The sequence below is a fragment of the Mesorhizobium sp. LNHC252B00 genome, assembly GCF_000502955.1.
In the GTDB taxonomy this organism is placed as follows: domain Bacteria; phylum Pseudomonadota; class Alphaproteobacteria; order Rhizobiales; family Rhizobiaceae; genus Mesorhizobium.
Window position 1 is genome coordinate 1 of sequence record NZ_AYWO01000013.1, and the last position, 57,089, is coordinate 57,089.

Annotated in this window: 55 protein-coding genes and 2 pseudogenes (1 of these 57 running past the window's edge); 12 read left to right on the forward strand and 45 right to left on the reverse strand. The window is 63.2% G+C overall.

The features are described 5' to 3' along the window. The 27 genes and pseudogenes from trbL to X744_RS0137295 form a co-directional block, all read right to left on the reverse strand. Positions 1–966 (reverse strand): P-type conjugative transfer protein TrbL (gene trbL / locus X744_RS152915; protein ID WP_023760153.1); only part of this gene is annotated, 966 nt, incomplete at its 3' end. Between the two features lie 4 nt (positions 967–970). Further along, on the reverse strand, positions 971–1,255 hold the full coding sequence (trbK-alt, locus tag X744_RS152910; protein WP_023760154.1) for a putative entry exclusion protein TrbK-alt: 285 nt from the start codon (positions 1,253–1,255) through the stop codon (positions 971–973). 10 nt (positions 1,256–1,265) lie between these two features. Then, complete coding sequence (gene trbJ, locus X744_RS152905) at positions 1,266–2,027, reverse strand: P-type conjugative transfer protein TrbJ (protein WP_023760155.1); 762 nt, start codon at positions 2,025–2,027, stop codon at positions 1,266–1,268. After that, positions 2,024–4,480 carry a conjugal transfer protein TrbE gene (gene trbE, locus X744_RS152900; RefSeq protein WP_023760156.1) on the reverse strand — a complete coding sequence of 819 codons (2,457 nt, stop codon included), beginning with the start codon at positions 4,478–4,480 and terminating at the stop codon, positions 2,024–2,026. The genes trbJ and trbE overlap by 4 nt, the downstream gene beginning before the upstream one ends. A gap of 23 nt (positions 4,481–4,503) precedes the next feature. Then, a complete protein-coding gene (locus tag X744_RS152895; protein ID WP_023760157.1) occupies positions 4,504–4,785 on the reverse strand; it encodes a VirB3 family type IV secretion system protein in 282 nt (93 codons plus the stop codon). After that, entirely contained in the window at positions 4,785–5,117 is a 333-nt protein-coding gene (locus X744_RS152890; protein WP_023760158.1) for a TrbC/VirB2 family protein, read from the reverse strand. The genes X744_RS152895 and X744_RS152890 overlap by 1 nt, the downstream gene beginning before the upstream one ends. Next, the gene (gene trbB, locus X744_RS152885) at positions 5,114–6,097 is read right to left on the reverse strand and encodes a P-type conjugative transfer ATPase TrbB (protein WP_023760159.1); all 984 of its coding nucleotides are present in this window, start codon (positions 6,095–6,097) and stop codon (positions 5,114–5,116) included. The genes X744_RS152890 and trbB overlap by 4 nt, the downstream gene beginning before the upstream one ends. Before the next feature lie 170 nt (positions 6,098–6,267). Further along, entirely contained in the window at positions 6,268–6,714 is a 447-nt protein-coding gene (locus tag X744_RS152880) for a CopG family transcriptional regulator (protein ID WP_023760160.1), read from the reverse strand. Positions 6,715–6,723: 9 nt separating this feature from the next. Next, positions 6,724–8,715, reverse strand: coding sequence for a conjugal transfer protein TraG (locus X744_RS152875; RefSeq protein ID WP_023760161.1), 1,992 nt, complete (start codon positions 8,713–8,715; stop codon positions 6,724–6,726). A gap of 240 nt (positions 8,716–8,955) precedes the next feature. Continuing rightward, positions 8,956–9,780 (reverse strand): hypothetical protein, encoded by an 825-nt coding sequence (locus X744_RS152870; RefSeq protein ID WP_156938570.1) that lies wholly within the window; start codon positions 9,778–9,780, stop codon positions 8,956–8,958. Between the two features lie 6 nt (positions 9,781–9,786). Beyond that, positions 9,787–11,019, reverse strand: a complete 1,233-nt coding sequence (locus X744_RS152865; RefSeq protein ID WP_031260495.1) for a hypothetical protein — start codon at positions 11,017–11,019, stop codon at positions 9,787–9,789. Beyond that, positions 10,994–12,325 (reverse strand): hypothetical protein, encoded by a 1,332-nt coding sequence (locus X744_RS152860; protein ID WP_031260496.1) that lies wholly within the window; start codon positions 12,323–12,325, stop codon positions 10,994–10,996. The genes X744_RS152865 and X744_RS152860 overlap by 26 nt, the downstream gene beginning before the upstream one ends. 274 nt (positions 12,326–12,599) lie before the next feature. After that, positions 12,600–14,372 carry a DUF3363 domain-containing protein gene (locus X744_RS152855; RefSeq protein WP_023760165.1) on the reverse strand — a complete coding sequence of 591 codons (1,773 nt, stop codon included), beginning with the start codon at positions 14,370–14,372 and terminating at the stop codon, positions 12,600–12,602. A 250-nt stretch (positions 14,373–14,622) separates the two neighbouring features. Next, entirely contained in the window at positions 14,623–15,387 is a 765-nt protein-coding gene (locus X744_RS152850; RefSeq protein WP_023760166.1) for a lytic transglycosylase domain-containing protein, read from the reverse strand. A gap of 4 nt (positions 15,388–15,391) precedes the next feature. Continuing rightward, complete coding sequence (locus X744_RS152845; protein WP_023760167.1) at positions 15,392–15,730, reverse strand: DUF736 domain-containing protein; 339 nt, start codon at positions 15,728–15,730, stop codon at positions 15,392–15,394. A gap of 45 nt (positions 15,731–15,775) precedes the next feature. Then, the gene (locus X744_RS152840; protein WP_023760168.1) at positions 15,776–16,321 is read right to left on the reverse strand and encodes a S26 family signal peptidase; all 546 of its coding nucleotides are present in this window, start codon (positions 16,319–16,321) and stop codon (positions 15,776–15,778) included. Next, a complete protein-coding gene (locus X744_RS152835) occupies positions 16,318–16,836 on the reverse strand; it encodes a DUF2840 domain-containing protein (RefSeq protein WP_023760169.1) in 519 nt (172 codons plus the stop codon). Before X744_RS152835 ends, X744_RS152840 begins: the two co-directional genes overlap by 4 nt. Further along, complete coding sequence (locus X744_RS152830) at positions 16,833–17,087, reverse strand: hypothetical protein (RefSeq protein WP_023760170.1); 255 nt, start codon at positions 17,085–17,087, stop codon at positions 16,833–16,835. Before X744_RS152830 ends, X744_RS152835 begins: the two co-directional genes overlap by 4 nt. Beyond that, positions 17,084–17,722: a ParA family partition ATPase gene (gene parA, locus X744_RS152825; protein WP_023760171.1), complete on the reverse strand. Its 639-nt coding sequence runs from the start codon at positions 17,720–17,722 to the stop codon at positions 17,084–17,086. The genes X744_RS152830 and parA overlap by 4 nt, the downstream gene beginning before the upstream one ends. After that, positions 17,719–18,860: pseudogene (locus tag X744_RS01000000169860) on the reverse strand (replication initiator protein A). The gene parA and the pseudogene X744_RS01000000169860 overlap by 4 nt, the downstream one beginning before the upstream one ends. Before the next feature lie 20 nt (positions 18,861–18,880). Further along, positions 18,881–19,162, reverse strand: a complete 282-nt coding sequence (locus tag X744_RS152820) for a helix-turn-helix domain-containing protein (protein ID WP_023760172.1) — start codon at positions 19,160–19,162, stop codon at positions 18,881–18,883. A gap of 135 nt (positions 19,163–19,297) precedes the next feature. After that, entirely contained in the window at positions 19,298–19,702 is a 405-nt protein-coding gene (locus X744_RS0137285) for a DUF2285 domain-containing protein (RefSeq protein ID WP_245266700.1), read from the reverse strand. A gap of 46 nt (positions 19,703–19,748) precedes the next feature. Continuing rightward, entirely contained in the window at positions 19,749–20,039 is a 291-nt protein-coding gene (locus X744_RS1000000174510; RefSeq protein WP_198032237.1) for a DUF6499 domain-containing protein, read from the reverse strand. 156 nt (positions 20,040–20,195) lie between these two features. Continuing rightward, positions 20,196–20,459 (reverse strand): DUF2285 domain-containing protein, encoded by a 264-nt coding sequence (locus X744_RS152815; protein WP_023760175.1) that lies wholly within the window; start codon positions 20,457–20,459, stop codon positions 20,196–20,198. Between the two features lie 126 nt (positions 20,460–20,585). After that, complete coding sequence (locus X744_RS152810; RefSeq protein ID WP_023760176.1) at positions 20,586–20,798, reverse strand: helix-turn-helix transcriptional regulator; 213 nt, start codon at positions 20,796–20,798, stop codon at positions 20,586–20,588. A gap of 431 nt (positions 20,799–21,229) precedes the next feature. Continuing rightward, positions 21,230–22,243: a substrate-binding domain-containing protein gene (locus X744_RS152805; RefSeq protein ID WP_023760177.1), complete on the reverse strand. Its 1,014-nt coding sequence runs from the start codon at positions 22,241–22,243 to the stop codon at positions 21,230–21,232. A gap of 49 nt (positions 22,244–22,292) precedes the next feature. Further along, positions 22,293–23,771, reverse strand: coding sequence for an ROK family protein (locus X744_RS0137295; RefSeq protein WP_023760178.1), 1,479 nt, complete (start codon positions 23,769–23,771; stop codon positions 22,293–22,295). A gap of 245 nt (positions 23,772–24,016) precedes the next feature. Here X744_RS0137295 and X744_RS152800 point away from each other — a divergent pair, with 245 nt between their 5' ends. From X744_RS152800 to X744_RS01000000169865, 7 genes and pseudogenes are all read left to right on the forward strand, one after another. Then, entirely contained in the window at positions 24,017–24,844 is an 828-nt protein-coding gene (locus X744_RS152800; RefSeq protein ID WP_031260506.1) for a sugar phosphate isomerase/epimerase, read from the forward strand. Between the two features lie 40 nt (positions 24,845–24,884). Next, positions 24,885–26,006, forward strand: a complete 1,122-nt coding sequence (locus X744_RS0137300; protein WP_031260508.1) for a substrate-binding domain-containing protein — start codon at positions 24,885–24,887, stop codon at positions 26,004–26,006. A 65-nt stretch (positions 26,007–26,071) separates the two neighbouring features. After that, positions 26,072–27,241, forward strand: a complete 1,170-nt coding sequence (locus tag X744_RS152795) for a Gfo/Idh/MocA family oxidoreductase (RefSeq protein WP_023760180.1) — start codon at positions 26,072–26,074, stop codon at positions 27,239–27,241. 29 nt (positions 27,242–27,270) lie between these two features. Next, the gene (locus X744_RS152790) at positions 27,271–28,824 is read left to right on the forward strand and encodes a sugar ABC transporter ATP-binding protein (RefSeq protein WP_031260510.1); all 1,554 of its coding nucleotides are present in this window, start codon (positions 27,271–27,273) and stop codon (positions 28,822–28,824) included. After that, the gene (locus tag X744_RS152785) at positions 28,814–29,788 is read left to right on the forward strand and encodes an ABC transporter permease (protein ID WP_023760182.1); all 975 of its coding nucleotides are present in this window, start codon (positions 28,814–28,816) and stop codon (positions 29,786–29,788) included. The genes X744_RS152790 and X744_RS152785 overlap by 11 nt, the downstream gene beginning before the upstream one ends. A gap of 1 nt (position 29,789) precedes the next feature. Beyond that, positions 29,790–30,098 carry a putative quinol monooxygenase gene (locus X744_RS152780; RefSeq protein WP_023760183.1) on the forward strand — a complete coding sequence of 103 codons (309 nt, stop codon included), beginning with the start codon at positions 29,790–29,792 and terminating at the stop codon, positions 30,096–30,098. Between the two features lie 21 nt (positions 30,099–30,119). Then, positions 30,120–31,374, forward strand: a pseudogene (locus X744_RS01000000169865) (Gfo/Idh/MocA family oxidoreductase). Positions 31,375–31,716: 342 nt separating this feature from the next. Here X744_RS01000000169865 and X744_RS152775 read toward each other — a convergent pair. The 3 genes from X744_RS152775 to X744_RS1000000174515 all read right to left on the reverse strand — a co-directional run bounded on the left by X744_RS152775 (position 31,717) and on the right by X744_RS1000000174515 (position 33,304). Beyond that, positions 31,717–32,040: a DUF736 domain-containing protein gene (locus X744_RS152775; RefSeq protein ID WP_023760184.1), complete on the reverse strand. Its 324-nt coding sequence runs from the start codon at positions 32,038–32,040 to the stop codon at positions 31,717–31,719. Between the two features lie 585 nt (positions 32,041–32,625). Next, a complete protein-coding gene (locus X744_RS152770) occupies positions 32,626–32,955 on the reverse strand; it encodes a hypothetical protein (RefSeq protein ID WP_023760186.1) in 330 nt (109 codons plus the stop codon). A 181-nt stretch (positions 32,956–33,136) separates the two neighbouring features. After that, complete coding sequence (locus X744_RS1000000174515; protein ID WP_023760187.1) at positions 33,137–33,304, reverse strand: hypothetical protein; 168 nt, start codon at positions 33,302–33,304, stop codon at positions 33,137–33,139. A gap of 300 nt (positions 33,305–33,604) precedes the next feature. Between X744_RS1000000174515 and X744_RS152765 the strand changes: the two genes are divergently transcribed. Further along, positions 33,605–33,814, forward strand: a complete 210-nt coding sequence (locus X744_RS152765) for a hypothetical protein (RefSeq protein WP_023760188.1) — start codon at positions 33,605–33,607, stop codon at positions 33,812–33,814. Between the two features lie 53 nt (positions 33,815–33,867). Here X744_RS152765 and X744_RS152760 read toward each other — a convergent pair whose 3' ends face one another. The 8 genes from X744_RS152760 to X744_RS152725 form a co-directional block, all read right to left on the reverse strand. Continuing rightward, entirely contained in the window at positions 33,868–34,809 is a 942-nt protein-coding gene (locus tag X744_RS152760; RefSeq protein WP_023760189.1) for a DUF2493 domain-containing protein, read from the reverse strand. 313 nt (positions 34,810–35,122) lie between these two features. Beyond that, positions 35,123–36,184: a toprim domain-containing protein gene (locus X744_RS152755; protein ID WP_031260514.1), complete on the reverse strand. Its 1,062-nt coding sequence runs from the start codon at positions 36,182–36,184 to the stop codon at positions 35,123–35,125. Beyond that, entirely contained in the window at positions 36,181–40,521 is a 4,341-nt protein-coding gene (locus tag X744_RS152750; protein WP_023760191.1) for a bifunctional class I SAM-dependent methyltransferase/DEAD/DEAH box helicase, read from the reverse strand. The genes X744_RS152755 and X744_RS152750 overlap by 4 nt, the downstream gene beginning before the upstream one ends. A gap of 91 nt (positions 40,522–40,612) precedes the next feature. After that, positions 40,613–40,888 (reverse strand): DUF4326 domain-containing protein, encoded by a 276-nt coding sequence (locus tag X744_RS152745; RefSeq protein WP_245266702.1) that lies wholly within the window; start codon positions 40,886–40,888, stop codon positions 40,613–40,615. Positions 40,889–41,068: 180 nt separating this feature from the next. Continuing rightward, on the reverse strand, positions 41,069–41,311 hold the full coding sequence (locus X744_RS152740) for a DUF6117 family protein (protein WP_023760193.1): 243 nt from the start codon (positions 41,309–41,311) through the stop codon (positions 41,069–41,071). Between the two features lie 40 nt (positions 41,312–41,351). Continuing rightward, entirely contained in the window at positions 41,352–41,765 is a 414-nt protein-coding gene (locus X744_RS152735) for a hypothetical protein (protein WP_023760194.1), read from the reverse strand. 120 nt (positions 41,766–41,885) lie between these two features. After that, the gene (locus X744_RS152730; protein ID WP_023760195.1) at positions 41,886–44,018 is read right to left on the reverse strand and encodes a ParB/RepB/Spo0J family partition protein; all 2,133 of its coding nucleotides are present in this window, start codon (positions 44,016–44,018) and stop codon (positions 41,886–41,888) included. Between the two features lie 147 nt (positions 44,019–44,165). Further along, positions 44,166–45,128 carry a zincin-like metallopeptidase domain-containing protein gene (locus X744_RS152725; RefSeq protein WP_023760196.1) on the reverse strand — a complete coding sequence of 321 codons (963 nt, stop codon included), beginning with the start codon at positions 45,126–45,128 and terminating at the stop codon, positions 44,166–44,168. A gap of 274 nt (positions 45,129–45,402) precedes the next feature. On the opposite strand from X744_RS152725, the gene X744_RS152720 reads away from it, so the two are divergent. Next, on the forward strand, positions 45,403–45,993 hold the full coding sequence (locus X744_RS152720) for an SOS response-associated peptidase (RefSeq protein ID WP_023760197.1): 591 nt from the start codon (positions 45,403–45,405) through the stop codon (positions 45,991–45,993). Between the two features lie 80 nt (positions 45,994–46,073). On the opposite strand, the gene dcd is transcribed toward X744_RS152720, so the two are convergent. From dcd to X744_RS152690, 5 genes are all read right to left on the reverse strand, one after another. Then, complete coding sequence (dcd, locus tag X744_RS152715; protein WP_023760198.1) at positions 46,074–46,673, reverse strand: dCTP deaminase; 600 nt, start codon at positions 46,671–46,673, stop codon at positions 46,074–46,076. Then, positions 46,651–47,709 (reverse strand): hypothetical protein, encoded by a 1,059-nt coding sequence (locus X744_RS152710; RefSeq protein WP_023760199.1) that lies wholly within the window; start codon positions 47,707–47,709, stop codon positions 46,651–46,653. Before X744_RS152710 ends, dcd begins: the two co-directional genes overlap by 23 nt. Positions 47,710–48,255: 546 nt before the next feature. Next, positions 48,256–48,627 carry a DUF6527 family protein gene (locus tag X744_RS1000000176270; protein WP_348626166.1) on the reverse strand — a complete coding sequence of 124 codons (372 nt, stop codon included), beginning with the start codon at positions 48,625–48,627 and terminating at the stop codon, positions 48,256–48,258. Next, positions 48,624–50,000, reverse strand: a complete 1,377-nt coding sequence (locus X744_RS152695) for a ThiF family adenylyltransferase (protein ID WP_023760202.1) — start codon at positions 49,998–50,000, stop codon at positions 48,624–48,626. Before X744_RS152695 ends, X744_RS1000000176270 begins: the two co-directional genes overlap by 4 nt. Continuing rightward, positions 49,997–51,106 carry a multiubiquitin domain-containing protein gene (locus X744_RS152690; protein WP_023760203.1) on the reverse strand — a complete coding sequence of 370 codons (1,110 nt, stop codon included), beginning with the start codon at positions 51,104–51,106 and terminating at the stop codon, positions 49,997–49,999. Before X744_RS152690 ends, X744_RS152695 begins: the two co-directional genes overlap by 4 nt. A 140-nt stretch (positions 51,107–51,246) precedes the next feature. Between X744_RS152690 and X744_RS152685 the strand changes: the two genes are divergently transcribed. The 3 genes from X744_RS152685 to X744_RS152675 are packed head-to-tail and all read left to right on the forward strand — an operon-like array spanning position 51,247 to position 53,011. Further along, positions 51,247–51,831: a hypothetical protein gene (locus X744_RS152685; RefSeq protein WP_023760204.1), complete on the forward strand. Its 585-nt coding sequence runs from the start codon at positions 51,247–51,249 to the stop codon at positions 51,829–51,831. Continuing rightward, the gene (locus X744_RS152680) at positions 51,828–52,244 is read left to right on the forward strand and encodes a hypothetical protein (protein ID WP_031260516.1); all 417 of its coding nucleotides are present in this window, start codon (positions 51,828–51,830) and stop codon (positions 52,242–52,244) included. Before X744_RS152685 ends, X744_RS152680 begins: the two co-directional genes overlap by 4 nt. Further along, the gene (locus tag X744_RS152675; RefSeq protein WP_023760206.1) at positions 52,244–53,011 is read left to right on the forward strand and encodes an ImmA/IrrE family metallo-endopeptidase; all 768 of its coding nucleotides are present in this window, start codon (positions 52,244–52,246) and stop codon (positions 53,009–53,011) included. Before X744_RS152680 ends, X744_RS152675 begins: the two co-directional genes overlap by 1 nt. Before the next feature lie 18 nt (positions 53,012–53,029). Here the strand turns inward: X744_RS152675 and X744_RS152670 are convergent, their stop codons facing one another. Beyond that, positions 53,030–56,299: an error-prone DNA polymerase gene (locus X744_RS152670; protein ID WP_023760207.1), complete on the reverse strand. Its 3,270-nt coding sequence runs from the start codon at positions 56,297–56,299 to the stop codon at positions 53,030–53,032. Beyond that, positions 56,296–57,089: the 3' portion of a DUF6504 family protein gene (locus X744_RS152665; protein ID WP_031260518.1), read on the reverse strand. Its footprint extends 730 nt past the window's final position; only the last 794 of its 1,524 coding nucleotides appear in the window; its start codon lies beyond the right edge, outside the window; the stop codon is at positions 56,296–56,298. Before X744_RS152665 ends, X744_RS152670 begins: the two co-directional genes overlap by 4 nt.

Genomic DNA, 57,089 nt, shown 5'->3' on the forward strand with positions numbered 1-57,089 from the left:
GGTCGCGGCGCCGCCAGCGAGTGCGGCGCTACCGCGCGCCGCAGCTGAGGCACCGCCTGAAACAGCGTTGATGCCGCCTGTGGCGGCGCCAAGGGCGGCACCGCCGGCCATCACAATGCCGCCAGCAGCAAGACCCGCGCCGACTGCGGCGCCGGCGCCGAGCTGCGGTCCACCGGAGACGAGGCCGTTGGCAATGCCGGGACCAAAGATGCCAAGGCCCAGCAGCGCGAGCGCGGCAAGCACGATCGCCATGGCGTCGTCGATGGTGGGCGCAGCACCTCCGAAACCGGCGGTAAATTCAGAAAAGAGCGTCGAGCCGATGCCGATGATGACGGCGAGCACCAGCACCTTGATACCGGAGGAAATGACATTGCCGAGAACGCGCTCGGCCATGAAGGCGGACTTGCCGAAGAGGCCGAAGGGGATCAGCACGAAGCCGGCAAGCGTGGTCAGCTTGAACTCGATGAGGGTGACGAAGAGCTGGACCGCCAGAATGAAGAAGGCGAACAGCACCAAGGCCCAGGCCAGAAACATGCAAGCGATCTGGATGAAATTCTCGAAGAACGACCAATAGCCCATCAAGCCGGAGATGGAGTCGAGCAACGGCCGGCCGGCGTCCAGTCCTGTCTGGGCAACCTTGCCGGGACGCAGAAGGTCGGCCGTCGTAAATCCCGTTCCGGAAGCCTTGAGGCCGAGGCCGGCGAAGCTCTCGAAGACGATGCGGGCGAGATTGTTCCAGTTGCCGATGATGTAAGCGAACACCCCGATGAAGAGGGTCTTCTTGACCAGGCGCGCGATGATGTCGTCGTCGGCGCCCCAGGACCAGAATAGCGCGGCCAGCGTCACGTCGATCACGATCAGCGTCGTGGCAATGAAGGCGACCTCGCCACCGAGCAGGCCGAAGCCTGAATCGATGTAGCGGGTGAAGACCTCGAGAAAATGATCGATGACGCCGGTGCCACCCATGATGCTATCGGCCTTCCACTCGATCGATCGCGGGCGTCGCGGGCGTGAGGAAGCGGCGGCGGTTCTCGGCCCAAGTGCGTAGGCATGTCGGATCGCGCGCGCCTGCCTCGCCAAGCTCCCGGCAGCGGATCAGCTCGCCACGCAGCGGATCGGCGTTGGCAGTCCCCGTTCGGCCGACCGACGAGGCCGAGGGGCGATCCTCCTTACGGGTCAATTCGATTGCGGTCGCCGTGACAGCGACCGCGACGAACACGACCGCGCCAAGCCGGGCAAGCATTTTTCCGTCCATGACGTTGCCCTCAGTTGCCGTTCTGGAACATGCGGGCGTTGCCCGGCTGGTAGCCGGCGCCCGGCGTCAGGAAGCGGCGGCGCTGCTCGCGGCCTTGTTCGGCGGCCGCCGCCTGCTCGGCGGATTCAAGCGCTTGCGCCCGGCCGTTCGCGGCGACCACGGCAGTCAGGTCGGCGAGTTGCTGTGCCTGGAGACCGAGGAGTTGGTTGCCGGCCTGCGCCGCTTGCAGCGCGCCGGTGGCACCCTGGCTCTGCCCGATGAGGGCAGACATCTGGGTTCGATTGGTGTCGATGTTGCCGACGACGCCGGCTTGGACACGCATGGCGTCCTGAAGGCCGCCTGCGGTGTTCTGCCAACGTTCGCGGGCGCCAGCGATCAACTGCTGGTCCGAGGCGGAGAGGGAGGCATTGCCGTAGGTCGTCTGGAACGCCTGGTCGATCTGCTGGACGTCGAAGGCGATGTTCTGCGCCTCGGAGAGGAGTTGCTGCGTCTTTTGGACAGACTGCTGCAGCTGCTGGAGCGAGGAGTAAGGCAGGCTCGCGAGGTTGCGGGCCTGGTTGATCAGCATCTGTGCCTCGTTCTGGAGCGAGGTGACCTGGTTGGTGATCTGCTCCAGTGCGCGGGCGGCCTGAAGGACGTTCTGCCCATAGTTCGTCGGATCGAAAACGATGAAGGCGTGGGCCGATGTCGTGATCATCGGCGACAGCGAAATAGGCGCGGTGAGAAGAGCCACCGCAAGGCGGGCGACGAGCGAACGGGAACGGGTAGTCATGATTGGGCCTCCTTCTGGGTTTGGGAAATGAGGTTGACAAGATCGGGGATGAGGTCGGCCGCCCACGCAACACCGTGCGCCCGGAGCCATGCGGGCACGAAGCCGTCGCGGCCGTGCTCGGCGAGGACGCGCTCGATCGCCGCCTGGTCCGTCTTGGACGAGGTGGCGGTGAGGGCGAGGGCCACTTCGCCGAGACCCAACTCGAACAGGCGGTTGCCGCGGCGGCTCTGGCAGTAGTAGTCGCGCTTCGGGGTTGCCCGCGCGAGAATCTCGATCTGGCGGTCGTTCAACCCGAAGCGCCGATAGATCGCCGTGATCTGCGGCTCGATCGCGCGCTCGTTCGGCAACAGCAGGCGCGTCTGGCAGCTCTCGATGATGGCGGGCGCAATCGCGCTGCGGTCGATGTCGGAGAGCGACTGCGTGGCGAAGACGACGCTGGCGTTCTTCTTGCGCAGCGTCTTCAGCCATTCGCGGAGCTGGCCAGCAAATCCCTCGTCGTCGAGAGCGAGCCAGCCCTCATCGACGATCAGCAGCGTCGGCCGGCCGTCGAGTCGGTCCTCGATGCGGTGAAACAGATAGGAGAGCACGGCCGCCGCAGCACCCGTGCCGATCAGCCCTTCGGTCTCGAAGGCCTGCACGGACGCCCCGCCGAGCCGCTCCGTCTCGGCGTCGAGCAGCCGACCGTATGGTCCGCCGACGCAATAAGATCGAAGGGCCTGCTTCAGGGCCGATGATTGCAACAGCACCGAGAGGCCTGTCAGCGTTCGCTCTGCCACCGGGGCCGACGCCAGTGAGGTCAGCGCCGACCAGAGATGCTCTTTCACCTCGGGCGTAATAGCCACGCGCTCACGCAGAAGGATCGCCACGATCCAGTCAGCAGCCCACGCGCGCTCGGGCGTGTGATGGATGCGCGCCAGCGGCTGGAGCGAGACTGAGGCCGCAGCACCATCGGTCAGGTCGCCGCCAAGGTCATGCCAGTCGCCGCCCATTGCCAGCGCGGCGGCCCGGATCGAACCGCCGAGGTCGAAAGCAAAGACCTGAGCGCCTTCGTAGCGCCGGAACTGTAGGGCCATCAGCGCCAGAAGCACCGACTTGCCGGCGCCGGTCGGGCCGACGACAAGGGTGTGACCGACGTCACCGACATGAAGAGAAAACCGGAACGGGGTCGAGCCTTCGGTCCTGCCGAAGAGCAGGGGAGGCGCTGCAAAATGCTCGTCCCGTTCCGGCCCCGCCCACACCGCCGATAGCGGGATCATGTGGGCGAGATTGAGTGTTGAGATCGGCGGCTGCCGGACATTGGCGTAGACCTGGCCGGGCAAGCTGCCGAGCCAGGCGTCGACCGCGTTGATGGTCTCGGCCATCGCGGTGAAGTCGCGACCCTGGACGACCTTCTCGACAAGGCGCAGCTTCTCTTCGGCGATGCGGGGATCGTCGTCCCAGACGGTGACGGTTGCCGTGACATAGGCTTGTCCGATCAGGTCAGAGCCAAGTTCCTGCAGCGCGAGGTCGGCGTCAGCTGCCTTGTTGGCCGCATCGCTGTCGACCAATGTCGACGCCTCGTTGGTCATGACTTCCTTGAGAATTGCTGCAATCGACTTGCGCTTGGCGAACCATTGCCGGCGAATTTTCGTCAGCAGCTTCGTGGCATCGGTCTTGTCGAGCAGGATTGCGCGGGTCGACCAGCGATACGGAAAAGCGAGCCGGTTCAACTCGTCGAGGATGCCAGGTGTCGTCGAGGTCGGAAAACCGACGATGGTGAGTACGCGCAGGTGTGCCTTGCCGAGCCGTGGCTCGAGACCGCCGGTCAGCGGTTCATCCGCAAGCAGCGCGTCGAGATACATCGGGGTCTCCGGAACGCGCACCTGATGGCGCTTCGTCGAAACCGTCGAGTGCAGGTAGGTCAGCGTGTCGGCGTCATCGAGCCATGCGCATTCGGGCATGAAGCCTTCGACGAGTTGCAGCACCCGGTCTGTGCGGTCGACGAAGCCGCGCACGATCGCGCGAGCATCGACGCCACTCTGTGCCTTGCCCTCATAAAGCCAGCCCTCGGCGCGTGCGGCGTCCTCGGGAGGCGGCAGATAGAGGAAGGTCAAATAATAGCTGGACTCGTAGTGGGCTCCCTCTTCCTCGAATTCGGCCTTGCGTTCGGCGTCGACGAGGGCGGATGCGGTGTCAGGAAATTGGCTCTCGGGATAACGCTGTGCCGTCAGCCTGGCGGCCTCGACGAAGATTGCCCAACCGGAGCCGAGCCGGCGAAATGCATTGTTGAGGCGTCCGGCGACGGCGACCAACTCGGCCGGCACCGACGATTCAAGATCGGGCCCGCGGAAGCGCGCGGTCCTTTGGAACGAGCCGTCCTTGTTCAGGACAACGCCTTCGCCGACGATGGCTGCCCAAGGCAGGAAGTCGGACAGGTGAGAAGACGCGCGGCGATATTCGGCAAGGTTCATCATGACCTATCTCCTGACCCTTGGCCTCAGAAGTTCAGGTGGCCGGGGATGCGCAGATGCCGTCGCACCACATCGACGAACAGCGGGTCGCGCTTCGCCGCCCACACGGCCGCGGAATGGCCAATCGCCCAGAGCACCAGGCCGACCAGCCAGAGCCGCAGGCCAAGGCCGAGGGCTGCGGCCAGCGTCCCGTTGAGGATAGCGACCGAGCGCGGCGCGCCGCCGAGCAGGATATGGTCGGTCAGCGCGCGATGGACGGGGGCGGAGAAGCCCGGAACGTCGCCGCCGGTGTCAAGAATGCCCGCCATCAGATGAGCGCCCCACCGCCGAACGAGAAGAACGACAGGAAGAAGGAGCTGGCCGCGAAGGCGATGCTCAAGCCGAACACGATCTGGATCAGGCGGCGAAAACCGCCCGAAGTGTCGCCGAAGGCCAGCGTCAGGCCGGTGACGATGATGATGATCACCGCCATGATCTTGGCGACAGGCCCTTCGACGGATTCGAGGATCGACTGGAGCGGTGCTTCCCAGGGCATCGAGGAGCCAGCCGCTTGGGCGGAATGGGGTAGCATCAGCGTGGTGTAGCTTACGAAGGCTGCGGTCACGATGTGACGGCGGATATTGAGTGCAGGGCGGATCATGGGCGGTCTCCTTGGATATCGAGCGATGCGGGGGTGATGGCGTAGTCGCCGGTCCGGTCCAGCCCTTCGACGCAGGCGAGTTCGGCAAGACGTCGGTGCGAGCCGCGGCCGGAAAGCACGGCCACCAGATCGATGGTCTCGGCGATCAGCGCGCGCGGCACGGTCACGACAGCTTCTTGGATGAGCTGATCCATGCGGCGAAGTGCACCGAGGGCGCTGCCGGCGTGAATGGTGCCGATGCCGCCAGGATGTCCCGTGCCCCACGCCTTGAGGAGATCCAGCGCCTCGGCGCCGCGGACCTCGCCGATCGGAATGCGGTCGGGGCGAAGGCGAAGCGAAGAGCGCACAAGGTCTGAAAGCGAGGCGACGCCGTCCTTGGTCCGAAGCGCCACAAGGTTCGGCGCAGCGCATTGCAACTCGCGGGTGTCATCGATGAGCACGACGCGGTCCCCGGTCCTGGCGACCTCGGCGAGTAGCGCGTTGGTGAGCGTGGTCTTGCCGGTCGAGGTGCCGCCGGCGACGAGGATATTCTTGCGAGCCATGACGGCTGCGCGCAGCACTTCTGCTTGCTCGACCGTCATGATGCCGGCCGCCACATAATCGCCAAGGGTGAAGACGGCGACCGCCGGTTTGCGGATCGCGAAGGTCGGGGCTGCGACGACAGGCGGCAGAAGCCCCTCGAACCGCTCCCCCGTTTCGGGCAGCTCCGCCGAGACGCGTGGGCGATCGGAATGGACCTCGGCACCGACATGATGTGCGACGAGACGCACGATGCGCTCGGCGTCGGCAAACGACAGCTGCTCGCCTGTGAAGGCGAGCCCCTGCGAGAGACGGTCGACCCAGAGCCGCCCATCGGGGTTGAGCATCACCTCGACGATTTCGGGGTCTTCCAGAAATCCCGCAATTGCCGGGCCAAGCGCAGTGCGCAGCATGCGCGCGCCACGGCTGAACGCCTCCGACTGCTGGTAGGAAATCGCCATATCGTCCCCTTCTCGCCAAGGACCGTCAAGGCGGCTCCGGCTCGGGGATGATTAGAAGAGGCAGGAACGAGGACCTGGCAACAACAACAATGTGGCGTCGAAGCCTAGCGTACAGAGACAGGGAGACGGCGGGACGTCCGATTGCTTGGTATCGCCTCCGCGACGAGCATTCAGCCGTCTTTGTTCGATTCGATGGCATCTTCGGCCGACGTAACACCGCCGATGTCGTCGGGAATTTCCCTGAGAAAACTCTGTCCCTTCTGCAGGCGCCGGCCCAGCGCTTCGATGAACCCCTCGAACCGCTCGCGCCCCTTGGTTTGGGCGGCCGCCTGTGCATCGGGAGGCAGCGGCGGTGTAATCGTCAGCCAGAAGCGGACGAACAGCGCCAGGGTTTCCGCGGTGATACCAAGATCGCGTTCCATGCGCTGAGCCTGTCGCGAGAGCCGGTCAAGCCGACGGGTGAAAGCTGCCTCTCGCCGGTCGGCACCGTCCGCCGACAGAAATGAGGCGACGGCTGCTTCCACGATCGCCGAGCGAGAGAGTTTCTTGCGATCGGCAAGCTCGGCGATCTGTCTCAACATTTGAGGCGGGAAATAGACGTTCATCCGGTCGCGCATAATACAACCTCACATTTCGATGCCATCGTCCCGATCGAGCGCGACCTGACGGGCGATCCCGCGCATCTGCTGGCGCAGGATGCGGCCCTGTCGCGTGGTGTCTTCCGGATCGTCGTCTTCGATGATGGCGAACTCTTCCTGTGGCCTCAGACCGTCGGTCTCCTTCGCGATGGCGACGTGATCCGGCAGCTCGGGTTCGCGGCGCAGGCCGCCATTGGCCGCGTCCTGTTCAGCCTTGTCCACTTCGGCGAGAGGCATGAGCGAAGGCTTCTGCGGGGCAAGCGCCGACCAGTTGTCCTTGCGTTCTGACCGGACATTCTTTGCCGGGTCGGGGGGCGGCAGGACGCGCTCCTTGAACCGCCCGTCCTCGTAGTAGCGAGCCTTTTTCGCGCGGATAGGCGGCGTGCCTGCCAGCATGACGATTTCGTCGCTGGGCGGGAGTTGCATTACCTCACCAGGAGTGAGCAGGGGCCGCGCCGTCTCTGAGCGCGAGACCATCAGATGGCCGAGCCAAGGAGACAGACGGTGCCCGGCATAGTTCTTCATCGCTTTCATCTCGGTGGCGGTGCCTAGCGCGTCCGAAACGCGTTTGGCCGTCCTCTCGTCATTGGTCGCGAAGCTCACCCGGACATGGCAATTGTCGAGGATCGAGTTGTTGGCGCCGTAGGCCTTCTCGATCTGGTTGAGCGATTGCGCGATGAGGAAGGCTTTCAGGCCGTAACCCGCCATGAACGCCAAGGCGCTCTCGAAGAAATCGAGTCGGCCGAGCGCCGGAAACTCGTCGAGCATCATCAGGACACGATGCCGGTGATCCTTCGCGTGAAGTTCTTCGGTCAGGCGCCGGCCGATCTGGTTGAGCACCAGGCGGATGAGCGGCTTGGTGCGCGAGATGTCGGAGGGTGGCACGACAAGGTAGAGGGTCGCGGGCCTTGGGTTGGCGACAATGTCGGCGATCCGCCAGTCGCAGCGGCTCGTCACCTCGGCAACGACGGGATCGCGATAGAGGCCGAGAAACGACATGGCTGTCGAGAGAACGCCGGACCGCTCGTTGTCGGATTTGTTCAGCAGCTCGCGCGCCGTCGAGGCGACGACTGGATGCGGGCCGACCTCTCCGAGATGCGGCGTCGTCATCATCACCGCCAGCGTGGTCTCGATCGGCCGCTTCGGGTCCGACAGAAACCCGGCGACGCCGGCCAGCGTCTTGTCGGGCTCGGCGTAGAGAACATGCAGGATCGCCCCGACGAGCAGGGAATGGCTGGTCTTCTCCCAATGGTTGCGCTTTTCGAGCGAGCCCTCGGGATCGACCAGCACGTCGGCGACATTCTGGACATCACGCACTTCCCACTCGCCGCGGCGCACTTCGAGAAGTGGGTTGTAAGCGGCAGACCTCTTGTTCGTGGGATCGAACAGCAGCACCCGCCCATGCCTGGCGCGAAAGCCTGCAGTGAGCTGCCAGTTTTCGCCCTTGATATCATGGACGATGGCCGAGCCGGGCCAGGTGAGAAGCGATGGCACGACCAGGCCAACGCCTTTGCCGCTCCTCGTCGGCGCGAAGCACAGCACATGCTCCGGCCCGTCGTGACGGAGATAGTCGCGATCAAGCTTGCCGAGCACGACGCCGTCAGGGCCAAGGAGCCCGGCGGACTTGATCTCGTTCGGTTTCGCCCAGCGCGCCGAGCCGTAGGTCTCGACATTCTTCGCCTCGCGCGCCCGCCAGACTGACATGCCGATCGCCACGGCGATCGAGATGAAGCCGCCGGAGGCCGCGATGAACGCACCCTCGACGAAGATCGGCGGCGCATAGGCGTCGTAGAAATACCACCACCAGAAGAAAGCCGGCGGATAATAGAATGGAACGCCCGCCAGTTCGAACCACGGTGCGCCGAGGTGCGGCTGGAAGCCGAGCTTCCACGCCGTCCACTGCGTCGCCGCCCAGGTCGTGGCGAGCACGATCAGGAAGACGATGGTAATTTGGCCCCAGAGGATTTTCGTGGCGGACATATTTTGGTTCTCGGACGGCGGATGCCATCAAGGTTGGGGGCCAGCGCTGAGGACCACAAGCCGTGGCCCATGCCGGCCGTAGACTTGGCGACGTAAGAGGACAAAAACAGGGGAAAGCGTAGAATCGGGAGCAGCGCTTGCCGACCGTCTCGGCCTTCCGCCTCACAAATCCAGTGAGTCTCGACCAACGGAAGCGCGTGGGATTCTGACCGACAGGGTGTCGTACGCACTGCGGGCCAGCTACTCGACCAGGGCGGACGACCAATTCATCTTGGTCAGCCTTGGCAAATGACGGCTGAATTCGCTGTAGATGTTTTCGAGCCAGAACGGGTCGATGTAATCAAGTTCTCTCCAGCACCGGTCACCGCAGGCCATCTGGACGTCTTCTAGGTACCGCTCGATGCGTGAACGGGAGAGCGTTTCAAGGTGACCTTCGAGGCAGGATGGCAGCCGCCGGATTCGCTCCTGAAGCGAGGCCACAAGCACCGGCACGTCACGCCAGATGCGTTCGGCGCTGTGGCGAAAGCCCGGATGTTCGGCGAAGCTGGAGCCTGCTAGCCAATGGAGGACCGGCAGCGGCAGCACGTCTGGTTCCACGGCAACGATGCCCCAGAGAAGCGCAAAACGTCGTGCTTCTGGTGAAAGAGGGCCACCGCTCAGGAAAACACGATAGAGCGGGCGTGCGGTGAGCGGGGTTGCTCCGCTCATCATGAAGTCTAGTCCCTTTTGGTTGAAGATCATCAGGTCGTTCTTTGAGACTTCATGACCGAGATGTTTGGTCTCGACGTGAATGATGATGTCCGGCAACACGATGACGGCGTCGCTCTCATGGCGCAGACCCGAAGCACTCACCGAACCACAAAGTGTGCGTGACCCGGCGCGCTCCGTCAGGCGCAATCCGCGACCCTCGCAAAAGCCGTAAAATGCCCCCTCGAATGCTCGCCCCCGTTCAGGCCCACTCAACGTTTCGCAATCCCATAGGCGGGTGAGCGCAAAACTGCCTGAGATGACATCATAGAGCGCCGGGTGAAGTCGACCGCTGCTACGGGTAACAAAGAAATCCAACACGGCTCACCTCTTCGAAATTCGGATAAGGCCGATCTCACGGCCGCCGATGACTAGGGGCTCCTCGTGCGTGGGCTTGTTCCGAGGGGGGAAGTCCTTGTCGATTCGGTACGTTTCGGACCCGCCGTAGTTCTCACTGAAGAGATGGTCGAATACGCCCGGAGCACAGCGATTCTGAAAACAGAACGTGGCCCGCATTTCCCACGCCGTGATCACGGTTCCGAGACCCCACTCCTGCGTTAACGAATATGTCTCGTACAGCCGGTCGAGGAAGCCATGAGCCATGCGACGAACTCCGTTGTCGAACCGCACCTCCGCCAGGCGTTGCTCATCGTCAGAGAAGGCCAGAGACGCGGTCGCGAAGATCAGCCAGCCGTCGTGGCGAGGGTGCGCTGATGTTCCCCAACTGACCTGAAACTCCCTTCCCATTTGCGATAGACGGCGGAGGGTGTTGTAATCGAAGCCTAGCCCAGCGCGGCGCAGCACGGCTGGGACGACCACCTCGTTTATGGCCATCAGCATCTTGCGCGCAAAGTCTGACTGCGGCTCCGCAGCCGCAGCGGTCATAAGGCGCGAGACCAGTTCCTGCATTCCGGCCTCGATCTCGGCCACCTCCTCGGCGCTCAGCGTCCGCTCAAGGCGGTCGGTCGTCGTCCGCAGCAGCCCATCTAAGTCAAACCTGCCCTGCGCGACATCCTCGGCCAGCGTCTTCGCGGAAATGTACTTCGGCGAGATGTGCTGCTTGGCCGAAGTCACGACTGGCGCCAAGAGCGCGCCCTTTGACGCGGCAAGCAGAAAACGCCTGACATAAGGATGAACCTCGAACATGCTCTTGAGCACGTGCGAGTAGGCTTGCGCGCGATCATGCTTAATGACGCGGGCCAACTCCTCACCGGCCTCCGTGATACGGATCTTCATGTCGCGCTTCTTCTCGAAGCCCTTAGCATCCTTCGGCAGCGGCCCAACGTCGGCAAGCCCGAGCTTCGCAAGCTCCGAAGCGACATCCCGAGCAATCGAGTAGCCTCTCGTACCAGCACTCGACTCCCTTCTGTCGGTGTTGACCTTGACGCGTAGAGCTTCGAGGCTTGTCGCCTGGGCTCGGTTGGTGAACTGCACCGCCGACATGATGTCGCGGATCTTGATCCGCGGAATGCTGTCCGTTTCGACAACCACAGCGCCTGCGGTAGCGAGTGGTTGCCCTCCGACGGGCACGTCACTGGATAGGGTTGCTGAGGTCATCTTCGTCCTCCTCTGCGGGAGCTGAGTATTGGCTAGCGCTGTCATCAACGAGCGAACGCACGAACGTCAGTTCAAGCACTCCAGTCTTATCAATTGCGCCGTTTGCTGATGACCGGGCCGCGCTCAGGAGGGTGTCCAGCATCTCCAGGAAGCGGCGCGGATTTCCGTCGCTCGCCTGCAGGACGAGTTCGATACCGTCCTTGTCGAACGGATGTAGCGGGCTGGGGACCTTGGTGCCCTTCGGTCGCTTGCCAGCGAGAAGTTTCTCGGTGACTTTGGCCGCCTCACTGACAGACCGAAGCCCCTGCAGGTCGACGATGCGGCCCTTGTTGCGGGCGAGCGAGTAGTCGATGGACGGCAGATGTTCCGCGTTCCAGATCGGTTCCAGCACGCGCAGCGCGTTGATGTGCATCTGGAAAACGAACGATGCCATGTCAGCGGTTGGCGACGTCTGGCACATCGATTCTCGCAAGATGCGGACGTCGCGGTCCTGGTGCCGGGCGTGCTTTGCGAAATTTTCGATCTGGTCGACGAAATAGACGACGTGTGCGATCCCCGCGAGGCTCGCAAACGCGTTAAATATGTGCACGAAATGGAAGCCTTGGGCCGCCCTGATGCGCGGCCCGATCTTCTCCCGAATGAATATCGCGAGCGTTTCCGTGTCGTCGGAGCACAAAGCGTCTATGAAGCCTGCCACCTGTCTGTGGGATAGTTGGATGGAGAGGTTCTTGTAAGTGCCGAGTTTCTGCATGAGGGCGCGCCTGATCGCCTCTGCCTCGTAGGACGGGTTTGCGTCGAGGCTTTCGGCGATTCGTCTCCGAAGCTCCTGGTGCACGTTGCTCTCCGCACCGAAATCGCACCGGAGCGCGAATGCGACCCCTTCGAGGAGTGCGGCCGGGAATGTCTGGATGCCCTTGCTCTGCTCGAACGTGCAGTAGGCGGCAAGGAAAGGGTTATCGACGATTGCTTCGTCCGTGACATCGAATTGAGAAAGGATGGAAGCGCCGAAATCGCGGTTCGCGATCTTGCTCTCCTCGCTCATCATCATGGACTTGCCAAACCCGCGGCCTTCGCTTTCCCCCGCGTGGCTGGACCAGACGGCGCCGATGGTCTGGCGGACATCGCGCTCAAGCGGGTCGAGAAAGAACTTGCGGTGGAACTCGTCGAGCTGTTTGCCATACATCTCCCGAACGTAAACGCCGGGGTTGTCCGGGTTATAGATTTCAGCGACCCGGAAGGGGCTGCCAGTCAGGCGGAACTTGTCGCGGAACACGTCGGCGGCGGTGCTTTTTCTAGCGAGAGCCATGGTTTGTCTCCTTTGCGTTGGCAGCATCAAAGGAGCACGGATTTGCCCTCCTTACAAATTCGGGAAGTTATGGCGAGAAACTTTCGGTTCAGGCGAGACAGGCCCACAATCCCAGAGTTTTTAACGACCTCAGGCAAGAATGGAGTTGTCAGATTTCTCGCCAGCATGCTCTGAGGCTGCTCTAGCCCAAGAGGGTCCGGTGATCGCGCTATCTTGCGTCCGCAGAGATTGACCCCGCCGAGCAACCCCAAATCGTGTCTACGATATTGGAGGCTTACAGCCCAAGCCCCCGTTTCCGGCCGAAGCCCCATTCGATGCTGCCGCCAACCCTGGCTACACCGGTGATGTGTTGGCTGAGTCTCTTCTCGATCAGAGGAGACCACGGGACGAGATGGAAGCCGCGACCGTTGTCGATCATGGCGAAGCGGCCCGACGTGAGCGTGAGGCGCTGACGGTAGACACCGGCGACATGCTCGCCAGCGGCCGCCTTCATGTGCGGCCGGCCGGTTTCGGCCAAGAGCCGCGCGGCGGCGGCGTCCAACTCACGGCGGGTCAGGGTGTTGAGGAGGTCGCGCTGCAGGATGACGCGCTGGCCTTGTCGGCGGGCGAACCCTTCCTCGGCGAGATGGTCTGCGCGGGCCGCCGTGGCATCGCGAACCTCGCGGCCGAAGCCGCCCATCGCGAGCGGCATCGGTTCGCGTTCGACCAGCCGATGATCGAGCCAGGTCGCGCCCGGCGCGGTGATCTGGCGGTTCAAATCGAAGTCCGAGCGATTGGCAAGCACGAGCGTCGGCTGCTCGTCTCCCGATCCGCCGAAGCGACGGACCTCGACGATGCCGCCGATTGGCGGCGCATGCTCGAACGCCTCGATGCCGCGGAAGCGGACGTGGTGCGCGCGGCCGTCGGTGCCGTCGACTACGGCGTAGGCCTCGCCGGTCAACTCGTTCTGAAAACCCTTGTCCACCAGCCGACCGATGATGAGCGCGCCTGTCGCGCCAGCGTCGATCACATAGTCGGCGATGCCGCGATCCTGCCCGCGCTCGGTGAAGGCGCGGTGCATCGTCTCGATGATATCGCCGCGCATGCCGATATCCCGGAGCGAGCGTTCGGCCTCAAGGCCAACCATCCATTCGCCGGGACCGGCCGGGGTGGCGAGGCCCATCTTCTCCAGATGCTGGACCCGGCCGATCATCAGGCGACGGCTTTCGGGATCGGCGGCGCCGGTCGCTTGCGGGCGCAGGTCGATGTACCCGGTCTCGTCGGCTGCGATGCGGATTTCCACATCGAGCCGCGTCCAGCGCTCGGCGGTGATCTCCTTCTCCAGCGCGTTGCGGATTTCGTGCTTAGGTCGGGGACCCAATTCGATAGATACCAGCTCCGCGGCGCGCGAGCGCAGGCCACGGCTGATATAGTCGCGCGAGATCACGAGGTCCGCGCCGGTGTCGTCGACCCCACGCACCAGCAGATGGACGTGGGGGTTGTCGGTGTTCCAGTGATCTACGGCGACCCAGTCGAGCCGGGATCCGAGATCGGCTTCCATCTGCTTCGCAAGGTCGCGCGTGAAGGCGCGCAGGTCCGTCATCTCGCCGGCGTCCTCGGGCGAGACGATGAAACGGAAATGGTGGCGGTCGTCCTTCGAGCGTTCAGCAAAGGCCACGTCATCGGCGCGGTCGCTGCCGGCGTCGAACATTACCGCCTTCTCGCCGCCACGTGTGACGCCGTCGCGCTTGAGATAGGACAGGTGTGCGGCGAGCGGAGCGGAGCGAAACGCCTTGCCCGAATGCCGGGCAATCCGCGCAGCGACGACGACACGTCGGCTAGAGGAGAAGAGCCGGTTCCGGCTGAAGCTGATCCGGCCGCGCCCGAAGCTGGAGCGGCCCAGAACGGGCGAACGGCCGCTCCTCGGCATTGAACTGAACGCGCCATCGGTATGGCCGGCGCGCTTGGCGGCGCGGAGCACCCGGTTGATGAAGTTTTTTGGCTTCGGTGCGCGGGTGCTGCGGATGCGTCCTGGCCTGACGCGAAAGTCGCTGTCGCCCTCGGTCATGGCAGCTCTGCCAACAGCGGCGTCACCCGCGCAGTGCTGGAAACCACGTTGAAATCCTTGGAAAAACCCTCGAACGCGGCACGCGTCCCGACCGATAGGCACGCCGGAAAACAAGCCATATCAATGGCTTGGAGGACGACCGGTGAGCCTCTTTTATCTTGCCGTCCTAAGCTCGTGTTTCCTCGCCACTCCTGCAATTCCCTCCACCCTCCGCCATTCCACGCCGGGCAGCGCGATCCCGCGAAACTCGTCATCGTGGGCCGCCAGAGCCGGGACGGGCGATGAACAGGCCATCGGAAATGGGCGAGATGGCGGAGAGATCGTGCACGGGAGTTGCCGCCGGGGCGTCATCGGGCCGGCTATCGCGCTGCGCAGGATCGACAGCCGGCGCATGCTCGGATCGCGCGGAGAACAGCGGCGCGAGCGTCCAGTTACCGCGCTCGACGCCCCCGGCTACGAAAGGGCGATCAAACTTTCCGCCTCCGACAATTGGAGCGAGGGCAGCGACGTAGGCGCGCGTTTCTGCTGGTAGCGCACGTCTGCCCGCGAGGTATTCCTCGTAGCGGCCAGGGCCTGCATTGTAGGCGGCGAGGAAGCCCGGAGAACCATACCGGTCATGCATCTCGCGCAGGTAGGCTGCGCCTGCCAGGATGTTGTCACGTGGGCTGAAGGGATCGCCGCCGAGATGGTGGCGAAGACGAAGATCGGCCCACGTCTCGGGCATGATCTGCATCAGCCCCATGGCGCCCACAGATGAGATCGCCCGAGCGTCGCCCCAGCTTTCGGCGCGCATGACGGCGCGTATCCAGCTCTTCGGAATGCCGAAGCGCTGCGAGGCCTCGGCAACAATTGCGGCGTAGGGATCGCCGGGAGCCTTTCGCTCGATCGGTGCATTCTGCGCGACCGTGGCCGGCGACAAAGCGACGATCGAGATAAGGCCGGAAAGGACAATGAATGCGCCGCGGACGAGGATCTTCGGACGTCCGGTGGAAAAGCGGTGGCGGGAGATCGGCATGGCCTCACTCCCGTTCGCTGCGTTTAGGCGAACGGTTCCAGTGCAGCGACCATGACCCATTGTCGGCATCGGACCGGAAGAGGTTTGCCCGAATCGGCTGCGCGAAGACGGGATCGTCGATCAGCAGCGAGACGTATTCGCCGGCCTTGTCTCCGGTTCGCTTCCAGCCTGCACCGACCTCTGGTCCGTCACCATCCCCGCCCATCTGGATGCGATAATCCGGCGCCTTTTCGGAGTCCGAGGGCTCGGCTGGAATGAGAGCCAGTTGCACGTCGAGGGTGAGCGTGCGGACGCGGCCGGAATATCCGGACTTCGTGCGGGTGAATTCTCCGATCTGTGACATTTCTTTGCTCCTTTCTGCGATGGGCGTTTGAAGGTTCGGGCGCGATCAGTGGTTTGGTGCGCGCCAGTCGTAGCCGCCGGTCCCGCCCTGCTCGGTCCACAGCGGGGTGGCGCGGCCGATGATCAAGCTGGTCGCAATCGGCCCGAAGTAGCGACCATCGAGACTGTCGTGGACCTGCGCATTCATGAGGAAGACTTCGCCGCTGACGATGCTCCGGCAGCCCTGCCAGACCGGCAGTGGGCGGCCGAGGTGATCCCGTTCGAGCGCCTTGCCAATCTCGATTCCATCGACGGTGATGGCGAGGCCACTGCGACAGACTTCCTGTCCGGGAAGGCCGACGATGCGCTTCATCAGCGGCACACCGCGCGGCAGGTAGCCGTTGTCGGCAAGGAGGCTCGCCAGTGGTTCCGGAGCATCGACAGCGACAAGATCGCCTACAGCAAGCCGCTCGGCCGGGCGGATGCGGTAGAGACCGATCGGGGTGCTCGCCGATGCGTTCCAGATCAGCCTCGGCGCGACATGGATGAAGGACAGTCCGCCGATCGCCAGCACGGCGAAGTATGTCGTCATGACGTAGCCGAAGCGGGTCATGGCTCGGTCCTCCGGCGAAGAAGCCAGGCGCGGTGCTGCTCGCGGGCGTAGGGGCGTGGCTCTTGGTCGGCCTTCAGACGGTTGTGGACATGGCGCCAATGGTCGGGCGCGACATCGACGGGATCGATGCCGAGCGCCTCGATGGCGTCGATGGCCTGCAGCACGCGCTCGACCTTCGGCCAGCGGTCGACTTTCAGCAGGATGTCGCCGCCTGGTCTGACGAAGGGCAGCGTCTGGAACGGTTCGCTGTCACGAACCGCGCGCAGGATGTCGATGCGCGAGATGATCGTGCCGAAGTCATTCGCGGCCCAGCGGACGAAGGCGAAGGTCGTGTTGGGTGCGAACCCGACGACGCGGTGGCGCTGGTCGAGAACCTGCTCGTGAACCTTTTGACCGAACCTGATCCAGTGCTCGATCCGCTTCTCGATCCAGGTCAGCTCAACGAGGGTTGTGGATGGTGTGGCAACGCCGGACTGTCGGCCGCCGCGCACACGTGGCGTCTGGTTTCGGGTCACGGAGTGTCTCCTTGGCTCTCGGGAAATTCGCGGGCGAGCAGGTCGCGCAGCATGTCGGCGACGGTCTGGCCGCGTTTGAAGGCGACGATCTTGATGCGACCGCGCAGCTCGGGTGTGACGTCGATCGTCAGCCGGGCGCTGAAAGCGGAGCCGTCATTGCTTCGACCCGGCGCTATCCCGGATTCCTTGATCCAGTCCTCGGCGGTGCCGGGACGGGCGATGAAGCCGCGCTTCGGGGATCGCCCATTCATGGCGCGATCCTTCCAACTTCGGCAGCGAAGGCCGCAATCTCGCGTGAAGCCCGGCTATCCTCGTCTGTCTCAAAGACGAGGCGACCCGATTGTGCGGATTCGGCATAGGCGACGCGCTGGCCGATGGTCGCGGCGAGCACCGGCGGATCGTGATCGGCCAGGGTCTCGGCCGTTTCGCGGGCGATGACGGTACGCGAGGCGCAACGATTGAGCACGAAGCGAGCGACAAGCTGGGGGCGGTAGATCCGCGCCTCTCGGATTAGTGCCAGCATCTCGGCCGCCGCCCAGCCATCGAAGGGAGACGGCTGAACCGGGACAAGCGCAAGATCGGCCGCGAGCAGCGCCGAGCGCATCAGCGCGGCGACACGGGGCGGCCCATCGATGACGATATGATCGGCACCACGGGCCAGTTCGGGCGCCTCGCGATGCAGTGTATCGCGCGCCAGGCCGACAACCCCGAACAGCCGTGGCAGACCTTCCCGGGCGCGCTGCTGCGACCAATCGAGAGCCGAGCCCTGCGGGTCGGCATCGATCAGAGTGATGCGCTTTCCCGTCCTGGCCCATTGCCCGGCGAGATGCAGCGCCAGCGTCGTCTTGCCGACGCCGCCTTTCTGATTGAGGAGCGCTACGATCATTTTGCCCCTCGCGGCTTAGGTTCGAGGGGAAGTTCAGGTGTCGGAACGCCGGATTTACTGAAAGACGTATACGGGAAGATCGGGAGCTGAAGCGTCTGTGTTTCGTTGCGATTGCCGCCGTCGGCAGAGCTTTCAACGATGCCAGGCGCGCTAAGAGAGTTAGATTCTGTGTTAGATTCTAAGTTAAGGGCGCGATTTTCGCTTGCCGTGCAGTCGGTTAACCCCGGTTTGGGTTCCCGATAGCACGAGCCTCGGGTTCCCGATGGCACGATAGTGCGGGTTCCCGATAGCACGAGGCCGTCCACAGGTCTCCTTTTAGGAGATGGCTCAAAGGAGAGCAGCACCCGGCCGCTGATTTCGACCTCGATGAACAGGGTGTACCCGGGCAGCGGCTGGCGTCTGACGATGTCGCGCAGCTCGAAGGCAACCGCTTGAAGGGTGAGAGGCTACCGGACTTCAGGTAGAGATGGCGGAAGTCGAAGCGCCAGCCGGCGCGCTGTCGGCCGCCATGCTTGCGCACGAGCCGATAGAGCCAGCGGTCAAGCCCGCCCGTCAGCGAAAAGTAGTCGCGGTCGATGGTGAGCACGAGCGCATCGTCGAGGACCGCCTGGTAGAACCAGTCGGGGACGATCAGCTCGATGCCGGCGGGACGCCCGCGCCGATCCGTGCGCTCGACCCACTCGTTGATCCAGGAGAAGCGGCGCCGACGACCCTGCGCGGGCTGGCGGATCGTCGTCGCCACCGTTGTCGATTGCAGGCGATCGAGCGCCGCCTTCAGGCGCTGGTAGTCGCGCGCGCCGACGCCGCGTCCGATAAAAGTGAGAATTTCGTAGGGCGTCGCCGCCATGAGGCGCGACGTACGCAGCCCGGCGTCGCGAGCCTCGACGATCTGGCTTGCGGCCCAGATCAGGATATCCGCGTCCCAGATGGTCGCCATACCATGTTCGGGTACGGCTTCGACGCGGATGACGACGTCCCCGGCGGAGAAGTCGATGGGCTGTATCCGATGGGATTTGGAGAGGCTGAAGAACGGATAGGCCATGAGATCCTGCGTGTCTCGGGGTGCGAGATCGCTGCCACGCGCACGGAACAGTTCGAGTTGTCCGCGTTCCGACAGGGGGCGACGGCGCACCGGCATTGAGGAAACCTGCGCGACGGTCAGCGGGCGTGACGGCCGGCAACGACAGGCGTCACGGCCTCATGGCGCTTTGCGGGAAGAACAGTGCCGCGGGGATCGGAGGTCGAAGTAACTGCGCCCCGGTCCGCCCAGGCCTGCAGGTCGTCGATCGCGTAGACGACGCGACCTCCGAGTTTGCGATAGGACGGGCCGGTCCCGTAGGTCCTGTGTTTCTCCAGGGTGCGGCCGGACAGACCCAGGAATCGAGCAGCTTCGGGAGTACGCAGAAAGCGCGGCGGCAAGCCGGTGAGGTTGGCGGACATGATCGGGCCTCCGAGAGGTTCGTTGAAGCCGCTGGCGATCAGCGGCGGACGAAGGCCACGGTGGCGGAGAGGCGCCGCGAGGGGGATGGCGAAGAGGGGCAAGCTAAATTCGCACCCCCCGGGGCGCGAAGCGTATCAGGACTTGCGGCGATGGCGCAGAAGCTTGCGATAGCCGCCGGCGATCATGGCGCGGCCGTCCTTGACGAGGTCTATGGTGCTGTCTCGAAGCGCCGAGGTCTTCCAGGAATCTGCTGCGACGCGCGGCGCGCCGTAGATGACGTTTGCGATCTCGCGGTAGCTCGCGCCGTTCATGCTGCCGTCGACGGCCTGCAGCATGTGGCGCAGCCTTCGGCGTTGCTGTACCGTCAGGCGGGTATCGGGGAGAACGCGACGGCCATGCAGTGCGCGCCAGAGCCGCGTGACGGCCTCGATGCGATCGAAGCCGTCGGCGTCAAGCGGAACAAGGGCCGCCAGCGGCTGATCGGGCCGCGCATCGCCAAGCACCAGAAGGCGGATGGCGGCGGCACCCTCGCCGTGCACAATGCTCAACCCCTCCGGACCTAACTGCGCGTTGCGGGGATCGAGATCAGGTGGCGCAACGCCTTCCAAGTCCGGCAATGGCCACCGCGGGATCGCTGTGAGCATGACTGTGCCCGGATCGGCTTCCGGCGCCCAGAACACCGTTGTCTTGATGGCACTGAATGTTGGGTGGACAGGGAAATCGCAGCCCCCAGCGCATTCGCGCCAGGTTCGTCAGGCGCTCACGGTCCGCGTCGGGACGTTCGACTTCAGCGTAGTCGCGCTGATAGTCGGCGTTGCGGCGCAACCATTCCCAGGCGAGATCCGCGGCGACGAGGTCGTCGAGATAGTCGTACATCGACGAGGATCGCCACTGTGATGTGTCAGGCCGCATCAGTGTCCTCCAGGCTTGCACCTCTCGTGCATGCTCGGAGCAACACGATTGCCGGATGGAAAGGCCTCGGGAAGTCCTTGCGTGGACAACGCGCGATGCGGGCGCCGCATCGCGGTCGAGTTAGTGACCGCTCTCGCGAACAAGCTTGCGGTAGCCGTGCGCTGTCATCCAGCGTGCGCGGGCAAGATGGGTGTCGTAGACGCGGCGGGCTCGTTCGGGTTCGAGGTTAGCATCTAAACCAAAGAGGATCGAAACCGCCTCGTGCCAGTCGGCACCGTCCGCCGCCGCGTCAAGCAGGCGGATATACAGCGTCATGTGCTCGCGATCGTACCTGGTGAGCTCTTGGCTCTCTGGTGGCTGGTCCAGAAACGCTTCTTGTGTCACGCCGATCTCCCGCAGCCAGTCATCTCAGCGTCTGCATCATTGTCAGCAGTATAGGCCGGAAGGTGAATGCGCGAGTGCACGAAGGCATCAGGTGATGCGCGCGGCGCATCGCCGCGCCCAGTTCGATCAGTCGTCTTTGCGGAAAAACTCGATGGGATCGACTTCCAGAACTGCGGCGAGCTTTTCGAGCATGTCGATTGTGGCGGCATGTTCCTCGCGCTCAAGCATGCCAACATAGTTGCGATTGACGTCGGCACGATCCGCAAGCTCCTCCTGCGACAAGCCAGTGGCATGTCTCAACCGGCGTAAGTTCTTCGCAATTCTCTCCCGCAAGATCATTCGGGAGGAGTCGCCGGCTACCTAATATACTGCCACCCAATATACTAGGTATTCGTCGTTTGAAAACCACGTAAGTGAAATTGCGCGTAGAGCTCGGTGACCAGACGCGTGGCGTGACCGCGCGTGGTTGCCTATTTTACAACGCTTGAGGAAGGGTGCACATGTTGCCACTCTGCCACTGCCCGCGATCGTCATCACGACGATGAAGAGTGATTGTCGGTCGAGTCGCGGCGCGACATTCACGAAGCAGAAGTTCGGGCTGTTATCCCAGAGGGCGCTGTCAGCCAACAACCGCTTCTAGCGAGCGGAACAGAGCGGATGCCGAGCACCCATCACCCTTCCAGGAGATGTGTATTCGGCGCCCGCGATGTCAGCATACGACTACGCGTTTTGGCACGTTTCCGCGCGTTTTCATGGCGGCGGCCTGGCGACTAAGCCGTATTCTTTCGCGGCTTGCGCGCCTTGAGCAAGGCGGTGGGAGCCGGCGCGCGCCAGACGACCTGATAGGCTTCCACGACGTTGCTGGCGGTGACGCCGAGGCCCGGAAGCGCGATCCAGGGCGGGGGCTGGCGCTCGAGCAGGCCGAGAATGGTGGCAATGCCGGCGGCAACACCCTGGTCGTAAGGTAGTTGCGCGGCAATGCCCTTGATAAGACCACCGCCGGCAAGGTCGGCAGCGACATCGTTGCCGAGGTCGACGGTGGTGATTGGGATCGTCTTTCCCGCATCGAGGATAGCGGCGGCCGCGCCGGTCGCCGGCACGTCCCAGACAGCGAACAGGCCAGCAAGATCAGGGTTGGTGTGCAACAGATCAGCGGTTGCGGACCTCGCCTGCGACACATCAGCAAACTTGCCGCGCACCAGCGAAAGGTCTGGCCGGTGGGCTGCCATCCACTTGCGGAAGGCAATCTCGCGTTCGTGCGTGGCGAAGAAATCCACGCCATAGGCCAGGACGCCGATCTTGCCACCCTGGGCCACATGCGGTGCCAACAGTTCCGCCCCGATCTGCCCCAGGCCGAAATTGTCGGTGGAGATGACGCTGACATAGTCCTTGCCGGGCAGCATGCCGGTCGGAGCATTGTCGAGCAGCAGAAGTTTCTTTCCGGCCGTCGATATCGCACGATGGGCATCGGCAGCCCGGCTGCTGCCGATAGGGATGGAAACGACGGCATCGACCGGTTCGCCGGCCAGCCGCCGCAATTCGGAAATCTGCCTGTCGATGTCGAAAGCGCAGTCGATCACCTCGACCACGGCCGCACCGTAGCGACCGAGCGTGGCGACGATCCCGGCCAGCTCCTCCTTGGCCCAATCGCTCATCGTGGTGTGCAGAACCACGGCGACCGAGAAATGCCGGTTGCGAGCGGCGTCGGCATCGGCATCCGACAGCCCGACCTGGTTGGCCGGAACCGCGCGTTCGCCATGCGGCCCAAGGCCGGTGATCGCCATTGCTCAATCCTCCCCAGACATCCGCGCCACTCGCTCGATTTCGCAGATATTATGCAAACGGTCCTCCCGGTGGCCGGGGCTTGGCCGGCCGAGCACTGGTGTCGAACGCAGCCCGTGCCAGAAAATCCTTGAATTCCGGATGTTCGCGTGGCGAGCCCAGCGTAATCCACCCCTGCAGAAATCGCGCCTCGAACAACGCTTCAGCCACGACCTGCGCGGCGCCGACCAGTCCGGCCGAGCCGCCCATCTGCGAGCGCACGATGCGTAGGTCGCGCGTGACCACCGGATGCGACTGCCGGTAGACCGCTTCGCGCACGGCCGCCAACAATATATCGCCGGTCTCGGCAACATTGCCGCCGAGCACGATCAGCGACGGGTTGAGCAGATTGGCCAGCGGCGCCAGGACTTCGCCGACGGCGCGGCCGCAGCGCCCGAGAAGGTCGATGCAGAACGGATCGCCCAACTGGGCGCCGTGGCCGGCATCGGTGACAGTGACCTCGCCGGCGCGCGCCAGCGCCTCGGCCAGATAGGGGCTGCGCCCGCTCTCGGCCGCTTGGCGGGCCTCGCGTCCCAAGGCCTCGCTGCCGGCGACAGCCTCGAGATTTCCGCCCTCGATGAAGGTGTAGCCGATCATGCCGGCAGCGCCCTGGGCGCCCCGGTGCAGTGCGCCTTCGGAGATCACGCCAGCGCTGATCGAGCGGCCGAGCTTGACGAAGATCATATCGGTCAAGCCGACGCCGCTGCCCGATTTCAGCTCGCCCATCGTCATCGTCTGGACGCCGCTTCGCGCCCAGACCGGCGCGCCAACAAGCGCGGCCAACTGCTCGACAAAGGGAAATCCATCCCAGTTCTGGAATGCGCTCAGCGCCGGCGCGAACAGCTTCTGGCCATCGGGCTTCTCGACTGGTCCAGGCACCGCCAGACCGATGCCCCAGATCCCCCCTTCGCTACCGTGTTCCTCCAGCATCCAGGCAAACAGCGTCGCCAGCCGCTGGACCACCGGCTCGGGTCCCGCGGCCAGTTCCACGGCCTCGTGATGCTCCGCGAGCAGACGCCCGGAAAGATCCGAAATGCCGACCGCCAGCGAGGAATGATCGAGCACGGCGGCCAGGATCATGCCCATGCGCGGCCGGAAGCGAACATGGCGCGGCGCCCGTCCGCCAATCGCCGGCCCGAGTTCGCCTTCCTCGATCAACCCGAGCCGAAGCAGGGTCGCAAGGCGGTCGGTGACGACGGCGCGTCCAAGCTCGGACTGGTTCTCCAGCTCCTGGCGGGTCGTCGCCTCCCCGGTCCGCACAAGATTGAGAAGCGCGGCCAGGCTGCCATGCGCGGATTCGCTGGCGCGAGGCCTGCCGGCGGCGCGACGCGGCTGGGCGGTCTCTCCGTCTGCGTTGCTGCGCACGTCCTTATCCTTGCCGCGTCTCGTTCCCGGCGTGCCGCCACGTCCGTCGGGCGAGAAGCGATCGTCCCAATGGTTGTCGTCAGGCCGCGTCTTGCCATGGGTAACGTGACCCCATTTACGGATCAAGTGGTAACTTTTGTTGTTTATCGGCAAAAGATGGCCGACTTCTGCATTTTAAACGTTGACGTACCTTGTGAACCACGCATAAGTTCGCGCCAAGGTTCGGAGGAGAGCCTACGCCCCAAGGCCGGCACGCCGCCGGCAGCAAGGACAGAGATCGCCGCACCGGCGATCGCAGGGTCTCCTCAAGCCAACAATGCCGGGATCCACGCGCAGCGCGGTTACATCTGGCTATGCCCGGAGGAGACGACATGCAGGTGAAGCTGGCCTATCATGCCAATTGCTGGGGCGCGCTCGGCGGCAATGCCGTCGGCGTCACCTCGATCACCCAGTTGACCTATCGCACCTTCGGCGACATGGAGCAGGCGATCCGCGACATCGGCGCGGCCGGATATGCCGGCACCGAACTCTTCGACGGCAATATCCTCGACTATGAAGGCCGCTACGGTGTGCTGCGCAGCGCACTGAAGCAGTCCGGTGTCGCGCTTGTTGCCGGTTATTCCGGCGCCAACTTCATCTTTGACGATATCCTTGGCGAGGAGCTGGCGCGGATCGAACGCGCGGCCGGTGCCGCGGCCGAACTCGGTGCCGAGCATCTGGTCGTCGGCGGTGGCGCCAAGCGCGCCAAGGGCCGCCAGCCCGATGATTTCAAGCGCCTCGGCGCGGCACTCGACAAGGTCATCGACGTCGCGGCCAAAGCGGGCTTGCGCGCGCACTATCACCCGCATCTGTCGACCATCGTCGAGGCCCCCGACGACGTCCGCGAGATTTTCAAGCATACCGCGATCGATTTCTGTCCGGACACCGCGCATCTGGCAGCCGCCGGCGGTGACCCGGCCGAGCAGATCCGCGAATTCAGCAACCGCATCAGCTACGTGCACCTGAAGGGCTGGCAGCGCGACCCCTTCGCCTTCACGCCGCTCGATCGCGGCGACCTCGACATGGCGCCGATCGTCCAGGCGCTCAAGGACACCGGATTTTCCGGCTGGATCGCCACCGAGCTCGATGCCTGGCCCGATCCCAGGCAAGGGGCGGAACTCAGCATGAACTATCTGAAAAAGGCCATAGGGCCGAATTGAACCAACGGGCATCGCGCCTGTCATCAGGGAGGAGACCTAAATGACACGTTTCACGACAATAGCCGGAGCTTTCACGGCGGCATTGCTGGCCACCAGCCTCTACACTGCTGCCCCCGCCTTCGCCGACCCGGATTCTGCACTTGCCGAACTGCAGAAGACGGTGCTCTCCAAGGGCCCGAACGGCGAAGCCCCAGCGTCGGCGGCATCCGTCAAACTGAGCGACGAGGAGCTTGCCAAGATCAAGAGCATGAAAGCGACAGCGGCGATCGTCATGCACTATGGCGGCAATGACTGGTCGCGCGCGCAGATCGCCGGCTTGAAGGATCAGTTCGGCAAGATGGGCATCGAGGTGATCGCCACCACCGATGCCGGTTTCAAGCCGGAAAAGCAGGTCGCCGACCTTGAAACGGTGATGGCGCAGAATCCCAAGATCATCGTTTCGATCCCCACCGATCCGTCGGCAACGGCCTCCGCCTACAAGGCTATCGCCGACAAGGGTGTGAAGCTGGTGTTCATGGACAATGTGCCGGCCGGCTTCGTCGCCGGCAAGGACTACGTGTCCGTCGTCTCCGCCGACAATTACGGCAATGGCGTCGCGGCGGCGCATCTGATGGCCAAGGCGCTGGGCGGCAAGGGCAACATCGGCCTGGTCTTCCACGCCGCCGACTTCTTTGTCACCAAGCAGCGCTATGACGGCTTCAAGAAGACGATCGCCGACAATTATCCCGACATCAAGATCGTCGCCGAGCAAGGTATAGGCGGGCCCGACTTTACCGGCGATGCCGACAAGGCGGCCTCGGCGATCCTCACCTCCAACCCCACCATCAATGGCATCTGGGCGGTGTGGGACGTGCCGGCCGAAGGCGTCATCTCGGCGGCCCGCACCGCTGGTCGCGACGACCTCGTCATCACCACCTGCGACCTCGGCGAGAACGTCGCCATCAACATGGCAAGCGGCGGGTTCGTGAAGGGCCTGGGCGCCCAGCGTCCGTTCGACCAGGGCGTCACCGAAGCCTTGCTCGCCGGCTACGGCCTGCTCGGCAAGGAGGCTCCCGCCTTCGTTGCCTTGCCGGCGCTCCCCGTCACCAAGGACAACCTGCTCGAGGGTTGGAAGGCCGTCTATCACGCCGAGGCGACCGACAAGATCAAGGGCAGCATGTAACGCGCCCTGCGGCCGGCGCACTCCCCGCCGGCCGCACCTTTTTTCAGTTCGATTAGGAGACCATCATGACCAAGACGCTCAACGTGGCGATGATCGGCGGCGGCTTCATGGGCAAGGCCCATGCGCTTGCCTATGCGGCGATGCCGATGTTCTTCTGGCCGGCGCCCGCCATTCCCGTGCGCAAGGTTGTGGTCGACATCACCGAGGCGCTGGCCGACGAAGGCCGCCGCCGCTACGGCTTCGAGGAATCGTCTTCTGACTGGCGCGCGGTGGTGAAGCGGCCCGACATCGACGTGATTGACATCGTCACCCCGAACGACAGCCATGCGGCGATTGCAATTGCGGCGGCAGAAGCGGGAAAACACATCATCTGCGAAAAGCCGCTGGCCCGCGGCGGCGACGAGGCAAAGACCATGCTCGATGCGGTGAACAAGGCCGGCGTCATTCACATGGTCGCCTTCAACTACCGGCGCACGCCGGCAGTGGCGCTGGCTCGCCAGTACATAGAGGAAGGCCGTATCGGCAATATCCTCAACTTCCGCGGCACCTATCTGCAGGACTGGTCGGCCGATCCGGATTCGCCCTTGTCCTGGCGCTTCCAGAAGAAGATCGCCGGTTCGGGTTCGATCGGCGACATCGGCACCCATGTCGTCGATCTCGCACGCTATCTGGTCGGCGAAATCGCCGAGGTCAGCGCGCTGGTGCGCACCTACAACAAGACGCGACCGATCCAGCGCGGCAATCTCGACAGGCTGGGCGCCGCCGAGAAGAACACAGGCGCCGAGCGGGCCGAAGTCGATGTCGACGACGAGGTGGTGACGCTGCTCAAGTTCGCCGACGGCGCCATCGGTTCGCTTGAGGCGACCCGCAACGCCTACGGCCGCAACAATTTCATCACCTTTGAAATCCACGGCACGAAGGGCTCCATTGCTTTCAACTACGAACGGCGCGACGAATTGCAGGTGATGTTCGCCGATGATCCCGCCGATGCTCGCGGCTTCAGGACCGTCTATTCCGGTCCCGCGCATCCCTATGGATCGAGCCTGTGGCCAATCCCGGCGCTCGGCATCGGCTATTCCGAAACCAAGATCGTCGAGTGTTTCGATTTCTTCTCGGCCATCGCCTCGGGCAAGCAGCCTTCACCCAACTTCGATGACGGTTACAAGACCGAGCGCGTCGCCGACGCATTGATCGAGTCTGGCGCAAGCGGCCTGTGGACAAAGGTACGGCCGTGACTGCCGGGACGCCTGTTCATGCAGTGGAAATGAAGGGCGTCACCAAATCCTTCGGCGGCGTCAAGGCGCTGGTCGATGTCGACCTGCAAGTGGAGAAAGGCGAGATCCACGCCCTACTCGGCGGCAATGGCGCCGGCAAGTCGACCATCCTGAAAGTGCTGAACGGCGTGCATGTGCCGGACAGCGGCGCCATTCTCGTCGACGGCAAGCCATTGACGGAGATCTCGCCTGAGGCCTCGCGCCGGGCAGGCATCGCGATGATCTTCCAGGAAATGAGCCTGATCCCGACGCTGACCGTGGCACAGAATGTGTTCCTGACCCGCGAAGCCAAAGGCGCGTTCGGCCTGATCGACGACCGCATTGCCGAAAAGCGCGCCAAGGACCTGTTCGACATGCTTAAGGTGGAGGTCGATCCGAAGGCGACGGTCGGCAATCTGGGCGCCGGCCAGCGGCAGCTGACGGAGATCGTCAAGGCGATCTCGCAGAACGCCAAGGTCCTGGTGCTCGACGAGCCGTCGACGGCGCTGGCGGTGTCTGATGTCGAACGGCTGTTTGCCTTCCTGCGCAAGCTGAGGTCGGAAGGCGTCGCCATCATCTATGTCTCGCACCGCATGGACGAGATCGCCCGCATCGCCGACCGCGCCACCATCCTGCGCGATGGCCGCCACGTCATCACCGCGCCTTTGTCTGAACTGCCGATCGAGACGATGATCGAGCATATTGTCGGTAAGCGTTCACGTGGCCTGTCCGACGTGGTGCGCGGCGAACCGAGTCTCGGCAAACCGCTGCTCGAACTCGACAATGTTTCAGGGGCGGTGAAGCCCAGAAATGTCAGCTTCGTCGTCCATAGCGGCGAAGTGGTCGGCCTTGCCGGCTTGCTCGGCTCCGGCCGTTCGGCGATCGCGCGCGTCATCGCCGGCATCGACCCGATCGTCGAAGGCGAGATCCGCATCGCCGGCCGACCAGTGCTGATCGCGAGGCCGAGCGACGCCATCGAAGCCGGTGTGGCGCTGGTGCCGGAAGATCGTCTGCGACAGGGCGTCATACCAGAGCATTCAGTCGCGTCCAACATGACGCTCGCCGTGCTTGACCGGCTGAGCAACAAAACCTTCGTGTCGACGAAAAAAGTGCGCGACCTGACCGATGGACAGATCGCACGGTTACGGGTCAAGACCGCTTCTCGTAACAGTGCAGTGCGCACGCTTTCGGGCGGCAACCAGCAGAAGGTCGTTATCGGCAAATGGCTTTCGACCGAGCCGGAAATCCTCGTCCTCGACGAGCCGACCTCCGGCATCGACATCGGCTCGAAGTCGGAAATCATCATGCTGGTGCGCGAGCTCGCCAAGGCCGGCAAGGCGATCGTCATGATCTCCTCGGAACTGTCCGAGATGCTGTCGGCCTGCGACCGCATCGTCGTCATCTCGGATGGGCGCGTCGTGGATGATATCAGTCGCGCCGATCTCGACGATCCTTCAGCGCCAAAGGACGATCCGGTCGCGCAGCTGCAGGCGGCCGAGCGCAAGCTGCAGATCGTCATCCAGAAAGCTCTGACCAAGAGCCAGGGAGGAACACATGTCCACTAGCCAGGCAGCCGCGCCCAGGGCCTCGCTGACGGCGCGGCTGGGTCTCACCAACTGGCGGCAGAACATCATCTATATCGGCTTCGTCGTGATCTTCATCATTTTTGCGATCACGCTGCACGACAAGGGCTTCCTCAACCCCAACAATTTGCTCAACATCGTACGCCAGACGGCGATGATCGCCGTGATGGCGATAGCCATGACTTATGTGCTGTCGGCTGGTGAGATCGACCTGTCCGTTGGGGCGGTGGCGGGACTGGCCTCGGTGACCACGGCAATGGCGATCGACGCCGGAGGACCACTCACCGGCATTGTTGCTGGTCTCGCCACCGGCGTCATCGTGGGATCCTTTAACGGGCTGCTCACGACGCGGATCGGAATTCCATCCTTCCTCACCACGCTTGCCACGATGGGCATAGCCACCGGCACCGCGATGTGGATCAGCGATACGGCGGCGGTGCCGATCATCTCGAAGATCTATTCCTGGATCTTTGGTGGCGGCAACATCGGGCCAGTGCCGGTGCTCCTGATCTGGATGCTGGTGCTGGGTGCCATCGGTCATGTCGTACTGAGGCGGACGAGCTTCGGCCGTCGCGTGCTGGCCACCGGTGGCGGCGAGATCGCCGCGCGTTACTCCGGCATCGACACCAAGTCGATCAAGTTCCGCGTCCTTATCATCTCCGCCATGGCGGCGGCACTGGCCGGCATGCTCTATGCCGGTCGACTGCAGTCCGGGCGGTTCCAGCTTGGCCAGGGCGACGAACTGTCGGTCATCGCCGCGGCAGTGCTTGGCGGCACCAGCCTGTTCGGCGGTTCCGGCACCGTGATCGGGACGATTGTCGGCGCGCTGATGATCGGCCTCATCAACAACGGCCTGATCCTGATGGGACTGGAATTCAGCCAGCAGCTGATCGCGCGGGGCGCCATCATCATCCTTGCTGTCGCGCTCAGCCAGGGAAGGAAATGACATGACAGTTCCCTACACGGTGATCGGCACTGTCGTCGCCAAACCCGAAACCCGCGCGGAACTGCAGAATATCCTCTCTGGCTTTGTCGAGCCGACGCGCGCCGAGGAGGGCTGCATCAACTACGACTTCCATGTCGATCCGGCCGATCCTTGCGTGTTCATATTCTATGAAAACTGGCGCTCGAAGGACGATCTCGACCGGCATCTGGCAATGCCGCATCTGCAGCCGCTGTTCGGCCGCCTCGACGACCTCGTCGCGCGGCCGGTCGATGTCCGCCGTTTCGTCATGCTGAGCCAGATGGCGAAATAAACCCTATTGGCATGTGAATCCATGAGCGATCGTTTCGAACCCATCCGCTACGGCATGGTCGGCGGCGGGCAAGGCGCTTTCATCGGTGCGGTGCACCGGATCGCGGCGCGCATGGACAACGACTTCGTGCTGGTTGCCGGTGCGCTGTCATCCGATCCGGCACGTGCGAAAGCATCGGCCGCCGAACTCGGGCTCGATCCGGATCGCAGCTATCAATCCTACGCAGACATGGCCAAGGCCGAGGCGAAACGCCCGGACGGCATCGAGGCGGTCGCCATCGTCACACCCAACAATGTGCATGTGCCGGCGGCCAAGGCATTTCTCGAAGCCGGCATCCACGTCATCTGCGACAAGCCGCTGGCAACGACGCTTGCCGAAGCCAAGAAGCTGGCGGCGATAGTCGAGAAGACTGGCAAGGTGTTCGTGCTGACCCACAACTACACCGCCTATCCGATGATCCGGCAGGCGCGCGAGATGGTGGCCAAGNGGCAAGGTGTTCGTGCTGACCCACAACTACACCGCCTATCCGATGATCCGGCAGGCGCGCGAGATGGTGGCCAAGGGCGTGCTTGGCGATATCCGCATCGTGCAGTCCGAGTACCCACAGGACTGGCTGACCGAGGACCTTGCCGCGACCGGCCAGAAACAGGCGTCGTGGCGGGCCGATCCGAAGCAGGCAGGCGCGGGCGGCGCGCTGGGCGACATCGGCACGCATGCCTACAATCTGGCGCGCTTCGTCTCCGGGCTGGAGCTCGATACGCTGTCGGCCGATCTCGACGCCTTCGTGCCGGGGCGACTGCTCGACGACAATGTCAACGTCATGCTGCGCTTCAAGCCGGTCGGCAAGACGCATCCGGCCAAGGGCATGATCTGGGCCAGCCAGGTGGCGCCCGGCCACGAGAACGGGCTGAAGCTGCGCATCTATGGCTCCAAGGGCGGGCTGGAGTGGGTACAGGCAGACCCGAACTATCTCTGGTACACGCCGTTCGGCCAGCCTAAGCAGCTGCTGACCCGCAATGGCGCCGGCGCGCTGCCGGTCGCGGGCCGCGTCAGCCGCGTGCCGTCCGGCCATCCGGAGGGCTATCTCGAAGGCTTCGCCAACATCTACCAGGAAGCGGCGCGGGCGATTCGTGCGGCGCGGCGCAAGGGTGGCAAGCCGGCAAAAGATGTCGTCTTCCCGACCATCCAGGACGGCGTCGAGGGCATGGCCTTCATCGAGGCCTGCGTGAAGTCTTCGAAGAAGAATGGGGAGTGGACGAAGCTGGGCGCAACCTGAGATTGGCAGGACGGACTTGAACCCATCAACGAGATTGAATGTCATACTGTCCCACCGATTTGTGGATCTCTGATTCAGAGTGTTTCCGCACGCTCCCGGTCCGCTCAACCAACATATCGGCACCATTCGCAATGGTGTCTCTGCAACTGCCCACGATGGTGACAAGCGAGCGATTGTCGGCCCAGTCACGGCGCGACGCACGATGCATCCGTTTTCCACTTGCAGCTTTCCACAAGTCCGGCTTGATTGGCCAGCTGTTCGCGAACCAGCGTTGAACCGATCAGGTGCCTGAAAATGGATAAGGCCCCGCCCGGTGTGTCCGGGCGAGGCCTTGCTCGGGCGTTATTCCCCGTTGCGGCGGCTGGGGCGGGACCAGATGAGGCTGAAGCCTTCGCCTTCCTCGTCGTCGAAGAGGTTGGCGTAGATCGGAGCGTTGAAGCTCGGGTCATCGAGCTTGAGGCCGAGGTAGTCGCGGCCCTCGTTGGAGGTTTTGGACCAAGCGGCGCCGATCTCGGCGCGGCCGACGAAGACGCGGTGGCTTGGGGCGTTCTCGCCGACCTGGCGGCTCTCGGGGACGATGCGGACGTTCTTGGTCTGAAGGCTCAGGGTGACGATTTCGCCGGTGAATTCGTTGCCGGACTTTTTGAAGGTGCCGATGGTCGCCATGGTAGTTCTCCTTGATCTTTGCTTCGAGCCCGCACCATTGCGGCCTCGATGGCGATCGGCAGGCCGGAGGCGATCGACGCGGCATCGCTTGCGACCGCAGCGTCAGCGGAGGATGGCAGCCAGGCGACTTTGTTGTTTCGCGAGGAATGACGGCGCAGCCGGCAGGGGAAGAAAGTCGATCTGCGCCATTGCCGCATAGGCGGTCGAGGCATAGCCGACCTTCGGTCAGATCAGGCCATTGATGAGGCCGTTTTGGAGCGGTCGACCTGCAAGAGGACCTCAAGCGAGAACATGGCGACCGACGTTCACTTTGAATAGCCGGCGTTGCTCCACCGCGCTCAGCCCGCCTTTCGACCATATCCGCAATGTCACCGGAGCCTCCCAGGGAGGAGACCACCGTTGCATCTGCGATCGACGGCCGCTCAAGGTCGTCATAGCGGTCAATGCCAGACGGGGTACTGCTCGGATCTGAGCCGTGCGGGTGGGAACCCCTTGGTTGAACGCTCTGTCCGTGACCCCTGACGCAGCGAGGAGCGGCTTGGTAGTGATCCTCGCTGTCCTGGCTCTCAAAGCTCCGGGTGGCGCCTAGCCGCGAGCGACGCCTCGCATTGCTGGCTCGGGCGGTGCCATAGCCAGCAACCGAAGCCAAGCGGCAATGCCGACGGCGATCGCGCCGACGATCGAGAAAGCGATTTGCCAGCCCACGGACGGCACAGCGAGCGTCGCAAGACCATGTGTCGCGTGATAGCCGGCGACCGATGCTGGTGCGGCAAAGAGGAGCGCGACCGCAAGACGAGCCCAGACCGGGCGAACGAATGTGAAGGTGAATTGGCCGACCGTGAGTGTCGCGCCGGTGGCGGCGATGCCGACGATCAAAGCGCCGATCGGACCGGCTCCGGTGCCGTAGGCCCACACGCCCGTAGATCGGAAGAGCGTCGTGTAGGGAANTTCCCTACACGACGCTCTTCCGATCTAAAAGGTCTGACGGTCGCGCCTCCACCACCACCACGGCGCAGTTTGAAGTATAGCCGAAGATGAGCGGCGACGGGGGCGGAAATCCGGCAGGACTTCCGCTCCTGCGGCGAGGCTGGCCCCGTCAGGCGGCGAAAGGATCGATCTCGTGGACGATGGCGCTGGTATCGCCGTCGTATTCGCTGGCGGGCATGACGCCGAGGCTGCCGTCGCCGGCCTGAAAAATGATGATGGTGACCATGAGGGTTGCGGCGAGGCTGAAGGCGAAGGCGTGAGCGTCGTTGAGTGACATTGTTCCGGCTCCTGTCCTTGGAGGCGGGAGACCATCCCCCGCGCGACAGGCGCCCGATGTGTCCGGCCCGTGGCCGCAATCACCGCGGGGGCGAAGCCTCAAGGCCGCACGCTCGCGTAGCGGACCCTTTACGGGTTGATGGCATCAGGCCATGGGCCGGACCAAGGATCAGCGCTATTTGGAAGCGGGGGTGGTGTTCGCTTGCTCAGGAGCCTTTGTCACGAGCCCCAAAAAGGCCCACTGCCCCTTCTGCAATCGGCGCGGGTGTGGCCGGTCCGATCGTTCTGGAGGATTTGTGTCATGGCAGAATTCAAGGATCGCGATCTGCATTTAGTGAAGAAGGCGTTGGCCATCGCAGTGCTGGCGATCGATCGACAGCCGGGGCCGTTTCAGTCAACATCGGATCAAAGCGACATGAAAGCGCTGCTGGATCGGATGATCCATGGCGATGTGGAACTGGAGCACTATGCACGCGCTGCCCGAATCGCGGTGACGGGAAAAACTGACTGAAAGCCGGTTTTCAGTGAAAATAGCGATACGGCTTTACGGAAATGCGGCGGCGCTCACGCGCCGCCCGTCTTGCGGAAGTCGTAGGGCTTGATCCCGAGCTTGCGCGCCTTGTCGGCGAGGTTGTCCTGGATGCCGGTCCCCGGAAAGACAATCACACCGATTGGGAGGACGTCAAGCATCTGGTCATTGCGTTTGAAAGGTGCGGCCTTGGCGTGCCTAGTCCAATCGGGCTTGAAGGCGACCTGCGGCACGTTGCGGTTGTCGGCCCACTTGGCCGCGATCAGTTCGGCTCCTTTGGGCGATCCACCATGCAACAGCACCATGTCGGGGTGCTTGGCGTGGACCTTGTCGAGCGTATCCCAGATCAGTCGGTGATCGTTGAAGTCCAGGCCGCCGGTGAAGGCGATCTTGGGTCCGGCCGGGAGCATCACCTCGGTTTCTGCCCGTCGTTTGGCGGCGAGGAAGTCGCGGCTGTCGATCATCGCCGAAGTCAGTGTGCGATGATTGACCATTGATCCACTGCGCGGCCGCCACGATGATCCGGTGTGACGCTCGAAGTGTTCGGCGGCTTGGTCGCGCATCAACTCGAAGACGTTTCGGCGCTCGATCATGGTCTGCCCCTCGGCGGTCAGGCGTTCCAGGTCGACCGACTTCACCTCGCTGCCGTCCTGTTCACGCTGGCTACGGCGCTGCGCCTGCTCGTTGTCGTCCAACTCGCGCTCGATCCGGCTGGTGGCGCGGTGGAAGAGATTGACGGTCGACCACAGCAGGTCGTCGAGGTCGGGCTCGAGGCGCGTGTCGCTCATGCTCACGATCAGGGCGTCGAAGATGTCGGCGATGGCGCCGGCGACGATGTTGCCTTCGGGGAGTCGTCGCGGGTCGGCTTCGTCCTGGAAGGGCCGGTAGCCATAGAGCTGGAGTTCAGAGAGGAAATGGTCGGTGGACGATGAGGCGTGATGGGGCTCGAAGCCGGTGTCGTCCTGGTCGATGGTCATGGGATGCTCCTTCGTCGGATCAGCCGCGACCGTCGCGGCCTTCATGGCGACGAAGGAAGGCGGGCGGGCCGGACCTGCACCCCGAGCGAAGCGAGAGGGCCGAGCCTTGGCGCTGGATGGCGAAGGCCTGCTATTTTGCCTCGCGATGCAAAGGCGGCTTGCCCGCCGGCGGAAAATAGCCGGGCGCAGCCATTGCCGGACCGGGCCGTTTGCCGTCCCGATCGCCCTCTCAGAAGGCCGTGGTCGCGGCTCTCTCCGATGTCGTGGAGCAATCCCGTAGCCGATGCAGGACACCGACCCCCGAGGCACGGACTCATATCCCCATGCCGGCCAGTGCCTGCACTCCCATGAAGCGGGCGACATCTTCCGTCGCGATCTGTACCCGCAAGGCCGCCCGAAGTGCATCGATGCCGAACGCGCGGAGATCCTCGTTGCAGTCCCCGACCCGTGGCGACAGGGTGATCGCCTCGATCCCGACCGCCCGCGCCCGTTCGATCAGGCTTTGCACCGCCCCATCACCGGCCGGATCGTCGTCGCGCGCGATGTAGAGACGGCGCAGTGTTGCCGGGAACAGGAGCTGGCCGAGATGTGCAGCCGAAAGCGCCGCTACCGTCGGCATCTGGGGCAGCACCATTCGTAGCGACAGCATGGTCTCGATGCCTTCGCCAGCCGACATGACATCGTGGGCAACACCGAAACGGACCCCGTTGCCGAGGAGGTCGCCCATCGCCCGCCTCGGCGTATCGACCGGCGCCTTGCCGCTACCATCTGGTGCAAGCCAGGTGCGGTGCGCCCCGGTGATCTTGCCGTCGAGATCGGTGACGGAAGCGATCATCGCCGGCCAGGTCTCGGTTTGGCTGACGCTGTCCGGGCGATAGTAGCAGCGTGGATGGAAGCGCAGGGCTCCGGTTCCGTGCAAAGCTGTAATGCCGCGTTTGCGTAGATACGTCTCCACGATGGTGCCCGTAATCGGCTGCGACATGGAAAACAGCCGCCGTGCTGATTCCGGCGATCCCGCCGGTGTGGTTGACGGTCGGGGCCGCGGCTGAGGGTCGGGTTCGTGTCGGGGCAGGCTGAGGAAACGTCGGGCCTCGTCAGCGACATCCTTGAAGTCGACCAGTCCGCAACTCTCGCGGATGACGTCGAGCAGATCGCCATGCTCGCCGGTGGCGGCATCGGTCCATTTGCCCGCCGCGCCCTTGCCGGACTCGGCTCCCTTCAGCCGGACGAACATCGACCGGCCCGGATTGTTCTGGACGTCGCCGACCAGCCAGTAGCGGCCGTCACGCCGACCATTGGAGAGATACTCGCGGCAGACGGCCTCGGCGTTGCGGCCGAGACGTTGCGCGAGATCGGAAGCGTCGCGGGCCATCATGCCGCCTCCCGTTCGGCGATCCGCGCGAGCGGATAGCGTTCGAGCACTTTCGCAAGAATGGCGGGGCCAGCGGCGTCAGTCGGCACGAACATGCGCAGCTTCCAGGAGATGATCTCGTGGAACAGTCCGTAGGTGCGCAGGCGATCGCGCATCGTGTCAGTGAAGCCGGACAGCTCGATCCGGTTCACGCCCATGACACGGACCCGGCGAAGCTGGAGCCCCTCGGCGAGATCGAGGATCGTCTTGCCATTCATCAGCCCCGTGAAAGCGTCCTCGGGGCTCAAGGTGCTGCTGCCCGATGCCGTCGCACCCGTTACCCACGCGGATGAGACGCGCCGGCCGACGATGCGTTCGCCGGTGTCGGTCTGGAGTCGATAGACGCGTGTCGATTCATTCGGCAGGCGCTTCCAGATTGGCAGCAGCAGTCCGGAGACGACGTGGATGATGCTGTCGGTAAACGTCGGCACCTCGGTCAGCTCCACCTCCCAGGCGCGTGCGAACGCCTGGCGGTCGGCTTCGACCCAATGGGTCTGCGGCATCATCGCCAGCGGCATGGCGGGGTGCTCCATCGGTCGGATGAGCCGGACGCGGCGTTCGACCTCGCCGTCGTCGAGCATCAGGCTGCTGGTCGGGACCTGCACGGCGGCGCGGCCCGACTGCCCATTGATGAGCAGCATCGCTCGGGGGTCGGTGAGGTGGTTCAGCGCTTGGTCGAGCGTGACCGGCCGGTTGCGCTCGCGCTGGGCTATCGTGATAAGCCGGGTATCGGCGGAGGTGCCCGGATGGGTGTAGATCGCCTGACGGTCGGTGACGACGAAGCTCTCGGCGGTCAGGGTCTCCAGCCCGACATCATAGACGCCCGACGCGATAGCCCCCTCGATGCGAGCGGACAGCAATTGCTCGAACGCCGTGAACAGGATGTTCTGCAATCGAATAGTGAGCGCCAGCAACCGGTTGAGGAAGGTCGTGATCGGCGGTAGCTCATCCTTGATGCCGCCCGAATCCATCAGTGACAGGCCGGTCGCATCCTCGAACATCTGCAGTGAGCAACCCTCGACCTTGCCTCGGACCAGCAACAGGTAGAGCTGGCGCAGAGCGTCGCGGGCATAGTGGCTCTCCAGATTGTCCTCGGGCCGGAACAGGCCCTGGCCGCCGGTCTGGCGCTGGCCCTTGGTGATGGCGCCGAGGGTGTCGAGCCGACGGGCGATGGTCGAGAGGAAGCGCTTCTCGGCCTTGACGTTGGTCGCGATCGGCCGAAACAGCGGCGGTTGCTGCTGGTTCGTGCGATTGGTGCGACCGAGACCCTGGATGGCGGTGTCCGCCTTCCACCCCGCCTCGAGCAGATAGTGAACCCGCAGCCGGCGATTCTTCCCCGACAGCTCGGCGTGATAACTGCGCCCGGTGCCACCTGCCTCCGAAAACACAAGGATGCGCTTGGCATCATCCATGAACGCCTGCGTCTCGGCGAGATTGGCGGAGCCGGCGCGCGTCTCTACCATCAGGCGGTCGACGCCACCGGCGCCGGTCTTGCGGATGATGCGCCGCGAGCGGCCTGTCACCTCGGCCACCAGGTCGGTGCCGAAGCGCTGGACGATCTGGTCGAGCGCGCCGGGAACCGGGGTCAGCGACGCCAACCGTTCGATCAATCGGTCACGCCGGGCAACAGCTTCGCGGCTCTCGACCGGTTGGCCGTCGCGATAGACCGGCCGCGATGACAGCTTGCCCTCGCTGTCGGTGAAAGGCTCGTAGAGCTGCACCGGAAACGAATGGGCGAGATAGTCGAGGAGATACTCTCGCGGTGTGATGTCGACCTGGACGTCGCCCCAATCTTCGGTCGGGATCTCGGCCAGGCGCCTTTCCATCAGCGCCTCGCCGGTGGAAACGATCTGGATGACGGCGGCGTGGCCCTCTTCCAGATCACGCTCGATGGACCGGATCAGCGACGGTGTCTTCATGCTGGTGATCAGGTGGGAGAAAAACCGCTGCTTGGCGCTTTCGAAGGCCGAACGCGCGGCGGACTTGGCTTGCGCATTGAGCGTGCCGGTCGAGCCGATGATGTTGGCCGCCTGCATCGCTGCATCGAGGTTGTTGTGGATGATGCCGAACGCCCCGGCATAGGCGTCATAGATGCGGATCTGTTCGTCCGTCAGCGTGTGCTCGAGCAACTCGTATTCGACACCTTCGTAGGAGAGCGAGCGGGCCGCATAGAGACCGAGCGCCCGAAGATCGCGCGCGAGCACCTCCATCGCCGCGACGCCGCCGGCCTCGATCGCCTCGACGAATTCGGCACGCGTGGCGAACGGAAAATCCTCGCCACCCCAGAGCCCGAGGCGCTGGGCGTAGGCGAGATTGTGGACCGTGGTGGCGCCGGTCGCCGAGACGTAGACGATGCGCGCGTTCGGGAGTGCGTGCTGAAGTCGAAGTCCGGCACGGCCCTGTTGCGAGGCGGCCTGGTCGCCGCACTCGCCCTTGCCGCCGGCGGCGTTCTGCATGGCGTGGCTCTCGTCGAAAATGATCACTCCATCAAAGTCGGAGCCCAACCATTCGACGATCTGCCGGACGCGCGAAACCTTCTCGTCGCGCGCGTCGGAGCGCAGCGTGGCGTAGGTGGTGAATAGGACACCTTCCGCCAGCCGGATCGGTGTGCCCTGGCGAAAACGCGAGAGCGGCGTGACCAGCAGACGCTCCATCCCCAGCGCCGACCAGTCGCGCTGTGCGTCCTCGATCAGCTTGTCGGACTTCGACACCCAGACGGCGCGTCGGCGGCCTTTCAACCAGTTGTCGAGCAGGATGCCGGCGACCTGGCGGCCCTTGCCGGCGCCGGTGCCATCGCCCAGGAACCAGCCGCGACGGAAGCGGACGGCGTTCTCGGCGTCGTCGCGCGCGGCCGAGACGAGGTCGAACGTCTCATCCACCGTCCATGATCCGACGAGATGGCCGGCATGGGACTCGCCGGCGTAGATGACGCTTTCGAGCTGGGCGTCGGACAGCAGGCCGGCGCTGATGACGACGGGTGGCAGGTGTGGCCGATAGGTCGGCGTCGGCGGCGCGACCGAGGCCATGGCCGCCGACTGCACCAGCTTGGTCGGATGGACCTGAGAGCCGGGAATACGGATCGCCTGCAATCCGTATTCCTCATAAAGCGCCTCGGTGATCCGGTCGCCCTCAGCCGGCTTCCAGTCGACGGCCTCATAGACGAGTTCGACGCCTTCTGGCTCCGCCGTTCCCGCCGTACCAGAGGACGGGCGCATCGCGTAGGCGCGCACGGTTCGGGGGATGGCCAAGCCGACAACCGGCGCCACGGTGGCGGCGAAAGGCAGCCTTGGCGGGACATGATCGGTGACCCAGCCGAGAAGCGTGACGACGTCGGGTGCGACGCCCGGTGAAGTCGGGAACACACTCGGATTGTCGGCCGGAGCCTTGTCGATCACGGTCAGGCGGGTGTCGATGGTGGTGCCGTGTTTGGCGTAGACCGCGCCATCGATCGCGGCCGAGAATACCACGCGCCCGCACTCCTGCAGCCGAATGAAGGCGTCACGCCAGGAAGGGTTGTCGGACGAAAAGCTCGCCCCGGTGATTGCGACGAGGCGGCCGCCATCGACAAGGCGCGACAGGCTCGACGCGATATGGCGGAGCGCCGTGTCCGCCATGCGACCGTCGACATTGACCATCGCCGAGAACGGCGGGTTCATCAGCACGACACTCGGAACGACGCCCTCGTCGAGGTGATCGTCGATCTGCGCTGCGTCGAAACGAGTGACAGCGATCTTCGGGAACAGGTGACGGAGCAGCCCCGCGCGGGTCTCGGCCAGTTCGTTGAGCACGAGCGATCCGCCGGCAAGCTCCGCCAGAATGGCGAGCAGGCCGGTCCCGGCCGAAGGCTCCAGCACGCGGTCGGCGGATGTGATCGCGGCAGCCGTGCTGGCGGCAAGTCCGAGTGGGATTGGGGTTGAGAACTGCTGGAACGCCTGGCTCTCTTCGGAGCGGCGCGTATGGGTGGGGAGAAGGCCCGCGATCCTGGCCAGCATCGGCAGCGCGGCGGACGGAGACCCGGCTTTACGGAACAGCGACTTTCCGTACTTGCGCAGAAAGAGCACCGTCGCCACTTCGGTGGCGTCATAGGCGGTTTTCCAGTCCCAGGCGCCGGAGGCGTCGGACGCTCCAAAGGCCGTCTCCATTGTGGTGCGGAGAACTGTCGCGTCGACACGCTGGCCGCGTTCGAGATGGGGAAGGAGAAGCCGCGCGGCTTCGGCGATGGCTGTGGCCGGATCGGCAACAGGGGCGTGCGGGAAGGACGCAGGCGCAAGGGCGGCCGCGGAAGCGTTGGCATTCGTCATGGAGGAGACCTCGGGAGAGCGGGAGGGATCGAGCCGGCCGGCGCTCTCCTCGACCGCACCGGCTCAACCCGTCCCGGCCTTCCTCTTCCTCTCAGGCCGCGGCCATGACGCTGCGCCACCACGCGATCCGCTCGTCGCGGCTGGCATTGGCGAGCCGACGCAGCAAATCGCCGTGGCAGGCGAGTGGCGCGCAGAAGCAGACGAGATCGCGGCCGCGCAACTCGTCGAGCACCCGCAGGAGATGATGCTGGTCTGCCAGCCAGGGCTCGTGCTTCGCGATGACGGCTGCACGCTCGCCGTCGGGGCCGATCCGGAACGGATTGCCCCATTTGCTGCCGCGCCCGATATAAACGGCGCCCAATGGCACGCCCGCTCTATGCTTGTTCAGCACCCTGCACATCGCACTCACCTCCTGATCCCGTTGCGGCGGTTTGTGGCCGGGCGCGGTCAGGCGGCGCGGGTCACGCGAGGCCGAAGGACGATGCGGGAACGGCTCGCCCGTTGACCGGCGCGACGCCGCGCGCAGACAGGACGAGCCGTCTCGGGATCAGATCTGTGATGAGGATGGAAGAGTGTCGGATGGCGGCAAATAGGCGTCGTAGGGGTTGCCGTCAGCGAGATGGCCGAAGGGCATGAACACGAAGTCCGCGCCGTCGCGGCCGGCCGCACAGATGACGTAGCGAAGCTCGTCCGTCGCAGCGTCCTTGCATTCCATCAGCGCAAGATTGCCGTCTGCTGCTGCGCGCAGCAGTGTCTGGAAATTCGCGCGGGCGTGGTCTGGGATGGTCATCACCCACGTCCTTTCCCGCGCATCGACGCCAGCCTTCCTGTCAGAGTGGGTTCGCCCCCTGGGGATCGGGTGCGCCCGCGAGGATGGCCTCGGCCTTGGCGATCGCCGACTGCGCTCGCGGTACCCAGAACGGAAGCTTCGGTGCTGACAAGTCCGGCACATGCGCGAGTACCTTCAGGATGCCGAGGAGCGTCTCGAAGTGATCCGCCTTGCGGCGGAGCGTTTCGCCGAACTGCGATGGTATCGCCAGTGCGGGGGCTTCATAGGGCGCCCCTTTGCCTCGCCAGATGCCGGACACATAGGTTTCGCCGGCAGTTTCGTAGTCGAGCTTTTGGTCCGACCAGTCGTCGTCCTCGACGGCAAGGCGACACGCCTGATCGATCGTGTCAGCCTCATAGATGCAGTGCCGGTATGCAGGCAGGGAGTAAGCCGTTTCGATCGTGAAGAGGGGCATGCTGATCGCCTGAAACGAGAAAAGCCCGGCTGGCCCCTGTTCGCGGGGTGCCGGGCTTCGGATGGGATTGGTTGGGGTGCGATATGCGGGGCGACCGGGTGCCGCTCCGCGATCGGAGGACTATTCAGCCGCGATCATGCGTTGACGTTCCTCATCTGTGTCGGCTGCGACCTCGTCGCCATCGCCAGCGAGAAAACTGGGCAGCGCCTCGGCGTCGCCGTCAGTCGTCAGTTCGGTAACCGGCTCGATCTCGACGAGACGCAGCGGCTCCGGCAGCCAGCCGGTGCCGTCGAGCAGCCGTTCGGCCTCCTTCGCCATGTCACCCTTCTTCAGATGGTCGATCAGCTGGGCCGACTGCTCGCCCTTCGCTTCGCGCACGGCCTCAAGAATGCGGGGCTTGGTCACGCGGGAGAGGTAGTTGTCGACGGTTGGCTTCCAGCCCGCCGCGACCATATCGAGGCCTACGGCTCGAGCCAGCACGTCGGCCTGGTGAAGCCGGCGCTGGATACCACTCGCCGACGGGCCGGCGCCGTTGCGGTCGGCCTTCTCGTAGAGTGCGCTTACGCCGAACGACGCGCAGTGAGCAAACAACGCCGCCTGTTCCGTGCCTTCGAGCGCGGCTAGCGCATCCCAAAGGTCAGCCTGATCGCTGGGCAGGCGTTCCTCCCAGGCCCTATGCCGGGCATCGACGGCGTGGGCCGAGGCGCTTTCCTTGAGCCCGGGCCCCTGCTGGGCAAAGCCGACATTCCTGACGGAGATATCCATGCAGACAGCGTGCGAGGAGTACCGCGAAAAAACGTCGAGGCAGAACTTGTGCAGCACGGCAAGGAAGGCCACGGAGGGCTCGTTGGCGAGGGCATCGCGCAATGCCAGCGTCCGATGCGCGGTCAGCTCGCTGATCAGGCGATCCGGAAGCGGCTTGATGACGTCATCCTCGTCATCCTCCGGCTCGGCCTGGCCGCCGATGGTGATGACGGCGCGCTGGATGACCGGGGCAGTCGGGTCGGATGCTTCGGGCGTCGCGCCCTCGGCTCCTGTGTCACCCTCGCCATCCACGGTGACCGGCGCCTCGTCCTCAGGGCGAACATAGCCGCGGCCGACCGAGAGGTTGCCGTTGCTGTCAATGCTGATGAAGACGCCGGCGCGGGCGATCCCGGCTGGATCGTAGATGACGGGACGGTCATCGAAGGCGGCAAGCGCCGTCTCGATCTCGCCGAGCCGTTCGTCCACCTCGTCCGGCAATTCGTCGGCTTCCTCGTATTCGGCTTCGAGCTTGGCGCATTCGGCGTTCAGCGCGTCGATCGTTGCCTGTTCCTCGGCCGTCAGATCGGGAGAGGTTCCCGCCAACTCGCGCAGTCCGTGGGTGTGTCCGTAAGGCGTCTCGACCGTGACGGAGATCCACTTCCATCCCTCGGCGGCGATGGTCTCGGCCTCGGCCTTCAGCTTTTCGCCAACCAGACGGTCGAGCAGGGCGGCGTCCTCCAGCCAGCCGCCATCGTCGCTCTGGAACAGATCGCGCATGACGACGCCGCCGGCATCGGCATAGGCGTCAAGACCGACGAACTGCGCGCGCTTGTCGGAAGTCCGCACCGTCGTCTCTGTCAGCATGCGGCGGATCTGATACGGTTCCTTGCTGTAGGAGCGCTGGATGGCCTCCCAAACCTGCTCCTGACGGGCATGATCGTCAGTCACGGTGAAGGCCATGAGTTGCTCCAGCGTGATGCCGTCCTGGGCGTAGAGGTCGAGCAAAGCGTTCGACACGGCCGCGAGGCGCAGACGCTGCTTCACCACGTTGACCGAGACGAAGAAGGCGGCTGCGATGTCCTCCTCGGACTGCCCCTTCTCGCGCAGTGCCTGAAAGGCGCGGAACTGGTCGAGAGGATGCAGGCCGACATGTTGGACATTTTCCGCCAGGGAATCCTCTTCGGCCGAGGTAGCGGCGTTGGCGGCCTTCGGGATGCACGGCACCGGCGCGACCTTGGCGAGACGCTTCTGCTTGACCAGGAGTTCGAGCGCTCGGTAGCGGCGGCCGCCGGCCGGAACCTCGAACATGCCGGTCTCGGCGCCATCGGCATCGAGCACCGGCCGAACGCTGAGGCTCTGAAGTAGGCCGCGCCGGGCGATGTCCTCGGACAGGTCTTCGATCGAAATGCCGGCCTTGACCCGCCGGACGTTCGACTGGCTGAGCACCAGCTTGTTGAACGGAATGTCGCGCGAGGCGTTGAGGGTGATTTTCTGAACGGCGTTAGCCATGTCGGTAGTCTCCGCGACGGGCGCCGAGAGCCTCTCTCTCGACCCAAAACCCGTCATGAAAAACCGGCACTCCTCTCACTCTTCCGGCCACCGAACCGGGAAGCGGGAGAAGCGTATTCCCGGCTCCACGGTTCGGCGTAGCCAGCATCACGCTGCCTCCCGCTCGTCCTCTCCAGAAGCTGCCGTAGCCGGCCGGTTGATGTTCGTCTCGAAGCCGAGGATGAATTCGGCGGCTTTCGACGCGGCGGAGGCGGCGCGGACAATGGCGCGGTTGTCCTCACGCAGCACCTCCAGCCATGAACCGATGTAGTCGGCATGGCGCACCGTCGGCGCGATGGAGAGCGAAGCACAGACAAAGGCCCCGGCCATCTCCGCCACCAGTTCCTCGCGCGCATAGGATCTGGAGCCGAAGGAACCGGCCATGTCACGGCCGAGACGGGAAGGATGACCCGACCAGTGCCCCAGTTCATGGAATGCGGTCCGGTGCCAATTGATCGGTTCGAAATAGGCGGCTGGCGGCGGGACCTGCACGAAGTCGTGCGGCGGGCTGTAAAAGGCGCGGCTGCCTCCGATCCGGAAATCCGCGCCGGTGGCCCGGATCAGCGCCTCCGCTTGCGGTTCGATCATGCCCGGCGGAGGTGGTGGTGCGACGGCGGCAATGTCCTCCGGCAGGTTCTCGCATTGATCGGCGTTGAAGACTGTGAAGCGTTTGAGGAATGGAATCGCCTGTGCTTCGTCCCCGACCTCACGGGCTCGCTTGCGCTCATCCTCGGGTACGAAGCGGTCGGCGTAGACGACGGTCGTACCATGCTCTCCCTTCCTGACATTTCCGCCGAGGCCAAGCGCTTGGCGGAATGTAAGCCAGCTCTGGCCGGTGAATCCGTGTTCGATGACCGCGCCCCACAGGATCAGGATGTTGATGCCGGAGTAGCGCCGGCGGGCTGACGCGTTTTCCGGCATGGCGAGCGGCGCCTTTGCCGCCGCCGTACCCCAGGGCTGCACCCATGGGATGCGTCCGGCTTCCAACTCGGCGATGATCTTGTCGGTGATTTCCTGATAGAGGCCTGGCCGGTCGTTGCCGGAACGGGCGCTGGCGGCGTCTCTGGGCATCGCGGTTCTCCGCGACGGGCGCCAGGAGCCTCTCTCCCGACCTTCAACCCGTCACGGCAAACCCGGTCCGCACTCTCACTCTTATCGACCCGTCTCGATACCCACCGGCGGCAGGACGAGGCGCGGGCATGACAGGGTTCGCGTCAGGGATGGAAGCCCCGTATGGGTGAAGACCCGTCGCAGGCGGGGCTTCAGCTTTGCCGACAGCCCGGCCCCGTCAGGGGACGCCCGATCGGCCCTCGAAAAATGACGAAAAGTCGCTAGGTTGAAGGTCATGTGCAACGACTACGAGCAACACATCCGCTGGGCCGAATACTGCAAGATGATGCAGGACCTGGAACTCGGCATCCCGACGCAACAGACAGAACTCGACCTGCCGCAGTCGGACGACGTCAAGATCAACGACATGGGGCCGGTCATGCGCGCGACCGGCAATCTGATCGAGCTGGTTCAAATGATTTTCAGCTTTCCGCCCTCGGGCAAAGGCGGGCCGATATTCAACTTCCGGTCAGACGGGCGAAGCTTCGCCAACAGCAATCGCTGCCTGATTCCGGCGAGCGCTTTCTTCGAATTCACCGGCAAGAAATACCCAAAAGCCAAGCACCGGTTCACTCTGAAGAGTGCGCCATTTATGGCGATCGCGGGCCTTTGGCGTGAGGGCCAAGGCAATCATCCGCCCGCCTTCACGATGCTGACGACCGAACCCGGCCCAGAGGTCGCGCCCATTCACGATCGTCAAATTGTCGTGCTGCAGCCAGCGGATTGGGGTGCGTGGATTTATCTGACGAAACCCGAGGCGGAACTGCTGCGGCCGCTTCCCGAGGGATCGCTCCATGTCGAGACAGTGCGTGCGGGTTCCGACTGATCCTCCGCGTCATCCTCGGAGGCCGATCTGAAGATTTTGGGGAGAGAGCGCCATACGACGCGCATTGGCCGCTGATCTCGTCAGCGCATTTTGGACAGGGTTGCGAGATCTTTGTCGTCTTGCGCCCGCGATACGATTGGTCGCACGTTACCTAGATACTTCCGATTGCTGGAACCAGACTGGTAGCCGCTTGCTGTACCCACGGAGAATAGCCGCGCCTGGACGAGCCGACTGCCTACCACCAGCTCCACTGGGTTGTTGCCGTGATTAACAAGTTCGAGTGGGATACAGCCTCGGAACCCCGGTTGGATCATGGTGTTCAGGTGAATTCCGAGCCTGCTGTAACTACTCCGGCTAATGATGTCGGCGTACACATCGTTGGGCATGCCGACGTACTCTAGCGAAGTCGCCAATACGATCTGGCCGGAATAGAGGACGAACTTATCACCGACTTCCCGACGGGTCATGCGGAAATAGGACGACACTCCGCGCCGAGGCAGGGTTGCCAACTCAACCGCAGCCTTGCGCGTCAGCAGGGAGACGAGAAAGTCGGGTCCCAGTCGGAGATCGATGCTCACCTCGCCAACTTGGCCCGGTTCAAGGAGCGGATCGATGTACAGCCTGGTGCTGTCGGTCAGGCCGATTCGGCGATGGATTTCAGGAGCCTGTAGAAGCGACATCCCATGCCTGCCTTATGGCGAAGTTTCGGATCGATTTCTCGGTAAGGTCGTTCGTGAGTACCTCGATATCGCCGTCTTTCGCTGATGAGAAATTCCATGGATTTCGGTTATTGTCGATAGCGTCGAACAGGTAGTTCCAGGCGCTGTCGAAGAGCCCATAGACCTGCTCCATTGATGCAGGCACAAAAGTACGAATGTCGTCGTAGTCGGCACCGACCTCGACACGCTGAAAGATCGGGGTCAAGGTTGGGAGTTGAAGAGCCTGCAATGCATTCTGCACTAGGTCTATTATGGGATGTGATCCGCCAGCCAGAAAAGCATCCACGAGAGCCGCTCGGTCGGCCGTCGCCGGGTGGGTGAGCGAAGAGGAAACGTTCGGCGCGATAGCCTCGAGGGCCGCGATGCTTGATCGTCCAACAAAGCACGCCGCAAACAGATCTGCGAAATACTCTCGGCGATGGCTCAGTTCGTTACCGTTTTGCGGGCCGATCAGGTTTGAATTCTGAATCATCGAAACCGCGCTAACACTGTGCTGGTGGTCGACGAAGTGACCTAGTTCGTGGAACAGCGGAACGCAGAAGACGGGCTTGTGGGCGTAAATTCGAGGTACACCGATCATCACCAAAGGCAGCTTAAATCCCTGCGGATCATAGTCTGTGATGAAGGCCTCGATGAATAGCCAAGGATCGGAGTTCCGCAGGTGGAAGTCGTGATGTGCGTTGCGGTCCTCTGTCAGGAACGTGACGATAACCGCTTCGCTTAGCTTCCACCGCTTAAGTGCATCGGTGAGGCAGTAGACCACCTCGTACGGCACCTCATTGTTCGTGCTCCCGGAGAGATAGGACTGCACGCTCCGCGCAACTTTGGCGAAGGTCTCTTCGACCGCCGCGTCGTATTTGCCTGGATTGTCGAGAACATGCTCGATCGCCCCAATCAAATGTCGGGTGAATTCGTGCAGTCGCTGCTCAAAATAGGCAGAATCGTTTAGCTGTTTGAGCGTGTTTGCGACGAGATGCAGATCAACGCGTGACCGCAAACTTGTGCTCCGCCGAAAGGATTTCCCTCGCTAGTTCCGCCGAGATCGTGCCGGCTCCAACCATGCCAACGGCAGCTCTCAGGGCTTCTGACTCGCGGAGGTCCAGAGCAAGTCGAATTGCCTCGGGCAATGTCTCGCCGTCTATCGTATCCGGATCCGACGCGATCTGCAGGGCTTGGGTCATCACATCGCGGAGATAGACAGCGAGCTTCTCCGGTATAGATCGCTCACTACTTAGAATTCGCAAAGCGACGTGAAATGGAGCGGGACTCTCATCGCGATCCGTCGACGTCGCCGCTAGCATCTGCTCTCCTCCAAGTCGACCACCTGCATTAGAATCGCCAACTGACTCTCCGTCAAGAGTCCGTCCGACAATATACAAAGCGACTGAAGGACTCCCGTTGCGACGAGCCCGTTAACGATTCCACCGCCTGCGCGCGTCTGACCGAAGAATTGGGCGCCCTTCCAGAGGTTGCCGGAAACCAGACCGGAGACATAGGCCATTGGAAGCAGCCGAGAACACCTCAAGCTGGGCGAGGCCTGCTTTCATCGGGACCAGTGAACCCGGCCGTTCCGCACCCAGAAGTGCGAGCGGCAGCCGGTCTGTAGCCACACTGACGGGGTCAAACTGGGCCTCCGCCGCCGATCCACCTTGAGCGACCAGCGTGGCTTCGCCTCCGGAAAGACCAGCAATTCGATGGTACGGCCGCAACCGCAAGGGCATTTCATCCCCATGCACCAGTCCTCACTACCATCGCGAGCCAAAACAAGATCACGGCTCGGCATGCGCTCCGGAAGGCTGTCACCATGTACGATGACCAGGCGTCGAGCCGGCCCAAATCTTTCGCGGACATACTCGAACCCACGACGCCATTCGGCAACAAGGGCAGCCACCCGCCGGCGCAAGCGTTGCATCATCCCTTCCTCCTCGACGCAAGGGCGGGCAAGCCAAGCAATGGTTCGGCATTGCCTCTTGCTAGGTCCGGCGACGGCGATGACTGGAACTCGTCCTCTGCGGTAAAGTCCTCGTCGCCGGCCGCGAGGCTGAATAGCGTCCTGGCATAACGGCGATTGGGCTCGTGCCGGAAGTGATAGAGGCGGGCAATTAACTCGCCGACAGCCGCAGATGCTGCCCGCATATTCAGGGTGATCACGGACGGGGCCTGCTCCACCATGCCTTTGATGTAGCCTTCTTGGAGAAGATCCTGATGCGCTGCCGGTGCGTTGAACCGCAGATATTCCGCTCTTAGCGTTTCTGGGCTGTAAACCCCCCTGTCTTCAAGGCTGGACCCACCGGGATAGACATAGTCGATCCGACCGACCACATCGGCGATGAAGGCACGATTGTTTTGTCGGCGGACCGGGATGACAACGCCCATATCGATAGCTGGCATTAGAAAGGCGATCGTCATCAGATCGGCTACATATCGCGCCTCAAGCGTGTCGACGCAGCAGAAAAGGAAGTCGCAGCCCGCAGCGGCAATGATCGCATCGCGGTTCATGATGGAGGACGCGACCGGGATGAGCACGCCTGCACCACGGTGAAGAGCGACGGCTCGAGCCATCACCTCGACTTTGGGCAATCTAATTTCGGCATCGGCTCGGGTCGTGTTGAGAATCCGGTTGAGATTCCTCAGTTCCACGATATCGAACTCAACGGCGACAATACGGCCGAAACCTAGCCGGGCTAGCTGCTCGATGACGATAGAGCCTGTCCCCGAGGCCCCAATGACGGCAGCCGCCAGTCGACTGTTCCACGTGGTCATCTCGCTCGTAAACGCCATTGGTCGGCGCTTGTCTCCATCGCTCCACCAAAGAGCGATATCCGCGCCTGGAACCATCACCAGGTCAACAACACTGGCTTCGAGCGCATGGTTGTAGATCCGCGCCTTAATCGCCCCATCGGGCGTCATTATCGCTGATCCATGCCGATCCCCGTACGCTGCGAGCAACGCCCGTATGGTCACACGGTCGCTCTCATCGTCGACCAACGAAAAGTCGAAGTAGCCACCAGGATGGGAATGGATCAATACAACGCAGAGATTCTCGGCCTCGCCGTGGTCAATCGCCTCTTCGATACTGCTTCCGGGCCACGAGATGCGATCGGGCTCGCGAACCTGACAGGCAGCGTGAGGGACGGGGATCCACTTCTTCGCCAACAGCTTAAGGCGTTCGCCAGGTGCGGAGGAGCAAAGTAGGATCCCCGCCGCTTCGTTGCCGTCGCCCGGAAAGAGGTGGGTCTGCAGCGCCGCGTTGATACCAGCGGAGACGACGAGCGAAGTGGTGTTCACTGGTTGACCTCCTTCGCGATAGCCCCCTCGACAAGTGCCAGATGGGTGATCACATTGTCGGTCCTGGGATTCCATGGCGACTGGGGCCCACGATGCCGGGACCAGCGCTGGAAACCACGGCCGAGAATGGTCTCGATCGTCTGGGTGGCCGGGATGACCCCGCCCACAGACGTGCGCAGCGGCGGATAGACGTAAAACATGTCGATCTGAGCCCCTGGATATGAGGATGGAATCTCAAGAGCAAGCACGATCGTGGGCATCGCGTAGCCTGTGGGAAGCGGGTAGTCCTCGATGAGCAGCCAGCGCCGGCCGCCGTCAGCGATTGTCTCCCACTTCCTGCCCATGGCATCGAGATGGAGTTCGTCCGTCTCAAGAATGGCGAAGGTACGGCGAGGCTGGGCAGCCTCGCCGTTGTTGACATCCTTGGGAGTCAAGCGGATCTTTTCGATGCCGGGAGTCCGAAGATCGATCACCTGATTGATTCCGACGGGTTGCTTAGGCTGGCCATGCACTTTCAGGTAGATGTGCCAAGGCTGACTGATATCGAAGCCCGCGCGCTGCATTGCGTCCGACACAACGATCGTCGGCGTGTCGGACTCGACCGTGACGTCCTGGACCTTGAGCTTCCAGGACTCCTTGCGGGTGTGGAAGCGCTCGACGCCGGCCTTGCCGAGATCGATGAGATCATTGTCACCGATGAGACGATCCGGCTCACCTTCGCGATCCAACAAAAGCTGAACGTTAGGCGAGATAGCGGCGAGCTTGCGAATGGTCGCTCCGGAAATGACACGTGTCGGCCAATCGTACTGCTCACCATCGACGATCAGACGGTAGGCACGGTCGCTAGACGTCACGAGGAAGCGGTTACCGTTGAGCTTAAGATCGGCTGGCTGCGAGGCGAGGATCTCGACCAACTCGCCATTGGTGAGAAACTGGAGAACATAGGGATCTTCGGCTGGGACCAGGCCAGCGGCGGCCGCGATCTGGCCGCCCGTGGGAGTATGGTCCGCGATCGGGACCTGACGGAAGGTCAAATCGATACCCGCAAGTTCGAGGATCACAGTGCTGTCGGCTGGGCTCGCGCCCGTGGTTTCGGAGGTGGTCATGGTCGGGGCCTTTCAGGCGTTAGTGGAACCTGATCCAATGTGCGCGTGAGTCGACTCCGCTCGGACATGTCTTCTCGATGTCCGAGCCCGGGCTTCTCTTGCGCACTGCATGTTAGTGGGAGGGGGAAAGGGAAGAGGATATGCTGCCGACTGCAGCCGTATCGGAGACGCTCAGCGTCGACGAATTCGTGTCAGCGCTTCGCGCGCTGACAAACGAAGACTGGATCCGCGTGGGCGAGGTTGCCCGACGGTATGCCAGGTATTGCTCAACGTCAGGCGATGACCTCCAGAGCGAAGCGATTGGCAGGACCTTGGATGGCAAGAGAAATTGCCCCTACGACGTGGACCCCGTCGCATTCCTTATTCTGACGATGAAGAGCATAGCGGGTGAGCTCCGCAAAGCCGGCTTTCGGACGATCGGAATGGATGACGTCAAACTCAAAACGAAAGATGGAAATAGTGTTGCCTTCGACCCTGCCGACGAGCGGCTCGATCCCGAGTCAACTTTGGCTGAGAACCAAGCTGCGGCTCGGCTTAGAACTGCCATTCTCGGACTCTTCAACGATGATGAAGTTGCGCGTGACTTGGCAGATCTTATGATGGTCGAACTCGACGGCGAAGAACTGCGGGCGCTACTTGACCTCGAACCGAAAGCGTTCGCAAGCAAGCGCCGACTGGTCCGGCGTCGGATCGACAAGGCATTCCCAGATGGATGGAAGCCATGAACAAGGATAAGATGGACCCGCTTGGTTTTCTCATCGAGAACCTCGTGCAGGATTTCCTCGATATGACTGACGCCGAGATCGCGATAGAGATTCGTGAACGCGGCGAAGACCCTGTTGCGGTGGCAGCAAAGGCGCGAGCAGTGTTCGAGAGAGCGGTGACGGCGAAGCGAAAAGCTAGCCTCCTTCAAGCGCGCAACGCGGTTGACACAGATGCTGCGCATCCGCCAACAGTCATCGCCATTGACGGCGCTACCGCTCGGGCTCGGCTGCAACGTTTGCTGCGGCGTTTCCCAGAGGCAGCTACTAAACTCACTCTTGCAGCCCGAAATGGAGTCGGGCTGTCTGATTCCGATGTTCTGGGACTACTGACGAACTTTCATGATCTCGGCATAGATGACGAGAACGACACGTGATGTCTTTGTCACCTGCTGAGCGCCTGCTGGTTAGCTTGGGCGTGGAAGCTCCCAACGAAATCGATCTCGAAGCAATTGCTTGGACGTTGGGTGTCAAGGTTCGATACGAGCCGCTTGAACTCTGCGATGCTCGGATCGTAGGGGCCGACACAAAGGCTATAGTGACGATCAATAGCACAAGCTCCCGTGGTCGGCAGCGCTTCTCGCTAGGGCACGAACTCGGACATTGGCACTTCGATCAGGGCAAGACCTTAATCTGCCAGGCCCAAGACATAGACAACCACTCGGCTCATGTTCTCAACCCAGAGCGTATTGCTGATGGCTATTCCGCCGATCTTCTAATGCCGCGCTATCTATTTGATGCAGCGCTTAGGACGATCCGCAAGCTCAACTTTTCCGCAATCCGAGGTCTTGCGGAAAAGTTCGACGTGAGCCTCACAGCAGCGGCGATCAGGGTCGTCGAGAGTCGCAGTACTCCGGCACTTCTGGTCTGTCATGGCATCAACGGCCGACAGTGGTTTCGCCGTTCGCCACTGGTCTCCGACAAATGGTTCCCTCAACGATCCTTGGACCGGGACAGCCCGGCATTCGACGTTCTTTTCGGGAGCAGAAGTGACACCCTGCTTCCGCAAAAGATCAACGCGGACGCCTGGTTTGACCGTCACGATGCGAGTTGGTTCGAACTTCAGGAACAGACCGTGCGGATCGGAATAAATCAGACGCTGACGTTGCTAATCATCGAGGATGAAAGAATGCTCGAGCAGTAGCGCATTCGCCTGGCGTTGCTACCGGAAATCTCGTGTCCTCACCTTGATCTGGTCGATGTGACCATAGGGGTCTACGATATTGCGCGGCTGTGGCCCCTTCAGCAACCCACGCGGATCCGGTGTCGGGCTGCCATGATGAAATTCGTCGCCACGCCCATGTGGCAGCGGGAACGCAACGTCACGATCACCGACACTTGCGAGATCTGTGGATAGGTCGCTCAATCGATGGGCCACGAGATGCACCACCTCGCCCTCGCGCTGGATGCGGCCGTAGACGCCGATCATGCCGGCCGAGAGAACGACACGTCGATATTGCTCGAAGACTTTTACCCAGACCACGAGGTTGGCGATGCCGGTTTCATCTTCCAGCGTGATGAACATGACGCCTTTGGCTGAGCCGGGACGCTGCCGAACGAGGACGAGGCCGGCCGCCTCAAGCCATCGACCGTCACGCGCCTGCATAGCCTCTTGGCAGGTGACGATGCGCTTGCGGCGCAGATCCGCGCGCAGGAAGGTGACGGGATGGTCCCGCAGAGTCAGGCCGACATGGCCATAGTCTTCGACGACCTCGCCGCCGGCCGTCATGGGCCGCAATGTCACGATCGGCTCCTGGATCTCCGGCACCGTTTCCTGCTCACGCGCGGAGGCTGCAGCAAACAGCGGCAGTGGTTCGTCGCGCAGCGCCTTGATGGCCCAGAGCGCCTCGCGCCTGGCCAGCGAGAGAGAGGGTTGAAACGCATCGGCCTCGGCGAGTTCGACGAGCGATGAAGCTGGAACACCGGCCCGGCGCCAGAGATCATCGACCGAAACGAAAGGTTGATCAGCCCGTGCGGTGACGATGGTTGCAGCATCGACATTGGCGAGCCCACGCACCATGCGCAGACCGAGCCGAACGGCGAAGCAATCGTCCAGTTCGGTCGGCTCGAGCGTGCAGTCCCATCGTGAGGCGTTGACGCAGACAGGACGGACCTCAACGCTGTGATCGCGCGCATCACGGACGATCTGTGCCGGCGCATAGAAGCCCATTGGCTGGGCATTGAGGAGCGCGGCACAGAAGACATCGGGATGGTGGCATTTCATCCAGGAAGAAGCGTAGGCGATCAAAGCGAAACTTGCGGCATGACTTTCCGGGAAACCGTAGCTGCCAAAACCCTCAAGCTGTTTGAAGGTCTTCTCTGCGAACTCCCGCTCGTACCCGTTCTTGACCATGCCGGCGATCAGCTTGACGCCAAATTTCGAGACGCCGCCGGTATGCTTGAACGTCGCCATGGCGCGGCGGAGCTGGTCGGCTTCGCCCGGTGTAAAGCCGGCGCATTCAATCGCCACCCGCATCGCCTGTTCCTGAAACAGCGGCACGCCGAGCGTCTTGCCAAGAACCTTTTCGAGCTCAGGCTTGGGATAGACGACTTTTTCCTTGCCTTCACGTCGGCGCAGATATGGATGCACCATGTCGCCCTGGATCGGACCTGGCCGAACAATGGCCACCTCGATCACCAGGTCATAGAAGGTCCGCGGCTTGATGCGTGGCAGCATCGACATCTGCGCACGGCTTTCGATCTGGAACGTGCCGAGCGTGTCGGCCTTGCGGATCATTGCATAAGTTCGCGGGTCCTCGGCCGGGATCGAGGCGAGATCGAGATTGATCCCCTTGTATTCGGCCAGCAGATCGAAACCCCGCTTCATGCAGGAAAGCATGCCGAGCGCAAGTACATCGACCTTCATGAATTTCAGGATGTCGATGTCGTCCTTGTCCCATTCGATGACCTGGCGGTCCTTCATTGCGGCCGGTTCGATCGGCACCAGATTGTCCAGCCGGTCGCGGGTCAGCACGAAGCCACCGGGATGTTGCGAGAGATGGCGCGGCGCCCCGATCAGCTCGCGGGCCAGTTCGAGCACCAGCCGCAGGCGGCGATCGCCGAGGTTGAGGTTCAACTCCTCGGCATGTTTCGGTTCGACCCCCTCTGTCGACCAGCCCCAGACCTGACCGGACAGCATTTTGATCAGATCTTCGGTAAGGCCAAGCGCCTTGCCGACATCGCGCAAAGCGCCTTTCGACCGATAGCGGATCACAGTCGAGCAAAGTGCGGCGTGATCGCGGCCATAGGTTTCAAACACCCACTGCATGACGATCTCGCGTCGTTCGTGCTCGAAATCGACATCGATGTCGGGCGGCTCGCGGCGTTCCTCAGAAACAAAGCGCTCGAAAAGCAGATCGTTGCGCTCCGGATCTATGGAGGTGATACCGAGCACATAACAGACCGCACTGTTGGCAGCCGAACCACGACCCTGGCACAATATGTCCCGGCTGCGGGCGAAACGGACGATGGAGTTCACCGTCAGAAAGTACGGGGCGTACTCCAGCCGTTCGATCAGCTGAAGCTCGTGTTTCAGGATCGATGTAACCTTGTCAGGCACACCTTCGGGAAAGCGCTCGATCGCACCCTCCCATGTGAGCTTCTCCAAAGCCTGTTGCGGCGTCAGGTCGGGCAGCATCCGCTCTTCCGGATACTGGTAAGCGAGTTCATCGAGCGAAAAGCGACAGCGATCTGCGATGTCGACGGTGCGGGCAAGCGCTTCGGGATATCGGCCGAACAGGCGCCCCATTTCATCCGGCGGCTTGAGATAACGATCGGCGTGCCGTTCGCGTCTGAAGCCAGCATCATCGATGGTGACGTTGTGGCGGATGCAAGTAACAACATCCTGCAGGATTCGGCGTGCCGGAATATGAAACAAAACGTCGTTGGTCACGACGGTCGGCACACGCATTTGCGCGGCTAGGTTCGCCAATTCGTGCAGCCGGAGTTGATCGTTCGGTCGCCGGCGCAACGTCAGCGCCATGTAGGCTCGGTCCTCGAACGCGTCGTGCAGCCGGCGCAAGTGTTGCGTACAGGTTTCATCGAGTTCGTCCGGGACCAAGATGGCAATCAGCCCCTCGCGATAGGCGACGAGATCGGACCAGTCCAAGACGCACTTGGCCTTGCCACCGCGGCCTTTCCCGAGAGACAGCAGCCGGCAGAGTCTGGAATAACCGGGCCGATCGGTCGGATAGACGAGGACGGACATGCCATCCCTGAGGTCAAGACGACAGCCAACAATCAGCCTGACGCCCGTGGTCTTCGCCGCCTCGTGGGCGCGCACGATGCCGGCAAGGCTGTTGCGGTCGACGATGGCGAGCGCCTCGATACCGAGCGCAGCCGCCTGTGCAAACAGCTCTTCGCACGAACTTGCCCCGCGCAAAAACGAGAAGTGCGAGGTCACCTGCAACTCGACGTAGCGCGGGGCCGTCATCCGAAGATTCCGTGCAGAAACCAGCGATGCGAGCCAGTCGTGAGATCCTCGCCATCACCGGCACGATAGATCCAGTAGCGCTCGCCGGCTTCGTCCTCGACCTGGAAATAATCCCTCACGGCGATCAGTTCAGCGTCACGCCGCCACCATTCGCCGAAGATGCGTTCAGGACCATCAGCTCGTTTGACGCGCCGGCGTATGCCGCGCCAGATGAAGGTGACAGGTGGATGATCCGGCAACAGCGCCACGGTCTCGATCGGCTCCGGAACTGGCAGCAGACGAGCCGGACGCGGCCAGTGTCTAGGCCATCCTTCTCCACTCTCTGGCGCGGTCGGCGCTACCCGTCGTACGGATCGCTCAGGCACGTCGCTCGCCATCGGCGCCATGCGATAGAGACGCTCCTCGCCGACGCGGTTGGAAAGCGTGTCGATGAGATCGGAGACATCAGCCTCGGGGGTTTCGATGAGCGATGAGATCGTCTGCCTGGCTACCAGCGGTTCGGCGATGGTGGCGGCGAGCCGCATCAACTCGATGCCGAAGCCTGGATCGATGGTTTCAATCTTGTCGGTGAGCAGGCGGGTTAACCGCTTCGTGTCCCGCAGCGGCAATGCTGTGCCGATGCGGATTGTCTCGATGCGATTGTCGACCCGGTGGAGCAAAAGATCGAGGCGGCGGGCGCCGAGGCTTCGGGTTTCAAGAACGTCGCAAAGTTCGCCGACGAGTTTTCCGGTGTAGCGGGCGATCGTCTCGGCAGCACCGATCGGCTCGCCGAACATACGGCGCACTTCGG

Bases quoted from the DNA above. Each gene is read 5' to 3' on its own strand.
- X744_RS152820 (WP_023760172.1), bottom strand. From the start codon at position 19,162: ATGTCCGCCAACCTCACCGGCTTGCCGCCGCGCTTTCTGCGTACTCCC.
- X744_RS152875 (WP_023760161.1), bottom strand. From the start codon at position 8,715: ATGTCCGCCACGAAAATCCTCTGGGGCCAAATTACCATCGTCTTCCTG.
- X744_RS152685 (WP_023760204.1), top strand. From the start codon at position 51,247: ATGCTGCCGACTGCAGCCGTATCGGAGACGCTCAGCGTCGACGAATTC.
- dcd (WP_023760198.1), bottom strand. From the start codon at position 46,673: ATGTCGCTTCTACAGGCTCCTGAAATCCATCGCCGAATCGGCCTGACC.
- X744_RS152785 (WP_023760182.1), top strand. From the start codon at position 28,814: ATGTCCACTAGCCAGGCAGCCGCGCCCAGGGCCTCGCTGACGGCGCGG.
- X744_RS152810 (WP_023760176.1), bottom strand. From the start codon at position 20,798: ATGATCTTGCGGGAGAGAATTGCGAAGAACTTACGCCGGTTGAGACAT.
- X744_RS152895 (WP_023760157.1), bottom strand. From the start codon at position 4,785: ATGGCGGGCATTCTTGACACCGGCGGCGACGTTCCGGGCTTCTCCGCC.
- X744_RS1000000174510 (WP_198032237.1), bottom strand. From the start codon at position 20,039: ATGTACGACTATCTCGACGACCTCGTCGCCGCGGATCTCGCCTGGGAA.
- X744_RS152725 (WP_023760196.1), bottom strand. From the start codon at position 45,128: ATGCCCAGAGACGCCGCCAGCGCCCGTTCCGGCAACGACCGGCCAGGC.
- X744_RS152730 (WP_023760195.1), bottom strand. From the start codon at position 44,018: ATGGCTAACGCCGTTCAGAAAATCACCCTCAACGCCTCGCGCGACATT.
- trbB (WP_023760159.1), bottom strand. From the start codon at position 6,097: ATGGCGATTTCCTACCAGCAGTCGGAGGCGTTCAGCCGTGGCGCGCGC.
- X744_RS152800 (WP_031260506.1), top strand. From the start codon at position 24,017: ATGCAGGTGAAGCTGGCCTATCATGCCAATTGCTGGGGCGCGCTCGGC.
- X744_RS152855 (WP_023760165.1), bottom strand. From the start codon at position 14,372: ATGACCGAGGGCGACAGCGACTTTCGCGTCAGGCCAGGACGCATCCGC.
- trbK-alt (WP_023760154.1), bottom strand. From the start codon at position 1,255: ATGGACGGAAAAATGCTTGCCCGGCTTGGCGCGGTCGTGTTCGTCGCG.
- X744_RS152760 (WP_023760189.1), bottom strand. From the start codon at position 34,809: ATGACCATCGACCAGGACGACACCGGCTTCGAGCCCCATCACGCCTCA.
- X744_RS152765 (WP_023760188.1), top strand. From the start codon at position 33,605: ATGGCAGAATTCAAGGATCGCGATCTGCATTTAGTGAAGAAGGCGTTG.
- X744_RS1000000174515 (WP_023760187.1), bottom strand. From the start codon at position 33,304: ATGTCACTCAACGACGCTCACGCCTTCGCCTTCAGCCTCGCCGCAACC.
- X744_RS152675 (WP_023760206.1), top strand. From the start codon at position 52,244: ATGTCTTTGTCACCTGCTGAGCGCCTGCTGGTTAGCTTGGGCGTGGAA.
- X744_RS1000000176270 (WP_348626166.1), bottom strand. From the start codon at position 48,627: ATGATGCAACGCTTGCGCCGGCGGGTGGCTGCCCTTGTTGCCGAATGG.
- X744_RS152850 (WP_023760166.1), bottom strand. From the start codon at position 15,387: ATGCCGATCTCCCGCCACCGCTTTTCCACCGGACGTCCGAAGATCCTC.
- X744_RS152680 (WP_031260516.1), top strand. From the start codon at position 51,828: ATGAACAAGGATAAGATGGACCCGCTTGGTTTTCTCATCGAGAACCTC.
- X744_RS0137300 (WP_031260508.1), top strand. From the start codon at position 24,885: ATGACACGTTTCACGACAATAGCCGGAGCTTTCACGGCGGCATTGCTG.
- X744_RS152805 (WP_023760177.1), bottom strand. From the start codon at position 22,243: ATGGCGATCACCGGCCTTGGGCCGCATGGCGAACGCGCGGTTCCGGCC.
- X744_RS152735 (WP_023760194.1), bottom strand. From the start codon at position 41,765: ATGCCCCTCTTCACGATCGAAACGGCTTACTCCCTGCCTGCATACCGG.
- X744_RS152780 (WP_023760183.1), top strand. From the start codon at position 29,790: ATGACAGTTCCCTACACGGTGATCGGCACTGTCGTCGCCAAACCCGAA.
- X744_RS152775 (WP_023760184.1), bottom strand. From the start codon at position 32,040: ATGGCGACCATCGGCACCTTCAAAAAGTCCGGCAACGAATTCACCGGC.
- X744_RS152755 (WP_031260514.1), bottom strand. From the start codon at position 36,184: ATGATGGCCCGCGACGCTTCCGATCTCGCGCAACGTCTCGGCCGCAAC.
- X744_RS152845 (WP_023760167.1), bottom strand. From the start codon at position 15,730: ATGTCACAGATCGGAGAATTCACCCGCACGAAGTCCGGATATTCCGGC.
- X744_RS152865 (WP_031260495.1), bottom strand. From the start codon at position 11,019: ATGACCTCAGCAACCCTATCCAGTGACGTGCCCGTCGGAGGGCAACCA.
- X744_RS152860 (WP_031260496.1), bottom strand. From the start codon at position 12,325: ATGGCTCTCGCTAGAAAAAGCACCGCCGCCGACGTGTTCCGCGACAAG.
- X744_RS152740 (WP_023760193.1), bottom strand. From the start codon at position 41,311: ATGACCATCCCAGACCACGCCCGCGCGAATTTCCAGACACTGCTGCGC.
- X744_RS152840 (WP_023760168.1), bottom strand. From the start codon at position 16,321: ATGACCCGCTTCGGCTACGTCATGACGACATACTTCGCCGTGCTGGCG.
- X744_RS152790 (WP_031260510.1), top strand. From the start codon at position 27,271: ATGAAGGGCGTCACCAAATCCTTCGGCGGCGTCAAGGCGCTGGTCGAT.
- X744_RS152690 (WP_023760203.1), bottom strand. From the start codon at position 51,106: ATGACCACCTCCGAAACCACGGGCGCGAGCCCAGCCGACAGCACTGTG.
- X744_RS152880 (WP_023760160.1), bottom strand. From the start codon at position 6,714: ATGCGCGACCGGATGAACGTCTATTTCCCGCCTCAAATGTTGAGACAG.
- trbE (WP_023760156.1), bottom strand. From the start codon at position 4,480: ATGATGAACCTTGCCGAATATCGCCGCGCGTCTTCTCACCTGTCCGAC.
- X744_RS152830 (WP_023760170.1), bottom strand. From the start codon at position 17,087: ATGAATGGGCGATCCCCGAAGCGCGGCTTCATCGCCCGTCCCGGCACC.
- parA (WP_023760171.1), bottom strand. From the start codon at position 17,722: ATGATCGTAGCGCTCCTCAATCAGAAAGGCGGCGTCGGCAAGACGACG.
- X744_RS152795 (WP_023760180.1), top strand. From the start codon at position 26,072: ATGACCAAGACGCTCAACGTGGCGATGATCGGCGGCGGCTTCATGGGC.
- X744_RS152750 (WP_023760191.1), bottom strand. From the start codon at position 40,521: ATGACGAATGCCAACGCTTCCGCGGCCGCCCTTGCGCCTGCGTCCTTC.
- X744_RS152670 (WP_023760207.1), bottom strand. From the start codon at position 56,299: ATGACGGCCCCGCGCTACGTCGAGTTGCAGGTGACCTCGCACTTCTCG.
- trbJ (WP_023760155.1), bottom strand. From the start codon at position 2,027: ATGACTACCCGTTCCCGTTCGCTCGTCGCCCGCCTTGCGGTGGCTCTT.
- X744_RS152720 (WP_023760197.1), top strand. From the start codon at position 45,403: ATGTGCAACGACTACGAGCAACACATCCGCTGGGCCGAATACTGCAAG.
- X744_RS152890 (WP_023760158.1), bottom strand. From the start codon at position 5,117: ATGATCCGCCCTGCACTCAATATCCGCCGTCACATCGTGACCGCAGCC.